Raw genomic sequence first — 53,365 nt, forward strand, 5'->3', positions numbered from 1 at the left:
CTGCCGGTTCTCTCCATGTCGCTCGGCGCCGGCGACACGACGGTGCTGCGCATGGTCTCGGCCTATTCGGTGATCGCCAATGGCGGCAAGCAGATCAAGCCGACATTGATCGACCGTATTCAGGACCGCTATGGCAAGACGATCTTCAAGCATGAGGAACGTCTGTGCGAGGGCTGCAATGCCGGTGACTGGCAGAACCAGGAAGAGCCGAATGTCGTCGACAATCGCGAAACCGTTCTCGACCCGATGACCGCCTACCAGATCACCTCGATGATGCAGGGCGTCATCCAGCGCGGCACCGCCGCCGGCAAGATCGACCTCGGCGGCCGCGACGTCGCCGGCAAGACCGGCACCACCAACGACGAGAAGGATGCCTGGTTCGTCGGCTTCACGCCGGATCTGGTTGCCGGCCTCTATATGGGCTTCGATACGCCGGCCCCGCTCGGCCGCGGCGGCACCGGCGGCGGTCTCTCCGCCCCGATCTTCAACGAATTCATGCAGGCCGCCGTCAAGGATACGCCGGAATCCAAATTCGTCATCCCGCCCGGCATGAACCTGATCCCGATCGACCGCAAGACCGGCATGGCTGCCGCGGACGGCGATCCGAACACCATTGTCGAGGCTTTCAAGCCCGGCACCGGCCCGGCCGACAGCTTCTCCGTCATCGGCATGGACAGCACCATGGCGCCGGAGGAGATCCTGAAGACCTCGCCGCAGGCCAACCAAGCCGTCCAGACCGGAACGCCCGGCCTGTTCTGACCGTCGCCGAATTTTGGAACGCTTGCCGCGGCCCTTTACATCCGCGGCGGGCGTCTCTAGAGCATTTCCAGCAAAAGTGCGCAGCGGTTTTGCGTCCGGAATTGCGTGAAACAAAGACGTAAACCAGCACTTGAAGAGACCGAGCAGAGAAGCGGAAAATGCGAGCGGAAATCGAAAACGTAGTCGATGAAACCAAGCAGGCTATCACCCTGCTGAGGAGGCATCTTTGACTGGGACCAGGCGATAAGACGACTGGACTGGTTGAACAACAAGGCAGAGGATCCGAACCTCTGGAACGATGCACAGGAAGCGCAGAAGCTGATGCGCGAGCGCCAGCAGCTCGATGACGGCATCAACGGCGTCAAGCAACTCGAACAGCAGCTGAACGACAATATCGAGCTGATCGAGCTTGGCGAGGAAGAGGGCGACCAGGGCGTCGTCAAGGAAGCCGAGGACACGCTGAAGGCCTTGAAGGCCGAGGCCGCCCGCCGCCAGGTGGAGGCGATGCTCTCCGGCGAAGCCGATAGCAATGACACCTATCTCGAAGTCCATTCCGGCGCCGGCGGTACCGAAAGCCAGGACTGGGCCAACATGCTGTTGCGCATGTACACCCGCTGGGCCGAACGCCAGCGTTTCAAGGTCGAGCTTCTCGAAGTCCATGACGGCGAAGAAGCGGGCATCAAATCCGCGACCCTGCTCGTCAAGGGCCACAATGCCTATGGCTGGCTGAAGACGGAATCGGGCGTGCACCGGCTGGTGCGCATCTCGCCTTACGACAGCAATGCGCGCCGCCACACCTCATTCTCGTCGATCTGGGTCTATCCGGTTGTCGACGACTCGATCCAGATCGAGATCAACGAAAGCGACTGCCGCATCGATACCTATCGTTCGTCGGGCGCCGGCGGCCAGCACGTCAACACCACCGACTCGGCCGTGCGCATCACGCATATCCCGACTGGTATCGTCGTGCAGTGCCAGCAGGAGCGTTCGCAGCACAAGAACCGCGCCAAGGCGTGGGACATGCTGCGTGCCCGCATGTACGAAGCGGAACTGAAGAAGCGTGAGGACGCCGCCAACGCCGAAGCCGCCTCCAAGACGGATATCGGCTGGGGCCACCAGATTCGCTCCTACGTGCTGCAGCCCTACCAGTTGGTGAAGGACCTGCGCACCGGCGTCGCCAGCAGCGCCCCGGATGATGTGCTCGACGGTGATCTGAACGAGTTCATGGAAGCAGCCCTTGCCCACCGCATCAGCGGCGCCGCCGACGCGGTCGTCGAGGATGTCGACTGATAGGGTACAGCAGAATCGAGACACGAAAGCCCCGGAGACGGGGCTTTTCTTTTGCTCAGACCATGGCGCTGACGTCGCTGTCTTGAAACAGCGCGGCCGACAGATCGGCAATCTCGTCATGAATGGCGGCGCGCTCGATGCCCGGGGGATCGATAAAAAGTTCTGCCGCGAAGGCGAGGCCGAGCGCCGTGCCCTCCGGCACGAAGACATAATGTCCAAGGCCGCCGCCGAAGATCTTAAGAGCGCTGTGCCGCAGCCGCGCATGCAGCCATGACGAACATTCTTCGGCCGGTGCCGCCCTGTCGGCATCGCCGACCAGGATGAGGGCGGGCGCATCGACAGCCTTCAGGCTTTCCTCGCTGAAACAGAGAACGGACCGGCCCGGCGCGCAGACGAGCGCGGCCTTGATTCTCTCGTCCCGGTAGGACTGCGACACGCGCGACCATGAATCGCGAAACACCTCGCTGGTGCGCAGCAATGTCGGGATATGGTCGGCAAGGTCGGGAAATTCCCTTGGTCCGCGCGCACCATCCGGCTTCATCCTGGACGGTTCGAACTGCGAGAACTGGGCGATAGCGCCAAGCAGCAGCATCACGCTATAGGCTCCGGCCGAAAATCCGGCCGCAAACACGCGGGCCGTTTCGATATGGCCCGACAGATTGCCGAGCCAGTCATCGCTGTGGTCGAGCATGTAGCTGAGGTCGGGTGCCCGCTCCCAAAGGCAGGCAAAACCTTCGGCGCGATAGGGCTCGATACCGGTATTGCCGTGATGGCTGACGCCGAGCGCTGCAAATCCGCGATCGACCAGGCGTCGCGCCAGCCACTCCAGTCCGGCCGCGGATCCGCCGGTGCCGTGCGACAGAAGGACGAGGGGGTAGGGCCGGGCCGCCGGCCGGATGGGCGCATCGCGGGCAACAGTCGCCTTCTGAAACCAGCTTCTTTCCGTTATATCGCTTTCCCGGGCGTCATCGGCAGCCGGGTACCAGAGCGACCAGTTGATCGGCCTGGGGCCGGCTGCGTCCCAATTCGACCTCTTCTTGTCGTAGAGGATGCCCTCGCGATAGCCCAGTTTCATCGCCCAGATGTCTCTCCGAACAATTCCCAGCCGTTCAATTCGTCGCCTTCTCCACGGTGATGTCGCCGAATTCGTCGATCAGCACGGTCCAGCTATCCGGCTCGGCGGCGGGATCGGTCTTCAGATAGATCGTGGCAAACAGCCCCGGCTCCTTGATGATGCCGTTCGAATTCTCCGGGCGTATATCGGTAACGTAAGGCTTCAGGTCGCTGATTTCCTGCAGTTCGATGGTCGAGGCGATCGCCGGGCCGGTCTCTGTCTGGGCAATCTGCTGCAGGTAGACCTTCGAGGTCCTGTCGGCCTGGCGGACGGCAAAGAGCTTGTAGTAGCCGTGGCGCTGGGTGGCCTTTCCCTCGGGGTTGGCGACGCTCTCGGCACCCATCGGCGCCCGCTCGACATCAGGTGCGTTGCCGTCATCCTCCCAATAGCCGGTGCTGGTCGCGAAAATCACCGATGCCGGCAGGATGGCATCCTGCGCCGGGGCGGCTGCGACCGACCATCCCAATAGGAAAATGGTGGTCGTCAATATCCCTCGCATGGCCATCGTCTCAATCCTTGAACTGCTCGGCGAGAATACGGTCGGACCAGGAGCGGTCGGGATCGGAGAGGATGCGCGCCGTCATATGCTCCGACTGGGCGATTCGGATATGCAGCACCGACTTGACCTCGGTATTGTCGGCCACGGCGTTCACCGGCCGCTTCTCCGGCTCGAGAATGTCGATATCGACGGTCACTTTGTTCGGAAGCAGCGCGCCCCTCCAGCGCCGCGGCCTGAACGCGCTGACCGGCGTCATCGCGAGCAGCGGCGCTTCGAGCGGCAGGATCGGGCCATGGGCGGAAAGATTATAGGCCGTCGATCCGGCCGGTGTCGCCACCATCAGCCCGTCGCAGATGAGTTCCTCCAGGCGGACGCGCCCATCTATCATGACCCGCAGATTCGCCGCCTGATAGGACTGGCGAAAAAGATAGACCTCGTTGATGGCCAGCGCCGTCGAGTTGGTGCCGTCGGCATTGGCCGTCGTCATCTGCAATGGCCGGAAGACGTTTTCGACGGCGAGGCAGATGCGTTCCTGAAGCTGTTCGGTGCGATAATCGTTCATCAGGAATCCAACCGAACCGCGATTCATGCCGTAAACCAGTTTGCCGGAGTTCATGGTGTGGTGCAGCGTCTGCAGCATGAAACCGTCGCCGCCAAGCGCGACGATGACGTCGGCTTCGTCAGCCGGCACGTCACCATAGAGGCGAATCAGCTCCTCGCGAGCGGCAAGCGCCTCCGTCGTTGGTGAGGCGAGAAAGGATAGCGTCTGAAATGAACGGCCCATGCAATGCCCTTTATGATGCTGTCCTAGCTAAAGGATAAAGGCCTTGTACGACAAGGACGTTTTCTGCCGCGAAGCGTTTTGAGCCGCAGCCGACCTGTTCGCGCAGGCACGGATTTCCCTTTACAGAATCATAGAATCTGCTAGTTGGGCAATTATTGCCCTTGTAGCTCAGTTGGTAGAGCACCTGATTTGTAATCAGGGGGTCCCGGGTTCGAACCCTGGCGGGGGCACCAGCCTACGCTCTGTGAGCTTCGGCTCGGCGAGCTGAAGAAAGCTGCTAAGCGGAGGCGCCGCCTTCGCAGGCCATAACCTCGGTTCGACACTGCTTTGTTCGATCGCACCCAGCAGATTTTTTTAATAGCCCGCATCGCTCGATGAACCGCGCGTGAAGGGCTGCTTCAGCGCCAATTCAGCCGCGCCCGACTATCTTCGCCTCATCATCAATGAGGAAACAGCCATGAGGCTCGCACATCTCTTTCTCGCCGCAACCATTTCAGTCGGTGGGGCTTTCGCGTCCGTCGCACCGGCGGCCGCCATGCCGGTCGAGCGGCCGGCAGTGTCGGCACAGGGCGATATCGTTCAAATTCGTGATGGCTGGCGACGTGATCGCGACCGTGACGATGGTGACGACCGTGGCTGGCGTGACGACCGTGGCTGGCGCGACGAGCGCGATTGGCGCCGCTCCGATTGGCGCGATGATCGCCGTCATTGGCGGCGGTGGCGTGCCGAGCGTTGGCAGGAACGCCGCGAGTGGCGCGATCGTGATCGCGGCATGCCTTTCTGGCTCTACCGCAGCTGAAGATAAAGGCCCGGATCATTCGGGCCTTTATTTTAATGCGCGATAGGTTCATTGACGCTCGCCTCGATCCTGTCGCCATTGCCGGTCTCTCCGGCGCCCGATGGCGACATCATCGCGATGCTGAGCACGGAGACGACCATGAAGGCGACGACGGCGATCATTATGCGCATGAGCGTTCAATCCTCGTTCGATTCTTTAACGCGTAAGCGCCCTCCGCGTTCCGGCCGGGATTATTGCACCGGTCCCGGCGTCGCGGGGCCGGGCGCCGTCGGCGACAGGGGATCGGGCTGGTGGATGGGATGCGAGGTGTCCACCCAGATGATGCTGAGAATAATCACGACGAAGACCGCGACGAAGAGGATACCGAAAATCAGCGGTCGAATGGCCATGATGGGAATCGTTCCTTCTTGCTTCTGACCGGTCGCGCCAACCGGTCATCGCCCGATCATAGTGTTCCGGAAGGTCTTTCCAAGGCAAAAGTGGATTTCTCCGGCATCGGCCAGGCGTTGCACGGGTCTTGCCGGCATCCGTTTCCCATCTGTCGCGCCGGATCGAACCATGTCAGAGATACCGAAGCATTTCAGAGGCGGACTGTGATGAAGCGGACGATCAAGACATCGACTATCCTTGCGGCACTGATTTCCTTGGCCGGAGCGTCCGAAAGCCCGGCACCGTTCGACAGGCCGATAAAAGTGGACGTCGTCGCGCTGCCGAAGGACGAACTCAATCCTGATGCAAAGCCGAAGATCACCTGCAGCCGTTATCCCGCCTTCATGGTCAAGGAAGTCGATCTCGGCGAGGTCGGAGCCGAAAAGCTGGCGCTGCTTGCCGCCGATGCGCCCTGTGAGCGCGCCGACGAACGCGAGCGGGTGATCGAGGACGATATAGCCGGTTATCTCATGGGCGTCAGCGGCGGTTTCGTCTTCTTCCGGGCAGCGGACGGGTGGAACGGCGGACTGCCTTTCGTCGTCTACGATGCGGCGACGGGCGAGCGGCTACTCGACGATTCGTTTGAGGGCGACAATTTTGCCGCGATAAGGAGCGGGAAGGGGGAGCTGACCCTCGACTTCCGCCGCGTCTACACGGCGTCCTGCTCGCTCTATCTCGATGGTGCTGCCTGCGCAAAGGCGATCGCCGCCGACACCGGGCTGCCGCTGAAGCAGCTGCCGGATTGTGCCTCAGCCTACAAGGCGGAAATCAAACGCAGCCCCGGCCACGCTGGTGAAATCGAGAAGCTGCCGAGCGTGATCGTCTATCCCGTTGAGGTGGCCTATGTGGCCGGCGATACACTGCGCCGACCGCTGGACGGACCTGCCAGCTGCCAGACGCCGAGCTGAGCAGGAGCGCGGCGTCCGAGCAGGCCAGCCTATGCCTTCAGGTGGAGACGCGCCGCATAAAGCGCGATCGCTGCGGCATTCGAGACGTTGAGCGATTTGATCGCGCCCGGCATATCGAGGCGGGCAAGTGCGTTGACGGTTTCCCGCGTCTTCTGCCGAAGTCCCTTGCCCTCGGAGCCGAGCACCAGCGCCACCTTCTCGCCAGAGAAGGTGCCTTCGAGCGGCGCCGGCCCTTCCGAATCGAGGCCGATGGTGGAGAAACCGAGCTTGTGCAATTCGCCGAGCGCATCCGCGAGATTGGTGACCTGTATATAAGGTATCAGCTCCAGCGCGCCGGAGGCGGACTTGGCGAGCACGCCTGACTCGGTCGGGCTATGTCTCTGGGTGGTGATAACGGCGCCGGCATTGAAGGCGACGGCTGAACGCATGATCGCGCCGACATTGTGCGGATCGGTCACCTGATCGAGGACGAGCAGGAGAGGGCTGTCCTTCAGCGCTTCGAGCCGGCGTACCGGAAGCGGCCGTGTTTCCAGCATGACGCCCTGATGGATCGCTTCCGGGCCGAGCACCTTATCGATCTCCTGCGGCGAGACGATTTCGAAGGGAATGCCGAGCGTTTCGACGTCGACTTCGAGCCGCGCCAGCGCATTCTGCGTCACGAACAGCTTGATCTTCCTGCGCTCGGGATTGTCGAGGGCGGCGCGCACCGTATGCAGGCCGTAGAGATGCACCTGATCGGGGGCAAGAGCCGGCGGCTTCCAGTCCTCAGCCCCGCGCCTGCGCTTCTGCGGCTGAGGTGTCGGAATCTCGCCGCGTTCGCGCTTGGCGTCACGGTGGGCGCGCCGCAGATTGGCGTAATGCGTATCCTTGGCGGATGGGTCTGTCGCGGACTTGCCGCCGGATTTGTTGTCTTTGCTCATGCGGCTTTATAGCTATGGCGCTCGCCGCCGCATAGGCTTTCTTTCATATGCCGGCTTTCGGCGGCGAATGAAATTTTTCGTGTTTTTTCCGTTGTCATCGTGTTGACAGACTGAAATGCTCCGGTCATATACGCGGCGCAGACGACGGGCGGCAACGCTTCGAAGTCTGACGAACTTGGTCTAGCGATCCGGACGAAAACTGGAGAGATGCCCGAGTGGTTAAAGGGGACGGACTGTAAATCCGTTGGCTCAGCCTACGTTGGTTCAAATCCAACTCTCTCCACCATTCGTCATCGGATCGGACCACCCCGCGGGTATAGCTCAATGGTAGAGCAGCAGCCTTCCAAGCTGAATACGCGGGTTCGATTCCCGCTACCCGCTCCAGTTTCCCTGAAGCCAGTTCATACGACCGCCGCCGCGGTAGTTTTTGGATGTTTCCGCGCTGGCGGTGAATTCCACGATGGCGGCCATCGCCTGACGGGCGAGGGGCGGTCGGCGCCGACCGTCTGAGCTTCGTCCCCCAGTCGTCCATGCGATTTTCTCTGAGATTTCAGGGATTTTCGAGGGCACTTAGGCGAATCGCCTTGCAGGCGGCGAATTGTCTCCCATATGCGCTGTCAGGCCAAGAATGGCGTCTGCAATTAAGTCTTGCGCAATGTCGCCGAAAGCCTTAAACGGCGGCACTAAACCGGTTCGCCGGGGCCCACCATTTCGTTCACAGGAAGCATTCAAATGGCAAAGAGTAAGTTTGAGCGCAACAAGCCGCACGTCAACATCGGCACGATCGGCCACGTTGACCACGGCAAGACGTCTCTGACGGCAGCGATCACGAAGTACTTCGGTGAGTTCAAGGCGTACGACCAGATCGACGCGGCTCCGGAAGAAAAGGCTCGTGGCATCACCATTTCGACGGCCCACGTCGAATATGAGACGCCGGCCCGCCACTACGCGCACGTCGACTGCCCCGGCCACGCCGACTACGTCAAGAACATGATCACCGGTGCTGCCCAGATGGACGGCGCGATCCTGGTGTGCTCGGCCGCTGACGGCCCGATGCCGCAGACGCGCGAACACATCCTTCTGGCCCGCCAGGTCGGCGTTCCGGCGATCGTGGTGTTCCTGAACAAGGTCGACCAGGTTGACGACGCCGAGCTTCTCGAACTGGTCGAGCTCGAAGTTCGCGAACTGCTGTCGTCCTACGACTTCCCGGGCGACGATATCCCGGTCGTCAAGGGTTCGGCGCTTGCTGCTCTCGAAGATTCGGACAAGAAGATCGGCGAAGACGCGATCCGCGAGCTGATGGCTGCGGTTGACGCCTACATCCCGACGCCTGAGCGCCCGATCGACCAGCCGTTCCTGATGCCGATCGAAGACGTGTTCTCGATCTCCGGCCGCGGCACGGTTGTGACCGGCCGCGTCGAGCGTGGCATCGTCAAGGTTGGCGAAGAAGTCGAGATCGTCGGCATCCGTCCGACCTCGAAGACGACGGTGACCGGCGTTGAAATGTTCCGCAAGCTGCTCGATCAGGGCCAGGCCGGCGACAACATCGGCGCGCTGATCCGCGGTGTGAACCGTGACGGCGTCGAGCGTGGTCAGATTCTCTGCAAGCCGGGTTCTGTCAAGCCGCACAAGAAGTTCATGGCGGAAGCCTACATCCTGACGAAGGAAGAGGGTGGCCGTCATACGCCGTTCTTCACCAACTACCGTCCGCAGTTCTACTTCCGCACGACCGACGTGACGGGCATTGTGACGCTGCCGGAAGGCACGGAGATGGTTATGCCGGGCGACAACGTCACGGTTGCCGTCGAGCTGATCGTTCCGATCGCGATGGAAGAAAAGCTGCGCTTCGCTATCCGCGAAGGCGGCCGCACCGTCGGCGCCGGTATCGTCGCTTCGATCGTCGAGTAACTTTCGAGTTATCCGCAATTATGAAGACCCCGCTGGAAACAGCGGGGTTTTTCATTTTCATCGCTTCCGGTAGGTTTAACAGGTGTTGTAAAAATATCGTTAAATTGGCCTGTCACAGTATTTTGTTCATCTCACATTCAGAAACCGGTTTGTGAATGGCCCATTTTAGTCCAGACTCCTTCTTGCAAAGAGGAGAGCCCGGATGATTCCAAAGGCCACATTCGCTGCGACGATATTCGCTATGTATGTTTTCACGATGTTTTTCATCGCTGCAATTCCGCAAGAGGTTGTTCAGGCAGCCGGAGTGCAGGTCAACGAGATAAGCGTCGTCAAGTGACGACGTTGGAGTTAAGCGTCGTCAAGTGACGACGCTGGAGGTAAGTGTCGTCAAGTGACGACCCTTGCAGAGCATCGCAGCCTTCTGCGATGATCGGAAATGATCGGCCAGGCGCTCCCGGATAGGATGCTCCTGGCGACGCGGGGGTGAACCCTTGCACGACGCTCGCTTGCTCTTCGCGCGGAAGCGTCTCACTATGCCTCCGATTTCATGACGCGGAGGATATTCCATGAAGAGACGCATTCTGTTCACGGGCGGTTCGGGCAAGGCAGGTCGCCATACTGTGCCATGGCTCGTCAATGCCGGTTACGAGGTTCACAACCTCGATCTCGTGCCGCTGGATAGCCCCGGCGTCACCAATCTCATCGCCGACATCACCGACAGCGGTCAGGTCTTCAACGCGCTCTCGATGCATCGCGATTTTCCCGATCTCGATGCGGGCAGGGGCGTGCAGCCCTTTGATGCCGTCGTGCATTTCGCCGCCATCCCGCGCATTCTGATCAAGCCCGACAACGAAACCTTCCGCATCAACACGATGGGCACCTACAATGTTATCGAGGCGGCGGTGAAGCTCGGCATCAGGAAGATCATCGTCGCGTCGAGCGAGACGACCTACGGCGTCTGCTTCGCCGAAGGCCATCGCGATTTCCACCATTTCCCGCTGGAGGAGGACTACGACGTCAATCCGATGGATTCTTACGGCCTTTCCAAGGTGGTCAACGAAAAGACGGCGCGCGCCTTTGCCGAACGCTCGGGTTTCGACATTTATGCGCTGCGCATCGGCAACGTCATCGAGCCGCACGAATACGAGAAATTCCCCACCTTTTTCGCCAATCCTGAGATGCGCAAGCGCATCGCCTGGAGCTATATCGACGCCCGCGACCTCGGACAGATCTGCCATCTGTGCATCGAGAAGGACGGCCTAGGCTATCAGGTCTTCAACGCCGCCAACGACACTGTCTCGGCCAACACGCCGTCGAAGGAGCTTGCGAAGCGATTCTTCCCGAACGTGCCCTTCACCCGCGAGATCGGCGAATATGAGGGTCTGCTCTCCAACCGCAAGATTCGCGAGGTGCTGGGCTTTAAGGAAGAGCACGATTGGCGGAAATATGTGAACCTCTGAACGGATCTTGGTCGCGCGGTGGAAAAGCCTACTGCTCGCATATGAGGAGAATGGCTTTGAAAATCGAAAATCGTGCTTGCCAATCCCGTGCCGTCGTCTTAAAGGGAGCGCCATGCTTTTCAGCAGCGATTTGCGGGCCTTGGCCCTGGCGCTGAATGACAGGTATGAAGGGGTATAGCTCAGTTGGTAGAGCGGCGGTCTCCAAAACCGCAGGTCGTAGGTTCGAGCCCTACTGCCCCTGCCATTCTCCTTGATGCGGGACAGCGCGGACATGCTCGCGGCATTCCGGCCGGGGATTGATGGGTGGTAAGTAATTTCGTTAAACTTCGGTTTCCCTCTTGTGTATTCGGAAATCGGTGTTTATTTAGGGTTCAACAGACACGCGGTGCGTGGGGCTGATAGTTTCAGCTTTACGCGCCGTAATTGCGTGGGCAGTCGATGGCATCCAAATCCAATCCGTTTGCGTTTCTGCAGCAGGTTCGCTCCGAGACGTCCAAAGTTACATGGCCGTCGCGCCGCGAGACGATGATCTCGACGGTTATGGTGCTTGTGATGGTGGTTTTCGCCGCGCTGTTTTTCTTTGCCGCTGACCAGCTGATTGGCTGGGTTCTGAGCTTCGTGCTGAATACCGGCAACTGATACGGGTGGAGATGAAAATGGCGGCACGTTGGTACATCGTCCACGCATATTCTAATTTTGAAAAGAAGGTGGCTGAAGACATCGAGAACAAGGCTCGCCAGAAGGGGCTGGAGCACCTGTTCGAGAAGATCCTCGTGCCGACCGAAAAGGTGGTGGAAGTGCGTCGCGGCCGCAAGGTCGATTCGGAGCGCAAGTTTTTCCCGGGCTACGTCATGGTTCGCGCCAATCTGACGGATGAAGCCTATCACCTGATCAAGAATACGCCGAAGGTCACAGGTTTCCTCGGCTCCGACAATAAGCCCGTTCCGATTCCGGATTACGAAGCCGAGCGCATTCTCGGTCAGGTCCAGGAAGGTGTCGAGCGGCCGAAGGCCTCCATTACCTTCGAGATCGGCGAGCAGGTCCGCGTTTCCGACGGCCCATTCGCGTCGTTCAACGGCACGGTTCAGGATGTGGACGAAGAACGTTCGCGCCTGAAGGTGGAAGTGTCGATCTTCGGCCGCGCAACGCCGGTCGAGCTGGAATACGCTCAGGTCGAGAAGGTCTGATTGCAGAGACTGGAGGCTGGCCCTTGCGGCCTGTTTCCTGCGGACTTTGTCCGCATCCGCGTGGAAGGTGAGGGGTCTTAGCCGGACCCTAACGATCCGCACCACGCAACCGCAGCCGCCGGAGAGATCCGGCATCACGGGCCGGGCGACCGGCCGTTCATGAAAGGCAGAGAGATATGGCTAAGAAAGTTGCAGGCCAGCTCAAGCTTCAGGTCAAGGCAGGATCGGCAAACCCGTCCCCGCCGATTGGTCCGGCGCTTGGTCAGCGTGGCATTAACATCATGGAATTCTGCAAGGCGTTCAATGCCGCCACGCAGGAAATGGAAAAGGGTATGCCGATTCCGGTCGTCATCACCTATTACCAGGACAAGTCCTTCACCTTCGCGATGAAGCAGCCTCCGGTCAGCTACTGGCTGAAGAAGGAAGCGAAGATCACGTCCGGTTCCAAGACGCCCGGCAAGGGCGCCAAGGCCGGCTCCCTCACCAAGGCTCAGATCAAGACGATCGCAGAAGCCAAGATGAAGGATCTGAACGCAGCGGATATCGAAGGTGCAATGGCGATGATCGAGGGCTCTGCCCGCGCCATGGGCCTGGAAGTGGTGGGTTAAGATCATGGCTGGTAAGCGCACGCAGAAGATCAACGAAGGTGTTGATCCCACCAAGCTCTACGCTCTGAGCCTGGCCATCGGCATGGTCAAGGAACGGGCTGTCGCCAAGTTCGACGAAACCATCGAAGTCTCGATGAACCTCGGCGTCGACCCGCGCCATGCGGACCAGATGGTTCGCGGCGTCGTCAACCTGCCGAACGGCACAGGCCGTACGGTTCGCGTCGCAGTCTTCGCGCGTGGCGCCAAGGCTGATGAAGCCAAGGCTGCCGGTGCTGATATCGTCGGCGCTGAAGAGCTCGTCGAAATCGTCCAGGGCGGCAAGATCGAATTCGATCGCTGCATCGCCACCCCCGACATGATGCCGCTCGTCGGCCGTCTCGGTAAGGTTCTCGGCCCCCGCGGCATGATGCCGAACCCGAAGGTCGGCACCGTCACCATGGACGTCGCCGGAGCCGTCAAGGCTTCCAAGGGCGGCGCTGTCGAGTTCCGCGTCGAGAAGGCTGGCATCGTCCATGCCGGTATCGGCAAGGCCTCTTTCGACGCCAAGGCTCTGGAAGAAAACATCCGCGCCTTCGCTGACGCCGTCATCAAGGCAAAGCCGGCTGGCGCCAAGGGCAACTATGTCAAGCGCGTGGCGATTTCCTCGACCATGGGCCCGGGCGTCAAGATCGAAGTCGGCTCGGTCACCGCAGCTCCGACTGCATAAGTTCGCGCCCAAGGACTTGGGCGCAATGGTCGGGCTTTGAGCCCGGCGACTGAATTTCCGGCCTCGCAAGGGGCCGGAATATTCCGGAGAAATCCGGAATCCTGTCCGAGATTGCAGGTGGTTTTCCCTTAATCACTTGGCCTGCATGAGACGGGTAAGACCCGAATTGCATGAAGTTCGCTTCTCGTAACTCGGTTCGAGCCTTGGATGCCTTGTGCCTCTTTAGCCTTGATTGGCGCGGGAGCGCGGGGGGACAGGATCCTCAAGCGTCGCTTGGGATCTCACATGATCCCAGGAGGCAAAGGCAACCCGGCAGGTCCGATTTCGGTCCTGCCAACTGGAGATAGGCAGTGGAAAGAGCGGAAAAACGCGAATTCGTCACGGAACTGAACGAAGTCTTCAAGGCTTCGGGCTCAGTTGTCGTGGCCCACTATGCTGGTGCCACAGTCGCGCAGATGAACGATTTTCGTTCGAAGATGCGTGCAGCTGGCGGTACCGTCAAAGTCGCGAAGAACCGCCTGGCCAAAATTGCCCTTCAGGGTACGGAAGCGGAAGGGATTACCAATCTCTTCAAAGGTCAGACGCTGATTGCATACAGCAATGACCCGATCACTGCTCCGAAGGTCGTCATGGATTTCGCCAAGACCAATGACAAGATCATTGTTCTGGGCGGCGCCATGGGAACAACCACGCTCAACGCCGAAGCAGTCAAGTCGCTTGCGACCCTGCCTTCGCTCGACGAGCTGCGTGCGAAGCTGCTGGGCATGATCCAGACACCGGCTACCCGCATCGCTGGGGTTGTTGCAGCACCGGCAAGCCAGCTTGCTCGCGTGTTTGCGGCCTACGCCAAGAAGGACGAAGCCGCGTAAGGCGGTTTTTCGCTGTTTATAATCAACCGGTTCGAACCGAACAAAAGGAACTAGTAAAATGGCTGATCTCGCAAAGATCGTAGACGACCTCTCCTCGCTGACCGTTCTGGAAGCTGCAGAACTGTCGAAGCTTCTCGAAGAAAAGTGGGGCGTTTCCGCTGCTGCTCCGGTAGCTGTTGCTGCCGCTGCCGGTGGTGCTGGCCCTGCTGTCGTTGAAGAAGAAAAGACCGAATTCGACGTCATCCTCGTCGACGCTGGTGCCAACAAGATCAACGTCATCAAGGAAGTCCGCGCCATCACCGGTCTCGGCCTCAAGGAAGCCAAGGACCTCGTCGAGGCCGCTCCGAAGGCTGTCAAGGAAGGCGTCAACAAGGCTGAAGCCGCTGACATCAAGAAGAAGCTTGAAGACGCTGGCGCCAAGGCCGACGTCAAGTAATCTTGAACTGCTTTTGGGAGGCAGCATCTACTGCCTCCCATTTGCCGTTTTTCTGAACGAATTACCCAAAAGCCGCGTCAAAACGGCTTTTGGGTAATGGGTTCTTCAAAAGGATAGTCTCGCACCGAAGGCAGCACAGCAATCCGAGCTGAGCGTTTTCGGGAGTCGGACGAGATTGAATTACTCATTGATTGACGGGATCGACTGGCCATCGGTTCCCGTCCGTTGCAGGCCCGGGTGCAAGATTTTGAAGGAGCGACGATGGCTCAGACCCTTTCGTTCAACGGTCGCAGGCGCGTACGCAAGTTTTTTGGTAAGATCCCCGAAGTCGCAGAAATGCCGAACCTCATCGAGGTTCAGAAGGCGTCCTACGACCAGTTTTTGATGGTTGAAGAGCCGAAGGGCGGTCGTCCCGACGAGGGCCTTCAGGCCGTCTTCAAGTCGGTTTTCCCGATCACCGATTTCTCCGGCGCTTCCATGCTGGAATTCGTGTCCTACGAGTTCGAACCGCCGAAGTTCGACGTCGACGAATGCCGTCAGCGCGACCTGACCTATGCAGCGCCGCTGAAGGTGACGCTGCGCCTCATCGTGTTCGATATCGACGAAGATACGGGCGCGAAGTCGATCAAGGACATCAAGGAACAGTCCGTCTACATGGGCGACATGCCGCTCATGACCAATAACGGCACGTTCATCGTCAACGGCACCGAGCGCGTGATCGTCTCCCAGATGCACCGTTCGCCGGGCGTCTTTTTCGACCATGACAAGGGCAAGAGCCATTCGTCCGGCAAGCTGCTCTTTGCTGCGCGTGTCATTCCTTACCGCGGTTCCTGGCTCGATATTGAATTCGACGCCAAGGACATCGTCTACGCCCGTATCGACCGCCGCCGCAAGATTCCGGTCACGTCGCTGCTGATGGCGCTTGGCATGGACGGCGAGGAAATCCTCGACACCTTCTATACGAAGTCGCTCTACAAGCGCGACGGCGAAGGCTGGCGCATTCCCTTCAAGCCGGAAACGCTGAAGGGCGCCAAGGCGATCACCGAGATGGTCGACGCCGATACCGGCGAAGTCGTGGTGGAAGCCGGAAAGAAGCTGACCCCGCGCCTGCTGCGCCAGCTCTCCGACAAGGGCCTGAAGGCGCTGAAGGCCGGCGACGACGACCTTTACGGCAACTACCTTGCCGAAGACATCGTCAACTACTCCACAGGTGAAATCTATCTCGAGGCCGGCGACGAAATCGACGAGAAGACGCTTGGCGTCATCCTGTCGAACGGTTTCGACGAGATCCCGGTTCTCGGCATCGACCACATCAATGTCGGCGCCTATATCCGCAACACGCTGTCCGCCGACAAGAACGAGAACCGTCAGGACGCTCTGTTCGACATCTACCGCGTCATGCGTCCGGGTGAGCCGCCGACCATGGAATCGGCCGAAGCCATGTTCAACTCGCTGTTCTTCGATGCGGAGCGTTACGACCTCTCCGCCGTCGGCCGCGTCAAGATGAACATGCGCCTCGACCTGACCGTCGAAGACACCGTCCGCATCCTGCGCAAGGACGACATCCTGGCCGTGGTCAGGATGCTGGTCGAACTGCGCGACGGCAAGGGCGAGATCGACGACATCGACAACCTCGGCAACCGCCGCGTCCGTTCGGTCGGCGAACTGATGGAAAACCAGTACCGTCTCGGCCTCTTGCGCATGGAACGCGCGATCAAGGAACGCATGTCCTCGATCGAGATCGACACGGTCATGCCGCAGGATCTGATCAACGCCAAGCCGGCAGCCGCCGCCGTCCGCGAATTCTTCGGCTCCTCGCAGCTCTCGCAGTTCATGGACCAGGTCAACCCGCTCTCGGAAATCACCCACAAGCGCCGTCTTTCGGCTCTCGGTCCGGGCGGTCTGACCCGTGAGCGCGCCGGCTTCGAAGTCCGCGACGTGCATCCGACCCACTATGGCCGCATTTGCCCGATCGAAACGCCGGAAGGCCCGAACATCGGTCTCATCAACTCGCTTGCGACCTTTGCCCGCGTCAACAAGTACGGCTTCATCGAAAGCCCGTACCGCCGCATCGTCGACGGCAAGGTGACGAACGACGTGCTCTACCTCTCCGCCATGGAAGAGGCGAAGTACTACGTCGCCCAGGCCAACGCCGAAATGAATGCCGACGGTTCCTTCGTCGACGAATTCGTCGTCTGCCGTCATGCCGGCGAAGTCATGCTCGCCCCGCGCGACAGCATGAACCTGATGGACGTTTCGCCGAAGCAGGTCGTTTCGGTCGCAGCAGCGCTCATCCCGTTCCTGGAAAACGACGACGCCAACCGCGCGCTCATGGGCTCGAACATGCAGCGTCAGGCCGTGCCGCTTCTGCGTGCCGAAGCCCCGTTCGTCGGTACCGGCATGGAGCCGGTCGTCGCCCGTGACTCCGGCGCCGCCATCGGCGCCCGTCGCGGCGGCGTGGTCGACCAGGTCGACGCGACGCGTATCGTTATCCGCGCCACGGAAGACCTCGAAGCCGGCAAATCCGGCGTCGATATCTACCGTCTGCAGAAGTTCCAGCGTTCGAACCAGAACACCTGCGTCAACCAGCGTCCGCTGGTCACCGTCGGTGACGTCGTCAACCGCGGCGACATTCTCGCCGACGGTCCGTCGACCGATCTCGGCGACCTGGCGCTCGGCCGCAACGCGCTCGTCGCGTTCATGCCCTGGAACGGCTACAACTACGAAGACTCGATCCTGCTCTCCGAACGTATCGTTGCCGACGACGTGTTCACCTCCATCCACATCGAGGAATTCGAAGTGATGGCGCGCGACACCAAGCTTGGTCCCGAGGAAATCACCCGCGATATTCCGAACGTTTCGGAAGAAGCGCTGAAGAACCTCGACGAAGCCGGCATCGTCTATATCGGCGCCGAAGTTCAGCCGGGCGATATCCTCGTCGGCAAGATCACCCCGAAGGGCGAAAGCCCGATGACGCCGGAAGAAAAGCTTCTGCGCGCCATCTTCGGCGAAAAGGCCTCCGACGTGCGCGACACCTCCATGCGCATGCCGCCCGGCACCTACGGCACGATCGTCGAAGTCCGCGTCTTCAACCGCCATGGCGTCGAGAAGGACGAGCGCGCGATGGCGATCGAGCGCGAAGAGATCGAGCGTCTTGCAAAGGACCGCGACGACGAGCAGGCGATCCTCGACCGTAACGTCTACGGCCGTCTGATTGACATGCTGCGCGGCCAGGTCTCCATTGCCGGCCCGAAGGGCTTCAAGAAGGGCACCGAGCTTTCGAACGCCGTCGTCTCCGAATATCCCCGCTCGCAGTGGTGGATGTTCGCGGTCGAGGACGAGAAGGTCCAGGGCGAGCTCGAAGCACTCCGCGGCCAGTACGACGAATCGAAGTCGCGCCTCGAACAGCGCTTCATGGATAAGGTCGAGAAGGTCCAGCGCGGCGATGAAATGCCTCCTGGCGTCATGAAGATGGTCAAGGTCTTCGTCGCCGTGAAGCGCAAGATCCAGCCGGGCGACAAGATGGCCGGCCGTCACGGGAACAAGGGCGTGGTCTCGCGCATTGTACCTGTCGAGGACATGCCGTTCCTCGAAGACGGCACGCATGTCGACGTCGTTCTGAACCCGCTCGGTGTGCCCTCGCGCATGAACGTCGGCCAGATCCTGGAAACGCATCTGGGCTGGGCTTGCGCCGGCATGGGTCGCCAGATCGGCGAACTGATCGAAGCCTACAAGGCCAATGGCAACATCGAGCCGCTGCGCAAGACCATCGGCGATGTCGTCGGTGACGGTCCGAAGGCCGAACAGGTCCACGACTTCGACGATGAGTCGGTCCTGCGTCTCGCCGACCAGTGGAAGCGCGGCGTTTCGATTGCGACGCCTGTTTTCGACGGTGCGCATGAAGGCGACGTCAACGACATGCTGCGTCTGGCAGGTCTCAAGGATACCGGTCAGTCGACGCTTTATGACGGCCGTACCGGTGAGCAGTTCGACCGCCAGGTGACCGTGGGCTACATCTACATGCTGAAGCTCAACCACCTGGTCGACGACAAGATCCATGCCCGTTCGATCGGTCCTTACTCGCTCGTGACCCAGCAGCCGCTGGGCGGCAAGGCGCAGTTCGGCGGTCAGCGCTTCGGCGAAATGGAAGTCTGGGCGCTCGAAGCTTACGGCGCCGCCTACACGCTGCAGGAAATGCTGACGGTGAAGTCGGACGACGTCGCCGGCCGCACCAAGGTCTACGAAGCCATCGTCCGCGGAGACGACACGTTCGAAGCCGGTATTCCGGAAAGCTTCAACGTTCTCGTCAAGGAAATGCGCTCGCTGGGCCTCAGCGTCGAGCTCGAGAACACCAAGCTTGACGAGGCGCAGGCAGCCCAGCTGCCCGACGCGGCCGAGTAAGCACTTGATAGGGCGTGCGCTGCCAATGCGGCGCACGCCGGTCCCGCCGGGCGCCGTATCGGTGTCGGCCCGGGAGGGAAGTTTCGCCGCATCTTGCGGTTATTCTCGTTTAAGCGAGGGAGGCGGCTCCCGGGAAATTGCCGCCGACCATCGCATTTTGAGGGCGCTTTAGCCCATGAAGGAGACAGGCATGAACCAAGAGGTCATGAATCTTTTCAATCCGCAGGTGCCTGCACAGAATTTCGATTCCATTCGGATTTCGATCGCGTCTCCGGAGAAGATCCTCTCCTGGTCCTACGGTGAGATCAAGAAGCCGGAAACCATCAACTACCGTACGTTCAAGCCGGAACGCGACGGTCTGTTCTGCGCGCGCATCTTCGGGCCGATCAAGGACTACGAATGCCTGTGCGGCAAGTACAAGCGCATGAAGTACAAGGGCATCATCTGCGAAAAGTGCGGCGTCGAAGTCACGCTGTCGCGCGTTCGCCGTGAGCGCATGGGCCATATCGAGCTCGCCGCTCCCGTCGCCCACATCTGGTTCCTGAAGTCGCTGCCATCGCGCATCTCGACGCTGCTCGACATGACGCTGAAGGATGTCGAGCGCGTCCTCTACTTCGAAAACTACATCGTCACCGAGCCGGGCCTGACCGCCCTGAAGGAGCATCAGCTCCTCTCGGAAGAAGAGTACATGCTTGCCGTCGACGAATACGGCGAAGACCAGTTCACCGCGATGATCGGCGCTGAGGCGATCTACGAGATGCTGGCCTCGATGAACCTCGAAAAGATCGCTGGCGACCTGCGTTCCGAGCTTGCCGACACCACGTCGGATCTCAAGCAGAAGAAGCTGATGAAGCGCCTGAAGATCGTCGAGAACTTCATGGAGTCGGGCAACCGTCCGGAATGGATGATCATGAAGGTCGTCCCGGTCATTCCGCCGGACCTGCGTCCGCTGGTTCCGCTCGACGGCGGCCGTTTCGCGACGTCGGATCTGAACGATCTTTACCGCCGCGTCATCAACCGTAACAACCGCCTGAAGCGCCTGATCGAGCTTCGCGCGCCGGGCATCATCATCCGCAACGAAAAGCGCATGCTGCAGGAATCTGTTGACGCGCTGTTCGACAACGGCCGCCGCGGCCGCGTCATCACCGGCGCCAACAAGCGTCCGCTGAAGTCGCTCTCCGACATGTTGAAGGGCAAGCAGGGCCGCTTCCGCCAGAACCTGCTCGGCAAGCGCGTCGACTATTCCGGTCGTTCGGTCATCGTCACCGGCCCGGAACTGAAGCTGCACCAGTGCGGCCTGCCGAAGAAGATGGCGCTCGAGCTCTTCAAGCCGTTCATCTATGCCCGCCTCGACGCCAAGGGTTATTCCTCGACCGTCAAGCAGGCCAAGAAGCTGGTCGAAAAGGAAAAGCCGGAAGTCTGGGATATCCTCGACGAGGTCATCCGCGAGCATCCGGTTCTCCTGAACCGTGCGCCGACGCTGCACCGCCTGGGCATCCAGGCCTTCGAACCCACCCTGGTCGAAGGCAAGGCGATCCAGCTGCATCCGCTCGTCTGCACGGCCTTCAACGCCGACTTCGACGGTGACCAGATGGCCGTTCACGTGCCGCTGTCGCTCGAAGCCCAGCTCGAAGCCCGCGTGCTGATGATGTCGACCAACAACATCCTGCATCCGGCCAACGGTGCGCCGATCATCGTTCCCTCGCAGGACATGGTTCTCGGCCTCTACTACCTGTCGATCCTGAACCAGAACGAGCCGGGCGAAGGCATGGCCTTCTCCGACCTCGGTGAACTGCATCACGCCCTCGAAAGCAAGGTCGTGACGCTGCACACCAAGATCCGCGGCCGCTTCAAGTCGATCGACGAGGATGGCAAGCCCTACTCGAAGATCTATGAGACGACGCCTGGCCGTCTGCTCATCGGCGAACTGCTGCCGAAGAACGGCAAGGTGCCCTTCGACATCTGCAACCAGGAAATGACCAAGAAGAACATCTCCAAGATGATCGACACGGTCTATCGCCACTGCGGCCAGAAGGACACGGTCATTTTCTGCGACCGCATCATGCAGCTCGGCTTCTCCCATGCCTGCCGCGCCGGCATTTCGTTCGGCAAGGACGACATGGTCATTCCGGATGCCAAGGCCAAGATCGTTGCCGACACCGAAAGCCTGGTGAAGGAATACGAGCAGCAGTACAATGACGGCCTGATCACCCAGGGCGAAAAGTACAACAAGGTTGTCGACGCCTGGGGCAAGGCGACCGAAAAGGTCGCCGAAGAGATGATGGCCCGCATTAAGGCGGTCGAGTTCGACGAGAAGACCGGTCGTCAGAAGCCGATGAACTCGATCTACATGATGAGCCACTCCGGCGCCCGCGGTTCTCCGAACCAGATGCGTCAGCTGGGCGGCATGCGCGGCCTGATGGCCAAGCCGTCGGGCGAAATCATCGAGACGCCGATCATCTCGAACTTCAAGGAAGGCCTGACCGTCAACGAGTACTTCAACTCGACGCACGGCGCCCGCAAGGGTCTGGCAGACACCGCGCTCAAGACCGCCAACTCCGGCTACCTCACGCGCCGTCTCGTCGACGTCGCGCAGGACTGCATCGTCACGCACGTCGATTGCGGAACGCAGACGGGCCTCACCATGACCGCCATCGTCGATGCCGGCCAGGTCGTTGCCTCGATCGGTGCTCGCATCCTCGGCCGTACGGCGCTCGACGATATCGATCATCCGATCACCGGTGAGCGCATCGTCGATGCCGGTAAGATGATCCTCGAGCCCGATGTCGTCGAAATCGAGAAGGCCGGTATCCAGTCGATCCGGATTCGCTCGGCACTGACCTGCGAAATCCAGACGGGCGTCTGCTCGGTCTGCTACGGCCGCGACCTCGCGCGTGGTACGCCTGTCAACATGGGCGAAGCCGTCGGCGTCATCGCAGCTCAGTCGATCGGTGAACCGGGCACCCAGCTCACCATGCGTACCTTCCACCTTGGCGGTACGGCAACCGTGGTCGACCAGTCGTTCCTCGAAGCCTCGTATGAAGGTACGGTGCAGATCAAGAACCGCAACATCCTGCGCAACTCCGATGGCAACCTCGTTGCCATGGGCCGCAACATGACCGTCCAGATCCTGGACGAACGTGGTGTCGAGCGGTCGTCGCAGCGTGTGGCCTACGGTTCGAAGCTGCATGTCGACGAAGGCGACAAGGTCAAGCGCGGCCAGCGTCTGGCGGAGTGGGACCCCTACACCCGTCCGATGATGACGGAAGTAGCCGGTACCGTTCAGTTCGAAGACCTGGTCGACGGTCTCTCCGTTCTGGAAGCGACCGACGAATCCACCGGCATCACCAAGCGTCAGGTCATCGACTGGCGTTCGACCCCCCGCGGTTCGGACCTCAAGCCGGCGATCGTCATCAAGGATGCCAGCGGCAATGTCGCCAAGCTGTCGCGTGGCGGTGACGCCCGCTTCCTGCTCTCGGTCGACGCGATCCTGTCGGTCGAGCCGGGCACCAAGGTCTCCCAGGGTGACGTTCTCGCGCGTTCGCCGCTGGAAAGCGCCAAGACCAAGGACATCACCGGCGGTCTGCCGCGTGTTGCCGAACTGTTCGAAGCCCGTCGTCCGAAGGACCATGCCATCATCGCGGAGATCGATGGTACGATCCGCCTCGGCCGCGACTACAAGAACAAGCGCCGCGTCATCATCGAGCCGGCGGAAGACGGTGTCGAGCCTGTCGAATACCTGATCCCGAAGGGCAAGCCCTTCCACCTTCAGGAAGGCGACTATATCGAAAAGGGTGACTACATCCTCGACGGTAACCCGGCTCCGCACGACATCCTGGCGATCAAGGGCGTGGAGGCTCTGGCCTCCTACCTCGTCAACGAGATCCAGGAAGTCTACCGCCTGCAGGGCGTTGTCATCAACGACAAGCACATCGAGGTGATCGTCCGTCAGATGCTGCAGAAGGTGGAAATCACCGATGCAGGCGACTCGACCTATATCGTCGGCGACAATGTCGACCGGATCGAGCTCGAAGACGTCAACGATCATCTGATCGAGCAGGGCAAGAAGCCCGCCTACGGCGATCCGGTTCTTCTCGGCATCACCAAGGCGTCGCTGCAGACCCCGTCCTTCATCTCGGCCGCGTCCTTCCAGGAAACGACCAAGGTGCTGACGGAAGCTGCGATCGCCGGCAAGACCGACGGCCTGCAGGGTCTGAAGGAAAACGTCATCGTCGGTCGCCTCATCCCGGCCGGCACCGGCGGCACCATGACCCAGATCCGCCGCATCGCCACGTCGCGCGACGAGATGATCCTCGAAGAGCGCCGCAAGGGCACCGGGGCTGCCGTTGCTACGCCGATGCTGCAGGACATGGCCGAAAAGGCTCCGGCTGCGGAATAATCCGCCGGCTGAAGTCGTTGAATTGAAAAACCGCCCGGAGCGATCCGGGCGGTTTTCGTTTTTGGTCTGCTCTGTTTGGTCGGGCGGGGAGGGAGGGCGCTGCGCGGCTCCCGTCAGTTGAAGCGGATGATCGCGACTTCGCCGTCGACGGCGCCCTGATAGGCGGAGGCGTGCGGCTCTTCGGCAGGCACCTCGGTCAGCATGCCGATCTGGTCGAGATCGGCCTCGATGAAGCCTTCCTCGGCAAGGGCGTTCAGGGCTTCGCGGACGGCGGTGTCGTCGTCGGGCGCCTTCAGCATGATATGCAGGTCGATGCCTTCGCTGGCGTCGGACTCGTAGCCCTTGCCGATGATGATGAAGATCATCGGACCATCGAAATTATTGTCGTTATCAGGTGTCGTGATCATCGCCTGTCCTTCGGCTCTTTGACGATTCGCTCGCTCGAATCCCCTGCGAGGGCCGAGCGCTGCAATTGCTGATTCCTTAGCTGCTTTTGCTGCGATGCCCAAGTTTTTATCTTGGCGCACGGCTGTGAATTCGTCTAGGAGGGTGAAAACAGGGCGTCAGGCCCGCATATCAAGGCGATGCGGCGAGTTTATTTCTTAACCGGCCTTGACGAGATGGGTGGAAACCAGTAGTACCCCGGCCATCAGATCCCATGTGAGGCTTGGCTGTTCGGGGCGACGCGCCCTGAAGTTCACCTCAAACAAGGTTCTAAACGCACGTTGAAGTCATGATGCTGCACGCACGACGCATATTCTATGCGTCCTCTGCTCCTTGTGGTCCATCTGCGGAAGCGGATCGGGCCATATTTTGCGCATTGACGGAAAGCGTGCGTCACTGCCGGAGACGGCGCGAGTTCAAGCCCGCAAGGGTACTGAGATAAAACGTAAGGGATGGTTGAATGCCTACCGTAAACCAGCTGATCCGCAAGCCTCGCCAGGCGAACGTAAAGCGTAACAAGGTTCCCGCACTCCAGGAGAACCCGCAGAAGCGCGGCGTTTGCACGCGCGTCTACACGACGACGCCGAAGAAGCCGAACTCGGCTCTGCGTAAGGTCGCAAAGATCCGCCTGACCAACGGCTTCGAAGTCATTGGTTACATCCCCGGCGAAGGTCATAACCTTCAGGAACACTCTGTCGTCATGATCCGTGGCGGCCGCGTCAAGGACCTTCCGGGTGTCCGTTATCACATCATCCGCGGCGTTCTCGATACCCAGGGTGTCAAGAACCGCAAGCAGCGCCGCTCCAAGTACGGCGCGAAGCGTCCGAAGTAATTCGGTTTTGAATAATTCGGCGCTGCGCGAGGTCCTCCGCGTGATGAAGCGCCTTAACGATTGAAGAGACGAAAACTATGTCCAGACGCCATAAAGCAGAAAAGCGCGAGATCAATCCGGATCCGAAGTTCGGCGATCTCGTCGTCACCAAGTTCATGAATGCCATCATGCTCGACGGCAAGAAGTCCGTTGCTGAAAACATCGTCTACGGTGCGTTCGACGCCGTCCAGGGCAAGTCCAAGCAGGAGCCGCTCACGGTTTTCCATTCTGCGCTCGACAACATTGCCCCGCACGTTGAAGTCCGCTCGCGCCGTGTCGGTGGTGCGACCTATCAGGTCCCGGTCGACGTTCGTCCGGAGCGCCGCCAGGCTCTCGCCATTCGCTGGCTGATTGCTGCTGCCCGCAAGCGCAATGAAACGACTATGGTTGACCGCCTTTCCGGCGAACTGCTCGATGCGTCCAACAACCGTGGCTCCGCCGTCAAGAAGCGCGAAGACACGCACAAGATGGCTGACGCCAACCGCGCATTCTCGCACTATCGCTGGTAATTCCGAACGGTATCGAAAGGCAGTCCACAATGGCTCGCGAATATAAGATCGAAGATTACCGCAATTTCGGTATCATGGCGCATATCGACGCCGGCAAGACCACGACCACCGAGCGTATCCTTTACTACACCGGCAAGTCGCACAAGATCGGCGAAGTCCACGACGGCGCAGCCACCATGGACTGGATGGAGCAGGAGCAGGAGCGTGGCATCACGATCACCTCTGCTGCCACCACGACCTTCTGGAAGGGCCGTGACGGCAAGATGCGCCGCTTCAACATCATCGACACCCCCGGCCACGTCGACTTCACCATCGAAGTCGAGCGTTCGCTGCGCGTTCTCGACGGCGCCATCGCGCTGCTCGACGCCAACGCAGGTGTTGAGCCGCAGACGGAAACCGTCTGGCGTCAGGCCGAGAAGTACAACGTCCCGCGGATGATCTTCTGCAACAAGATGGACAAGACCGGCGCGGACTTCTACCGCTCCGTCGAGATGATCAAGACCCGTCTCGGCGCAACGGCTGTCGTCATGCAGCTGCCGATCGGCGCTGAAAGCGACTTCAAGGGCGTCATCGACCTCATCGAGATGAACGCTCTCATCTGGCGCGACGAGTCGCTCGGCGCCCAGTGGGATGTCGTCGAGATCCCCGAGGATATGAAGGCCAAGGCCGAAGAATATCGCGAAAAGCTGATCGAGACGGTCGTCGATATCGACGAAGCCGCCATGGAAGCCTATCTCGAAGGCGTTCTGCCCGACAACGATCAGATCCGCGCGCTGGTTCGCCGCGGCACGATCGACGTCAAGTTCCACCCGATGTTCTGCGGCACCGCCTTCAAGAACAAGGGCGTGCAGCCGCTGCTCGACGCCGTCGTCGACTACCTGCCGTCGCCGATGGACATCCCGGCGATCAAGGGCATCGACTTCAAGACGGAAGCTGAAATCGAGCGTCACGCCGACGACAGCGAGCCGCTTTCCATGCTCGCCTTCAAGATCATGAACGACCCCTTCGTCGGTTCGCTGACCTTCGCCCGCATCTACTCCGGCAAGCTCGAAAAGGGCGCGTCGGTCATGAACACGGTCAAGGACAAGCGCGAGCGCGTCGGCCGCATGCTGCAGATGCACTCCAACTCGCGTGAAGACATCGAAGAAGCCTTCGCAGGCGACATCGTCGCTCTCGCCGGCCTCAAGGAAACCACGACGGGCGACACGCTTTGCGATCCGCTGAAGCCGGTTATCCTCGAGCGCATGGAATTCCCCGAGCCGGTCATCCAGATCGCCATCGAGCCGAAGACCAAGGGCGACCAGGAAAAGATGGGCCTCGCGCTCAACCGCCTGGCTGCTGAAGATCCTTCCTTCCGCGTCAAGACCGACCAGGAATCCGGCCAGACCATCATTGCCGGCATGGGCGAACTGCATCTCGACATCATCGTCGACCGCATGCGTCGTGAATTCAAGGTCGAAGCAACCGTCGGCGCGCCGCAGGTTGCCTACCGCGAAACCATCACCCGGACGCACGAAGAAGACTACACGCACAAGAAGCAGTCCGGTGGTACCGGCCAGTTCGCGCGCGTCAAGATCATCTTCGAACCGAACCCGGACGGCGACGACTTCAAGTTCGAATCGAAGATTGTCGGTGGTTCCGTTCCGAAGGAATACATCCCCGGCGTCCAGAAGGGCATCGAAAGCGTCCTGTCTTCGGGTCCGCTGGCTGGCTTCCCGATGCTCGGCGTCAAGGCGACCCTCATCGACGGCGCCTTCCACGACGTCGACTCCTCGGTTCTCGCCTTCGAAATCGCATCGCGTGCCTGCTTCCGTGAAGCAGCCAAGAAGGCCGGCGCTCAGCTGCTCGAGCCGATGATGAAGGTCGAAGTCGTGACCCCGGAAGATTACGTCGGCGACGTCATCGGCGACCTGAACTCCCGTCGCGGCCAGATCCAGGGCCAGGAGAGCCGTGGTATCGCCGTCGTCATCAACGCGAACGTTCCGCTCGCGAACATGTTCAAGTACGTCGACAACCTGCGCTCCATGTCTCAGGGCCGCGCTCAGTACACGATGACCTTCGATCACTATTCGCCGGTCCCGTCGAACGTCGCAACAGAAATCCAGGCAAAGTATTCCGGTCAGAAGTGACCGGCATACCAATTGACCGATAACAAGAATTAGATCCCCTCGGGGACTAGCAAAACGGAGAGCCGAAAATGGCAAAGAGTAAGTTTGAGCGCAACAAGCCGCACGTCAACATCGGCACGATCGGCCACGTTGACCACGGCAAGACGTCTCTGACGGCAGCGATCACGAAGTACTTCGGTGAGTTCAAGGCGTACGACCAGATCGACGCGGCTCCGGAAGAAAAGGCCCGTGGCATCACCATTTCGACGGCACACGTCGAATATGAGACGCCGGCCCGCCACTACGCGCACGTCGACTGCCCCGGCCACGCCGACTACGTCAAGAACATGATCACCGGTGCTGCCCAGATGGACGGCGCGATCCTGGTGTGCTCGGCCGCTGACGGCCCGATGCCGCAGACGCGCGAACACATCCTGCTGGCCCGCCAGGTTGGCGTTCCGGCGATCGTGGTGTTCCTGAACAAGGTCGACCAGGTTGACGACGCCGAGCTTCTCGAACTGGTCGAGCTCGAAGTTCGCGAACTGCTGTCGTCCTACGACTTCCCGGGCGACGATATCCCGGTCGTCAAGGGTTCGGCGCTTGCTGCTCTCGAAGATTCGGACAAGAAGATCGGCGAAGACGCGATCCGCGAGCTGATGGCTGCGGTTGACGCCTACATCCCGACGCCTGAGCGTCCGATCGACCAGCCGTTCCTGATGCCGATCGAAGACGTGTTCTCGATCTCGGGCCGCGGCACGGTTGTGACCGGCCGCGTCGAGCGTGGCATCGTCAAGGTTGGCGAAGAAGTCGAGATCGTCGGCATCCGCCCGACCTCGAAGACGACGGTGACCGGCGTTGAAATGTTCCGCAAGCTGCTCGATCAGGGCCAGGCCGGCGACAACATCGGCGCGCTGATCCGCGGTGTGAACCGTGACGGCGTCGAGCGTGGCCAGATTCTCTGCAAGCCGGGTTCTGTCAAGCCGCACAAGAAGTTCATGGCGGAAGCCTACATCCTGACGAAGGAAGAGGGTGGCCGTCATACGCCGTTCTTCACCAACTACCGTCCGCAGTTCTACTTCCGCACGACCGACGTGACGGGCATTGTGACGCTGCCGGAAGGCACGGAGATGGTTATGCCGGGCGACAACGTCACGGTTGCCGTCGAGCTGATCGTTCCGATCGCGATGGAAGAAAAGCTGCGCTTCGCCATCCGCGAAGGCGGCCGCACCGTCGGCGCCGGTATCGTCGCTTCGATCGTCGAGTAATTAGCGGCTGGGCCACCAGGCCCAAGGAAAGGATAGGGACGCCGATCTCGGTGTCCCTCTCGATCTTTGAAACCGGTGGCCCGCTAACGTAACTGAAGGTAAGTCGTGTCCCTCAATGGTGACACGCGGATAACAGACACAAGGATAAAGTCGAATGAACGGCCAGAATATCCGCATCCGCCTGAAGGCGTTCGATCACCGGATTCTCGATGCCTCCACGCGCGAGATCGTATCGACGGCGAAGCGCACCGGTGCCAGCGTCCGGGGCCCCGTTCCGCTTCCGACCCGCATCGAGAAGTTTACGGTCAACCGGTCCCCGCACATCGACAAGAAGAGCCGTGAACAGTTCGAGATGCGCACGCATAAGCGCCTTCTCGATATCGTTGACCCGACCCCGCAGACGGTAGACGCGCTGATGAAGCTCGATCTCGCCGCCGGTGTCGATGTTGAGATCAAGCTCTGAGACCTCGGGTCTTCGGGCTGAGTGAGAAGGATTGAACCGATGCGTTCAGGTGTGATTGCACAGAAGGTGGGAATGACCCGCGTCTATAACGACGCCGGCGAGCATGTCCCGGTAACGGTACTGCGCATGGAGGCCGTCCAGGTCGTTGCCACGCGCACTGTCGAAAAGAATGGCTATACCGCAGTTCAGCTCGGTGCCGGCCAGGCGAAGGTGAAGAACACGTCGAAGGCGATGCGCGGCAACTTTGCCGTTGCCAACGTCGAGCCGAAGGCCAAGGTCGCAGAATTCCGCGTGTCGGAAGATCAGCTGCTCGAAGTCGGCACTGAGATCAAGGCGGGTCACTTTGCAGCCGGTCAGCTCGTCGACGTGACGGGCACGACGATCGGTAAGGGTTTTGCCGGCGCCATGAAGCGCCACGGTTTCGGCGGTCTGCGCGCCACGCACGGTGTGTCGGTTTCGCACCGCTCGCACGGTTCGACCGGCTCGCGCCAGGATCCGGGCAAGGTTTTCAAGAACAAGAAGATGGCTGGTCACATGGGCCAGACGCGCGTCACGACGCAGAACCTGGAAGTGGTTTCGACCGACGAAGATCGTGGTCTGATCCTGATCAAGGGTGCTGTTCCTGGTTCCAAGGGTGCCTGGATCATCGTGCGCGACGCCGTCAAGTCGGCCGCGAAGTAAGGGAGCCAGATCAATGGAATTGAACGTCAAGACCCTCGAGGGAAAAGACGCCGGGAAGGTTTCCCTTTCGGACGCGATTTTCGGCCTCGAGCCCCGCGAAGACATTCTCGCCCGCGTTATCCGCTGGCAGCTTGCCAAGAAGCAGCAGGGCACGCACAAGGCTAAGGGCCGCGCAGAAGTTTCGCGCACCGGCGCCAAGATGTACAAGCAGAAGGGTACGGGCCGCGCCCGCCACCATTCGGCTCGCGCTCCGCAGTTCCGCGGCGGCGGCAAGGCTCACGGCCCGGTCGTGCGCAGCCACGAGCATGATCTTCCCAAGAAGGTTCGTGCACTCGGCCTTCGCCACGCCCTTTCGGCCAAGATCAAGGCCGATGACGTCATCGTCATCGACAACCTGGTTGCCGCTGAAGCCAAGACCAAGGCTCTCGCGTCCGTTTTCGAGACGCTCGGCCTGACCAACGCCCTCTTCATCGGTGGCGCAGAGCTTGATGGCAACTTCAAGCTGGCAGCTCAGAACATCCCGAACATCGATGTTCTGCCGATCCAGGGCATCAACGTTTACGACATCGTGCGCCGCGGCAAGCTCGTGCTTTCCAAGGCTGCGGTTGAAGCGCTAGAGGAGCGATTCAAGTGACCGATCTTCGCCACTACGATGTGATCGTCTCCCCGGCGATCACCGAAAAGTCCACGCTGGTATCCGAAAACAACCAGGTTGTTTTCAATGTCGCCAAGCAGGCGACGAAGCCGGAAATCAAGGCTGCTGTCGAGGCGCTGTTCGGCGTCAAGGTTACGGCCGTCAACACTCTGCTGCGCAAGGGCAAGACCAAGCGGTTCCGCGGTTTCGTCGGCAAGCAGAAGGACGTGAAGAAGGCTGTCGTGACCCTGGCTGAAGGCCAGACGATCGACGTCTCCACCGGTCTCTGAGGTATAAGAAAATGGCATTGAAAACATTCAATCCGATCACCCCGAGCCAGCGTCAGCTGGTCATCGTCGATCGCTCCTCGCTCTACAAGGGCAAGCCGGTCAAGGCGCTGACGGAAGGTCTGACCAAGAGCGGCGGCCGTAACAACCTCGGTCGCATCACCGCCCGTTTCATCGGCGGCGGTCACAAGCGTACCTATCGTCTGGTGGACTTCAAGCGTCGCAAGTTCGACGTCGAAGGCACTGTCGAGCGGATCGAATACGATCCGAACCGCACGGCGTTCATCGCGCTGGTGACCTATGCTGACGGCGAGAAGGCCTATATTATTGCTCCGCAGCGCCTCGCTGCCGGCGACAAGGTCATCGCGTCCGAGAAGGCTGTCGACGTCAAGCCCGGCAACACCATGCCGCTGCAGTTCATCCCGGTCGGCTCCATCATCCACAACGTGGAAATGAAGCCGGGCAAGGGTGGTCAGATCGCTCGCTCTGCCGGTTCCTACGCGCAGCTCGTCGGCCGCGACCAGGGCATGGCGATCCTTCGCCTGAACTCCGGTGAACAGCGTCTCGTCCATGGCTCCTGCCTTGCTTCGATCGGCGCCGTCTCCAACCCTGACCACGCCAACATCAACGACGGCAAGGCCGGTCGTACCGTTTGGCGCGGCAAGCGTCCGCATAACCGCGGCGTCGTCATGAACCCGGTCGACCATCCGCACGGCGGTGGTGAAGGCCGCACCTCCGGTGGTCGCCATCCGGTGACACCGTGGGGCAAGCCGACCAAGGGCAAGCGCACCCGGTCGAACAAGTCGACCGACAAGATGATCATGCGCTCGCGTCATCAGCGTAAGAAGTAAGAGAGGAAGTCTCCAATGGCTCGTTCAGTATGGAAAGGTCCGTTCGTTGACGGCTATCTTCTCAAGAAGGCTGAGAAGGTTCGTGAAGGCGGTCGTGCAGAAGTGATCAAGATCTGGAGCCGTCGCTCCACGATCCTGCCGCAGTTCGTCGGTCTTACCTTCGGCGTCTACAACGGCAGCAAGCATATTCCGGTCAGCGTCAATGAAGACATGGTCGGCCACAAATTCGGTGAATTCTCTCCGACCCGCACCTACTACGGTCACGGCGCGGACAAGAAGGCGAAGAGGAAGTAACAATGGGCAAGGCAAAAGCCGAACGCCGGCTGAAGGACAACGAGGCGCAAGCAGTCGCCCGCACGCTCCGCGTCAGCCCCCAGAAGCTCAACCTGGTTGCTGCGGCTATCCGCGGCAAGAAGGTCGAGCGCGCACTCGCTGAGCTGGAGTTCTCCCGCAAGCGCATCGCAGGCGCCGTCAAGAAGACGCTCGAATCTGCGATCGCCAATGCCGAGAACAACCACGATCTCGACGTCGACTCGCTTGTCGTCGCCGAGGCCTATGTCGGCAAGTCGATCGTCATGAAGCGTTTCCACGCTCGTGGCCGTGGTCGCGCGTCGCGCATCGAAAAGCCTTTCGCGCACCTGACGATCGTCGTTCGTGAAGTGCAGGCAGTAGAGGAGGCCGCATAATGGGTCAGAAAATCAATCCAATCGGTTTCCGGCTTGGCATCAACCGTACCTGGGATAGCCGCTGGTTCGCGGACAATGCCGAGTACGGCCAGCTGCTGCACGAAGACCTGAAGATGCGCAAGTTCGTCATGAGCGAACTGAAGCAGGCCGGGATCTCCAAGGTGGTCATCGAGCGTCCGCACAAGAAGTGCCGCGTCACGATCCACTCGGCACGTCCGGGCCTGATCATCGGCCGCAAGGGCGCAGACATCGACAAGCTCCGCAAGAAGCTGTCGGACATGACGAATTCGGAGACGCACCTCAACATCGTCGAAGTGCGCAAGCCCGAAGTCGATGCGACGCTGGTCGCTCAGTCGATCGCCCAGCAGCTCGAGCGCCGCGTGGCTTTCCGCCGCGCCATGAAGCGCGCCGTTCAGTCTGCGATGCGTCTTGGCGCCGAAGGCATCAAGATCACCTGCGCCGGCCGTCTCGGCGGTGCTGAAATCGCCCGTACGGAATGGTACCGCGAAGGTCGTGTGCCGCTGCACACGCTGCGCGCCGACATCGACTACGGCACGGCTGAAGCAGAAACCGCATTCGGCATCTGCGGCATCAAGGTCTGGATCTTCAAGGGCGAAATCCTTGAGCACGATCCGATGGCTTCCGAGCGCCGTGCGATGGAAGGTGACGCCCAGGGTCCGGCAAGCCGTGACCGTGACCGCGACAGAGACCGTCGCCGCGACAACGCTTGATAGCGCGCGTGGCAGAGAAGTTCGGAGAATAAGAAAATGTTGCAGCCAAAGCGTACCAAGTACCGCAAGCAGTTCAAGGGCCGCATCAAGGGCGTCGCCAAGGGCGGTTCTGACCTGGCATTCGGCGAATTCGGCCTGAAGGCTCAGGAACCCAACCGCGTCAACGCGCGCGAGATCGAAGCGGCCCGCCGCGCGATCACGCGTTATATGAAGCGCGCCGGCCGTGTATGGATCCGCGTGTTCCCGGACGTTCCGGTAACCGCAAAGCCGACCGAAGTCCGTATGGGTAAGGGTAAGGGCTCCGTTGAATACTGGGCATGCAAGGTCAAGCCCGGCCGTATGATGTTCGAGATCGACGGTGTCAGCGAAGAAATCGCCCGCGAGGCGCTTCGTCTCGGCTCTGCCAAGCTCTCGGTCAAGACGCGCTTCGTTCAGCGCATTGCAGAGTAAGGGATTGAGCTCATGAAAGCCTCAGATGTTCGCGGGTTCACCGCCGACCAACTCAAGGACGAGCTTGCCAAGCTGAAGAAGGAGCAGTTCAACCTGCGCTTCCAGAAGGCGACCGGCCAGCTCGAAAAGTCCTCGCGCATCAACGAAGTCCGCAAGGACATCGCCCGCGTGAAAACCATTGCCCGCCAGAAGGCGGCAGAAGTTAAGGCCTAAAGGAAGAAAAATATGCCGAAGCGCATCCTGCAGGGCGTCGTCGTTGGCGACAAGAACGAGAAGACGGTAGTGGTTCGTGTCGAGCGTCGTTTCGCTCACCCGCTGCTCCAGAAGACCGTTCGTCGTTCCAAGAAGTACAAGGCCCACGACGAGAACAACCAGTACAAGATCGGCGATACCGTATCCATCGAGGAATGCGCGCCGATTTCCAAGGACAAGCGTTGGACGGTGATTTCCGCCCAGGGCAAGTAACAGAATTTTGTGCGAGGCCTTGCGTCTCGCCGAAATATCTGTATGAAGCAGCGTCAGAACGCTCGAATGCCGGGCGTTCTTTTGCTTTGAGCGCACGGAAGGTCCCGTTCGGGAAACCACCCTGGCACGATCGATCCCGCGCTATTCAGCTATTGCCGCGTCTGTGTTGCCGTCATGGCAGCTCGGCCGGCGAAAATTTTCATAAGCCGGAGTAGGGGGCTAGCCCAACCATTCCGGTAAACCAAGAAGGCGACCTGATATGATTCAGATGCAAACAAACCTCGACGTCGCGGATAATTCCGGCGCACGTCGTGTCATGTGCATCAAGGTGCTGGGCGGCTCGAAGCGCAAGTATGCCTCGATCGGCGACGTCATCGTCGTTTCGATCAAGGAAGCGATCCCGCGCGGCCGTGTGAAGAAGGGTGACGTGATGAAGGCGGTTGTCGTTCGTACCGCCAAGGATATCCGTCGTCCGGATGGCTCCGTCATCCGCTTCGACACCAACGCAGCAGTCCTCATCGACAACAAGAAAGAGCCGATCGGCACCCGTATCTTCGGACCGGTTCCGCGCGAACTTCGCGCCAAGAACCACATGAAGATCATCTCGCTGGCTCCCGAAGTACTGTAAGGAGCGAAGCGATGCAGAAGATTCGTAAGGGCGACAAGGTCGTCATGCTCGCTGGCAAGGACAAGGGCCGCACCGGCGAAGTTGTCCAGGTCATGCCAAAGGAAGATCGTGCCGTCGTTCGTGGCGTCAACGTTGTCAAGCGCCACCAGCGCCAGACGCAGACCCAGGAAGCCGGCATCATCAACAAGGAAGCCTCGGTTCACCTGTCCAACGTTGCAATCGTCGACAAGGACGGTAAGCCGACCCGCGTCGGTTTCAAGGTTGTTGACGGCAAGAAGGTCCGTGTGGCCAAGCGTTCTGGAGAAGTGATCGATGGCTGAGGCAAAATACGAGCCACGGCTCAAGAAGGAATATGTCGAGCGCATCCGCAAGGCGATGCAGGAGCAGTTCTCCTACGCCAACGAGATGATGATTCCGAAGCTCGACAAGATCGTGATCAACATGGGTGTTGGCGAAGCGACCGCTGACTCGAAGAAGCCGACGGTTGCTGCCGCCGACCTCGCAGCGATCGCCGGCCAGAAGCCGGTCATCACCCGCGCACGCAACTCTATCGCAGGCTTCAAGGTCCGCGAACAGATGCCGATCGGCGCCAAGGTTACCCTTCGCGGCGCCCGCATGTACGAGTTCCTGGACCGTCTCGTGAACATCGCGCTCCCGCGCGTTCGCGACTTCCGCGGCCTGAACCCGAAGAGCTTTGACGGCCGTGGCAACTTCGCCATGGGCATCAAGGAGCACATTGTGTTCCCTGAGATCAACTACGACAAGGTTGATCAGATGTGGGGCATGGACATCATCGTTTGCACGACGGCGACGACCGACGACGAAGCACGGGCTCTTCTGAAAGAGTTCAGCTTCCCGTTCCGTCAATAACCGTAACGACGAGCGTAGAAAAGGAACCTGACATGGCGAAGACAAGCGCAGTTGAAAAGAACAAGCGCCGCCGTACTACGGTCGCCAACCAGGCCGCTAAGCGGGCTGCGTTGAAGGCGATCATCATGAACCAGGCTCTTCCGATCGAAGAGCGGTTCAAGGCCTCGATCAAGCTGGCATCCCTGCCGCGCGATGGATCGAAGACCCGTATTCGCAACCGTTGCGAAGTCTCGGGGCGTCCGCGCGCATATTACCGTAAACTGCGCATGTCGCGTATCGCGCTGCGTGAACTCGGCAATCTCGGCAAGGTGCCGGGCATCGTCAAGTCGAGCTGGTAAGGAGCAGGTTACATGACAATGACTGATCCGTTGGGCGATATGCTCACCCGCATCCGCAACGGCGCTTCCCGCCGCAAGTCGTCGGTCTCGACGCCTGCGTCCAAGCTCCGTGCGCGTGTTCTCGATGTCCTGCAGTCCGAAGGCTACATCCGTGGCTATTCCGTTGTCGATTTCGGCAATGGCAAGTCGGAACTCAGCATCGAGCTGAAATATTATGAAGGCGCATCGGTGATCCGTGAGATCGGCCGTGTGTCCAAGCCGGGCCGCCGGGTTTATGTCTCGGTCAAGTCCATTCCGCAGGTCGCGAACGGTCTCGGCATCACCATCCTTTCGACTCCGAAGGGTGTGATGGCCGATCACCAGGCTCGCGAACAGAACGTTGGCGGCGAGGTTCTTTGCTCGGTCTTCTAAGATCGGGCAGGGGTCTCCATAGCGAACAGACAGGATAGAAACATGTCTCGTATCGGTAAAAAGCCCGTTCAGGTACCTGCTGGGATCACGGCTACGGTCGATGGTCAGAAGGTGACTGCAAAGGGTCCGAAGGGCGAGCTGTTTTTCGTTGCTAACGACGAAATCAGCCTCAAGCTCGAAAATAACGCGGTCGTCGTAACGCCGCTCAGCCAGACCAAGGATGCACGTTCGAAGTGGGGCATGTCCCGCACGATGATCGAAGGCATCTTCAAGGGCGTCAAGGACGGTTTCGAGCGCAAGCTTGAAATCAACGGCGTTGGTTACCGCGCCTCCATGCAGGGCAAGAACCTGCAGCTGGCTCTCGGTTTCAGCCACGACGTGATCTATGAGCCGCCGGTCGGTATCTCGATCGCTGTTCCGAAGCCGACTGAAATCATCGTCAGCGGCATCAACAAGCAGCAGGTCGGCCAGGTTGCCGCCGAAATCCGCGAATATCGCGGTCCCGAGCCTTACAAGGGCAAGGGCGTCAAGTACGCCGACGAGCGGATCGTCCGCAAAGAAGGCAAGAAGAAGTAAGGATCACGCGAAATGGCTAGCAGGAAAGAAGCACTTGCACGTCGTGCCAACCGCGTGCGCCGTCAACTCAAGTCGGTGGCCAATGGCCGTCCGCGCCTGTCGGTTCATCGCTCCTCGAAGAACATCTACGCCCAGGTCATCGATGATGTGGCCGGCAAGACGCTCGCGTCTGCCTCCACCCTCGAAAAGGATCTGCGCGGTTCTCTGAAGACCGGTGCCGATACCGCCGCCGCTGCCGTCGTAGGCAAGCTCGTTGCCGAGCGCGCCTCCAAGGCCGGTGTTACGGAAGTCGTGTTTGACCGTGGCGCCTTCATCTATCACGGCCGCATCAAGGCTCTCGCCGAAGCGGCCCGCGAAGGCGGTCTCACCTTCTGATCAGTTTCCGGCCGGACGCTTACAGCGCCGGCCGGATTTTCGCCGGACCGCAGGCACTTCCCGAAAGGGGAGTGCTGATGCGGTCCACATGTGTTTGCCGATTGCACCCGGAAAAGAAAAAGGAAGAGGACAATGGCACAGGAAAGAAGGCCGCAGCGGGAAGACCGCCAGAGCCGTGAAGAGCGCGATAGCGAATTCGTCGACAAGCTGGTCGCGATTAACCGCGTCGCCAAGGTCGTCAAGGGCGGCCGTCGTTTTGGTTTCGCAGCACTCGTCGTCGTCGGCGACCAGAAGGGCCGCGTCGGCTTCGGCCATGGCAAGGCACGTGAAGTGCCGGAAGCCATCCGCAAGGCGACCGAAGCCGCCAAGCGCGAGCTGATTTTCGTACCGCTGCGTGACGGCCGTACGCTGCATCACGACGTCCATGGCCGCCATGGCGCCGGCAAGGTTCTGCTGCGCTCGGCCAAGGTCGGTACCGGCATCATCGCCGGCGGCCCGATGCGCGCCGTATTCGAAACGCTCGGCATGCACGACGTCGTCGCCAAGTCGACCGGTTCGTCGAACCCCTACAACATGGTTCGCGCCACCTTCGACGCTCTGAAGCACCAGGTTCACCCGAAGGACATCGCAGCTCAGCGCGGCATCAAGTATGCTACGCTGCAGGCTCGTCGTAGCGCCTCCGGCAACGCCTCTGAAGAATAAGAGGAGTTTGACAGATGGCCAAGGCTACCAAGAAAGCTGAAGCGAAGACTGTCACGATCGAACAGATCGGCAGCCCGATTCGCCGTCCGGATGTTCAGCAGCGCACGCTGATCGGTCTCGGACTGAACAAGATGCACCGTCGCCGCACGCTGGAGGATACTCCTTCGGTTCGTGGCATGATCCGTGCTGTCCAGCATCTCGTTCGCGTCGTCGACGAGAAGTGAGACGGAGGAAACGCTCATGAAACTGAATGAAATCAAGGACAACGAAGGCTCGACCCACAGCCGCAAGCGTCTCGGCCGCGGTATCGGCTCGGGCTCGGGCAAGACCGGTGGTCGCGGCGTGAAGGGTCAGAAGTCCCGCTCGGGCGTCGCCATCAACGGCTTCGAAGGCGGCCAGATGCCGATCTATCGTCGCCTGCCGAAGCGCGGCTTCAACAACATTTTCGCTTCCGATTTTGTTGTCGTGTCGCTCGGCCGTATCCAGGCGGCAATCGACGCCGGCAAGCTCGACGCCAAGGCGACCGTTGATGCAGCTGCCCTCAAGGCCGCTGGCGTCATCCGTCGCCCCAAGGACGGCGTTCGCGTTCTCGCCGATGGCGAGCTCAAGGCCAAGGTGACGATCGTCGTTGCAGGCGCCTCCAAGCCTGCCGTCGAGAAGATCGAAAAGGCCGGCGGCACCGTGACGCTGCTTTCGGCTCCGGCTGCAGCCGAATAATAATCTGATGATATATCGCCCGGGGTGCTTCACACCGGGCGATTTTGCTCCCATATGTGGGCCTCACAAAAACTTGGCTGGCGCGCCCGCGTCATGCCGGTAAGACTAAAACGAGGGTGAGGCATGGGGTTGCATTGCAATCCGTTCTGAACCCGGTTTTGAATAATTTTCATACTGATTCCGGGGCCGGCCTATCCCCCAGAGACGCCGGAATTGGTAGCGCGGAGAAACGCATGGCTTCTGCAGCGGAACAATTGGCATCCAACCTCAATTTTTCGACCTTTGCCAAAGCCGAGGATTTGAAGAAGCGCTTGTGGTTCACACTGGCAGCTCTCCTCGTCTACAGGCTCGGCACCCATATTCCGCTACCGGGCCTCAATCCCGAAGCCTATGCCCAGGCTTTCCGCGGCCAGGCAGGCGGCATTCTCGGCCTTTTCAACATGTTCTCGGGCGGCGCCGTTCAGCGCATGGCGATCTTCGCGCTCGGCATCATGCCCTATATCTCTGCTTCGATCATCGTGCAGCTCATGACCTCGGTCGTGCCGGCGCTCGAAAACCTCAAGAAGGAGGGCGAGCAGGGCCGTAAGATCATCAACCAGTATACCCGCTACGGCACCGTCATCCTCGGCGCGCTGCAGGCCTACGGCATTGCCGCCGGCCTTGAGAGCGGCCAGGGCCTCGTCGTCGATCCGGGCTGGTTCTTCCGTGTTTCGACCGTTCTGACGCTGCTCGGCGGCACGATGTTCCTGATGTGGCTCGGCGAGCAGATCACCTCGCGCGGCATCGGCAACGGCATCTCGCTGATCATCTTCGCCGGCATCGCCGCCGGTCTCCCGACAGCCCTTGCCGGCACGCTCGAGCTCGGCCGCACCGGCGCGCTGTCGACCTTCCTCATCCTGCTCGTCATCATTGTGGCGATCGGCGTCATCGGCGTGATCGTTTTCGTCGAGCGTGCGCAGCGCCGGCTGCTGATTCAGTATCCGAAGCGCCAGGTCGGCAACCGCATGTTCCAGGGCGATACTTCGCACCTGCCGCTGAAGCTCAACACCTCGGGCGTCATCCCGGCGATCTTTGCCTCCTCGCTGCTGCTGCTGCCGGCAACGCTTGCGGGCTTTGCCAACACCACGGCTATGCCCTCCTGGGCGACGTCGATCGTCGCGGCGCTGGGCCACGGCCAGCCGCTCTACATGGTGCTCTACGCGGCGCTGATCGCCTTCTTCGCCTTCTTCTACACGGCCATCGTCTTCAATCCGAAGGACACGGCCGACAATCTGAAGAAGCATGGCGGCTTCATTCCCGGCATCCGTCCGGGCGAGCGCACTGCCGAATATATCGACTACGTGCTGACCCGCATCACGGTGATCGGCGCAATCTATCTCGTCTTCGTCTGCATCCTTCCGGAGATCTTGGTGTCGCAAACCGGCATCCCATTATCCCTTGGTGGGACTTCGCTTTTGATCGTGGTTAGCGTAACTCTTGATACGGTTGCACAGATCCAGGGTCACCTGATCGCGCAGCAATACGAAGGCCTGATCAAGAAATCGAAGTTGCGTGGAGGAAAGAGGGGGCGATGAGACTTATCCTTTTGGGGCCGCCGGGCGCGGGTAAGGGAACCCAGGCCCAGCGGATCGTGGAAAAGCACGGCATTCCGCAGCTTTCCACGGGGGACATGCTGCGTGCAGCGGTCAACGCCGGTACGGATGTCGGCAAGCGCGCCAAGGCGGTCATGGACGCCGGCAAACTCGTCTCGGATGAGATCGTCATCGCCATCGTTTCCGAGCGAATCGATCAACCCGATTGCGCCAACGGCTTCATTCTTGACGGTTTCCCGCGGACGCTCGTCCAGGCGGATGCCACCGAGGCGATGCTGAGGGCAAAGGGTCTCGGCCTGTCCGTCGTCATCGAATTCCGTGTTGATGATGCCGAACTGATCCGCCGTGTCGCCGGTCGTTATTCCTGCGCACAGTGCGGCAGCGTCTATCACGATAGCGATAAGGTTCCGGCTGCCGAAGGCGTGTGCGACAAGTGCGGTTCGACGCACTTCAAGCGCCGTCCCGATGACAATCCGGAGACCATGACGGCTCGGCTGCAGGTCTACTACAAGGAAACCTCGCCGCTGATCGGTTATTACCATGCCAAGGGCAAACTCAAGTCCGTGGACGGCATGGCAGACATCGATCAGGTGACTGCCGAGGTCGAAAGCATTCTTTCCAAGCTTTAAGGCTTTGAAAATAAACTTGGCGGAACGGTTGCTTTTCAGCAGTGATTCCGCTAAACACCGCGCCAACTCGCGACATTCCATGCGATCGGCGCGGATTTCCCAGGGAAGTCCGGGTGCGGTCGTTTTGACATGTTACGGACGTAAATCTGAACGGGCGGTTCTAAAGACCGCATAACGAAGCCCACTTGCCGGATGGCAACTGGAATGCAAGGAGAACAGGCGTGGCACGTATCGCTGGCGTCAACATCCCGACTGCGAAGCGCGTTGTTATTGCGCTGACCTACATTCACGGGATCGGTCCGAAATTCGCACAGGAAATCGTCGAGAAGGTCGGTATCCCGGCTGAACGTCGTGTGCATCAGCTGACGGACGCAGAAGTCCTTCAGATCCGCGAAGCCATTGACCGCGACTATCAGGTCGAAGGCGATCTTCGTCGCGATACCGCGATGAACATCAAGCGCCTGATGGACCTCGGCTGCTACCGCGGCCTGCGTCATCGCCGCGGCCTTCCGGTCCGCGGTCAGCGCACGCACACCAATGCCCGCACCCGCAAGGGCCCGGCAAAGGCAATCGCTGGTAAGAAGAAGTAATTTCCGGGAAACCGGGGTAGGGAGGCTGGCGGTCTGCGCCGGCCTCTTTTGAGTTTGGAGCGGGACCATATAGGCGCCGTTCCGGTGTAGCCGCTGGCATTACGGCGGTGAAGAGATCAACGAAAGGAATACCATGGCTAAGGAAGCCGTCCGCGTTCGCCGTCGCGAGCGCAAGAATATCTCGTCGGGTGTCGCTCACGTCAACTCGACCTTCAACAACACGATGATCACCATCACCGACGCGCAGGGCAATGCGATCGCATGGTCGTCGGCTGGCGCCAAGGGCTTCAAGGGCTCGCGCAAGTCGACCCCGTTCGCCGCCCAGATCGCTGCCGAAGACTGCGCCAAGAAGGCCCAGGAACACGGCATGAAGTCGCTGGAAGTCGAAGTCTGCGGTCCGGGTTCGGGTCGTGAATCGGCTCTGCGCGCGCTCCAGGCTGCAGGTTTCATGATCACGTCCATCCGCGACGTGACCCCGATCCCGCACAATGGCTGCCGTCCGCGCAAGAAGCGCCGCGTCTGATCATCGCTCTCGTCACCGGTGAGCGCCTGCGCGCTCCCGGTGGTTTTCAAGCTCGGTTGCCACGATTGGATGGTGGCAACGAACGGAAGGCAAACTCATGATTCAGAAGAACTGGCAGGAACTGATCAAGCCGAACAAGGTGGAGTTCTCCTCGAGCTCGCGCACCAGGGCGACGCTCGTTGCCGAACCGCTGGAGCGCGGCTTCGGCCTCACCCTCGGCAACGCGCTGCGTCGCGTTCTGCTCTCCTCGCTGCGCGGTGCTGCCGTCACGGCGGTGCAGATCGACGGCGTGCTGCATGAATTCTCCTCGATTCCGGGCGTCCGCGAAGACGTGACGGACATCGTGCTCAACATCAAGGAAATCGCCATCAAGATGGATGGCGACGACGCAAAGCGCATGGTCGTGCGCAAGCAGGGCCCGGGCGTTGTCACGGCTGGCGACATTCAGACGGTCGGCGATATCGAAATCCTCAACCCCGAGCATGTCATCTGCACGCTCGACGAGGGCGCCGAAATCCGCATGGAGTTCACCGTCAACAACGGCAAGGGCTACGTTCCGGCCGAGCGCAATCGTGCGGAAGATGCTCCGATCGGTCTCATCCCGGTCGACAGCCTCTACTCGCCGGTCAAGAAGGTGTCCTACAAGGTTGAAAATACCCGCGAAGGACAGGTTCTCGACTACGACAAGCTGAACATGACCATCGAAACCGATGGCTCGATCACCGGCGAAGACGCCGTCGCTTTTGCGGCGCGCATTCTCCAGGATCAGCTTGGCGTCTTCGTCAACTTCGACGAGCCGCAGAAGGAAACCGAAGAGGAAGCAGTCACCGAACTCGCTTTCAACCCGGCTCTCCTCAAGAAGGTAGACGAACTCGAACTGTCGGTCCGTTCGGCAAACTGCCTGAAGAACGACAACATCGTCTACATCGGCGACCTCATTCAGAAGACCGAAGCAGAAATGCTCCGCACGCCGAATTTTGGTCGCAAGTCGCTGAACGAAATCAAGGAAGTTCTCGCTTCCATGGGCCTGCACCTCGGCATGGAAGTGCCGGCATGGCCGCCCGAGAACATCGAAGATCTCGCCAAGCGTTACGAAGACCAATACTGAGAAAACAAAAGGCAGGCTCTTTCGGCTGCCTTTCCCCGTCAAACAGCAGGCCGATCGCCTGCATGTGCCAGGAAACGGCAGGCCCATTTAGCGTAAGGGCACCTGCATTAAAGGAGAATAGCAATGCGCCATGGTAAAGCCGGCCGCAAGCTGAATAGAACTGCAAGCCACCGCAAGGCGATGTTCGCCAACATGGCGGCTTCGCTGATTACCCACGAGCAGATCGTCACGACCCTGCCGAAGGCCAAGGAAATCCGTCCGATCGTCGAGAAGCTCGTCACGCTCGGCAAGCGCGGCGACCTGCATGCTCGCCGCCAGGCGATCTCGCAGATCCGCGATGCTGCCGTCGTTTCGAAGCTGTTCGACACGATCGCAACGCGTTACGCCACCCGCAACGGCGGCTACCTGCGCATCATGAAGGCCGGCTTCCGCCAGGGCGACAATGCCGCCATGGCCGTTGTCGAATTCGTTGATCGCGACACCTTCGCCAAGGGCGCAGCCGACAAGGCCCGTGTCGCTGCCGAAGAACAGGCCGTCGCCGCTTAATCTTCCGCTTCGGCGGAAACAAGACAGCCGGGCTGCAAAGCCCGGCTGTTTTTGTTTGTGCGCCGGCGGACAGCCTTCGCTTGATAATTCGATATCTGCACCTCGGCCGTCCAACCGGCGGAAATTGAGATAGGACAGGTCATTGCGCGCAATTATTCAAACTCGCTCTCGAGCGCAGTTCCTGCGTCTCGCAGCCCTGCTTCTTGTCATCGTCCTCGGGCTGGCGCTCCGGCGCTTTGGCTATGCGGCCGATCTGCCCTTCGTCGTCGTCAAATATGGCGGATCGGCGCTCTGGGGCGCGATGGTCTATCTGCTGGTGTCACTCATAGCCGCAAGGTCACGGCGGGCGGTCATTGCCGTCACAGCGCTGCTCATCGCGATCTCCGTGGAACTGTTCCGCCTCTATCATGCGCCCTGGCTCGACGCCTTTCGGCTGACCACGGCGGGCGCCCTGTTGCTTGGCCGGATATTTTCGTTTTGGAATATGCTGGCTTATGCCATCGGCATCGCCGCAGCCTGCGCCTTCGATCCCACCCGTCGGTGAAGCGTCCTCGGCGGTCGTTTGCGCCTCACGAAGCCGACGCCACTGCGCGATTGCGCGCCCGTCCCTGGCCCTTCTTCCTGTTGCGTGCGATCGGCCGGTAGGAGCGGTAGAGGATGAGCGCGATGATCAGCCCGACATAGATATATTGCTCGAGGTCGAGGATCTTGGTCGAGAGCGCGAAATGCAGCGCTCCGCTGGCGGCAATGATGTAGATCAGGCGATGCAGCCAGATCCAGTTCTTGCCGAGGCGACGGATCGAGAAATTATTGGATGTCAGCGCCAGCGGAATGAGCATGGCAAGGGCCGCCATGCCGAACATGATGAAGGGGCGCTTCAGCACGTCGTTGATGACGGCAGAGATATCCATCGCCTGGTCGAGCACCATGTAGACGGTGAAATGCATCAGCGCGTAGTAGAAGGTCAGCAGGCCCAGCGCGCGGCGATAGCGCAGATAATTCCAGCCGAAGAGCTCGCGGGCCGGGGACACGGCAAGTGTTGCGATCAGGAAGCGGATCGTCCAGATGCCGAGGAAGAGCTCGAAGGTCTTGACCGGATCGGCGCCGAGCTGATCGGTCGCGCCGAGATAGAAAGTCCAGGCCGCAGGCACCAGCCCGACGACGTAAAGCAGCCAGACGGAGGCGGGTTGCCAGCGCTTGGGGATGGCGAGCGACAGTTCCGCCATCAGAAATTCGCCTTCAGATCCATGCCGGCATAAAGACCCGCCACCTCGTCGGCATAGCCGTTGAAGGGCAGGGTGGGATGGCGGCTCGCACCGAAGAAGCCGCTTTCGCCGATGCGTCGCTCGCTCGCCTGGCTCCAGCGCGGATGATCGACATCAGGGTTGACGTTGGCGTAGAAGCCGTATTCCTGCGGATTGGTCACCTGCCAGGTATTCTTCGGCTGCTGGTCGGTGAGCGTGATCTTGACGACCGACTTGATGCCCTTGAAACCGTATTTCCACGGCACGACGAGGCGGATCGGCGCGCCGTTCTGGTTCGGCAGCGTTTCGCCATAGAGCCCGACGGCAAGCAGCGCCAGCGGATGGCGCGCTTCGTCGAGGCGCAGACCTTCGACATAGGGCCAGTCGAGCGACTGGAAGAAGCCCTTCTGCCCCGGCATTTCCTCCGGCCGCACGACGGTTTCGAAGGCGACGTATTTGGCGCTGCCGAGCGGTTCCACCTTGTCGAGCAGCGATGCCAGCGGAAAACCGTCCCAAGGGATGACCATTGACCAGGCCTCGACGCAGCGCATCCGGTAGGTTCGTTCCTCGATCGGGAATTCCTTCATCAGCGCCTCGATGTCGAAGGTGCCGGGCTTGTTGACCATGCCGTCGACCTTGACCGTCCAGGGCAGCGGCTTGAAATCGCCGGAAAGAGCTGCGGGATCGCCCTTGTCGAGGCCGAACTCATAGAAGTTGTTGTAGGTCGTGACATCCTTGATCGGCGTCGGCTTCTCGTCGACCTTGTACTTGCTCCGGACGGCGGAAAGCGCCGCAGCACTCGCCTTGCCGGCGCTGTAGAGCGCCACGGCGCCAAGCGCTGCCGCGCCGAGGAATTCACGACGCCGCACATAGATCTGGCGCGGCGTTATCTCCGATGACGCGATCTTCGGCGGGCGATAGCTTGGCATGACGAAACCTCCTGGGCGGATCTGTGAAATATAGTCTTAAACGAACCACCCGCACACTCGGATGAGTGTCTAAGCCTTGAATATTACCGACGGGAAGCCAATTTTTTGTGTTCGGCCGTGATGGAATAGGCTGTAACGAAACATCGCGCCGAACCGTATATGATCGATGGGCTCGTGGCGCTTTGCCGATGGCGTACCGGATTTGAGCTTCCCGGTAGTGACAGCCCCCGTCGATTGGATTAGGACAATTCCAAAAAGCAGCGTTTGCCCGGCCTGCAGGCTCCATGCCGCCCCGCTTCGCCTGATAATTCCGCCACGTTGAGGAAGACACCGATGCCAGCTTACCGTTCCAGAACCACGACCCATGGCCGCAACATGGCGGGCGCCCGCGGCCTTTGGCGCGCCACGGGCATGAAGGATTCGGATTTCGGCAAGCCGATCATCGCGGTGGTGAATTCCTTCACCCAGTTCGTGCCCGGCCACGTACACCTGAAGGACCTCGGCCAGCTGGTCGCCCGCGAGATCGAAGCGGCCGGTGGTGTCGCCAAGGAATTCAACACGATCGCCGTCGATGACGGCATCGCCATGGGCCATGACGGCATGCTCTATTCGCTGCCCTCGCGTGAGCTCATCGCCGACAGCGTCGAATATATGGTCAATGCCCATTGCGCCGACGCCATGGTCTGTATCTCCAACTGCGACAAGATCACTCCCGGCATGCTGATGGCGTCGCTGCGCCTCAACATTCCCACAGTCTTCGTCTCCGGCGGTCCGATGGAAGCCGGCAAGGTCGTGCTGCACGGCAAGACGCATGCGCTCGACCTCGTCGATGCCATGGTTGCCGCGGCCGACGACAAGATCAGCGACGAAGACGTCCAGACCATCGAACGCTCGGCCTGTCCGACCTGCGGCTCCTGCTCCGGCATGTTCACCGCCAATTCGATGAACTGCCTGACGGAAGCGCTCGGCCTGTCGTTGCCCGGCAACGGCTCGACGCTCGCCACCCACGCCGACCGCAAGCGGCTCTTCGTCGAGGCCGGCCATCTGATCGTCGATCTCGCCCGCCGCTATTACGAGCAGGACGACGTCAAGGCGCTGCCGCGCACCATCGCTTCCAAGCAGGCTTTCGAGAATGCCATGGCGCTCGACATCGCCATGGGCGGCTCGACCAATACGGTCCTGCACATCCTTGCCGCCGCCCATGAAGGCGAGGTCGATTTCACCATGACCGATATCGACGCGCTGTCGCGCCGCGTGCCGTGCCTGTCGAAGGTCGCGCCCGCCAAGAGCGATGTGCACATGGAAGACGTCCACCGCGCCGGCGGCATCATGTCGATCCTCGGCGAGCTCGACAAGGGCGGTCTCTTGAACCGCGATTGCCCGACCGTCCATGCCGAGACGCTGGGCGACGCGATCGATCGCTGGGATATCACCCGCACCAATAGCGAGACTGTCCGCAAATTCTATCGCGCCGCTCCGGGCGGCATCCCGACCCAGGTCGCCTTCAGCCAGGAGGCCCGCTGGGACGAGCTCGACACCGATCGCCAGAACGGCGTCATCCGTTCGGTCGAACATCCCTTCTCGAAAGATGGTGGCCTCGCCGTGCTCAAGGGCAACCTTGCGATCGACGGCTGCATCGTCAAGACGGCCGGCGTCGATGAATCGATCCTGAAATTCTCCGGCCCCGCCCGCGTCTTCGAAAGCCAGGATGCCTCCGTCAAGGCGATCCTTTCCAACGAGGTCAAATCCGGCGACGTCGTCGTCATCCGCTATGAAGGCCCGAAGGGCGGCCCCGGCATGCAGGAAATGCTCTATCCGACGAGCTATCTGAAGTCGAAGGGCCTCGGCAAGGCCTGCGCCCTCATCACCGACGGCCGCTTCTCCGGCGGCACCTCCGGCCTGTCGATCGGCCATGTCTCACCGGAAGCGGCCAATGGCGGCATCATCGGCCTGGTGCGTGAAGGCGACATGATCGACATCGACATCCCCAACCGTACGATCAGCCTGCGCGTCAGCGAAACCGAACTTGCCGCCCGCCGCGCCGATCAGGACGCCAAGGGTTGGTATCCGGTCGAAGTCCGCAAGCGCAACGTCACGACCGCGTTGAAGGCCTACGCCGCCTTCGCAACGAGCGCCGATCGCGGCGCCGTGCGCGATCTGAACGCCCGTTGAGGCAACTCAACCGACGACCTGCCGATTAAAAGTCAGCGGCTCTACCAACCGGTCGCTTTCAAAGCGGCCGGTTGATGTTTTTATAGGTCTCGCCGAGTTGCTTCAGCCGCTCGTCATAAGCAGCCTTGATGCAGGTCGCATCCGCCCCGCATTCCTGCCGTTTCTTCAGCCAGGCCGTCTGTTCGTCCTGCAGCGTGCCGCGCGAGCCCATCGCCAGCAGGCCGGAGAGCAGCTCGAAGGTCGTCACCATCTTCACGTCGGCATCGTTGAGCGCGCGGTTGTCGCAGATCGCCTTTTCATCCGGCTTCAATTCTCTCGCGTCGCAATCGAAACTGGCCGCCTGTGCCACGGGCGATGCGAGGAGCAGGATCGCAAAGCCGAAGGCTGCCGTCATCATTCTTGTCATCATCATGCATATGTTCCCGTTGGTGCCGTTCAGGCGAGCCTGCTGAGTGCCAGAGCCAGGAAGATGATGCAGGCGAGCCAGACGGCAAGGATGAAGATCATTCCGAGACGACTGGAAGGGCGCTCGATGCGCTTTGCCGCCTCCGTGCGAAGCTCGATCATCACCTCCACCGGCACGAGCCGGATAGCCAGCATGATGCCGAGCGGCACGATCAGGAGATCGTCGAGATAGCCGAGCACGGGAATGAAATCGGGGATGAGATCGATCGGCGACAGCGCGTAGGCGGCAACGGTGCCGGCCACCGCTTTGGCATGCCAGGGCACGCGTGGATCGCGAGCGGCAAACCAAAGGGCCACGATGTCACGCTTCAGTGACTTCGCCCAGAGTTTGGCTTTCGATATCAGTTGCATGGCCAATCTTCCTGAATCAAATTCACAATGACTTCAACCGGTTTCCGAGGCGTCCTCTCGCCTTATTCTTCCATGCTTCCGCCCTCTTTCCTTTCTAGCGTCGGGCCGCAGAACAGGACAATTTTAGGCCGGTCGGCCTAAAATCTGAATCCTGTTCGCAATTAAATAGTTAGAGCATGATGTCGTCCGAAAACCGCTCACATTTTTCGGCATCATGCTCTAATACGTTCCTCAAGAGGATTCAAAAGGGATACCCATGCAAGGCCTGTTCAAGCGCGCGTCCGTCTCGCTCTTCGCTCTCATGCTCATTCTGCCGGCCGCGGCCCATGCGCAGACTGCAAAGACCGTCCCAGAGAGCCAGATGCAGATGCAGCTCTCCTTCGCGCCGCTCGTCAAACAAACGTCAGGCGCCGTCGTCAATGTCTATGCGGAGAAGATCGTCCAGCGGCAGTCGCCCTTTGCCGGCGATCCTTTCTTCGAGCAGTTTTTCGGCCAGCAGATGCCGAACCGTTCGGAAAAGCAGTCCTCGCTGGGCTCCGGCGTCATCGTCGAGGCGAACGGCACTGTCGTCACCAACAATCACGTCGTCGAAGGCGCCGACGACATCAAGATCGCGCTGTCGGATGGCCGCGAATTCCCTTGCAAGGTGGTGCTGCGCGACGACCGCGTCGATCTTGCCGTCCTGAAGATCGATACCAAGGAAAGCTTCCCGACATTGCCGATCGGCAATTCCGATTCGGTCGAGGTCGGCGATCTCGTGCTGGCGATCGGCAATCCCTTCGGCGTCGGCCAGACGGTGACGAGCGGTATCGTCTCGGCACTGGCCCGCAACCAGGTGGTCAGGAACGAGTTCGGCTTCTTCATCCAGACCGATGCCTCGATCAATCCCGGCAATTCCGGCGGCGCCTTGATGAACATGAAGGGCGAGCTGATCGGCATCAACACGGCGATCTTCTCCCGCGGCGGCGGCTCGAACGGTATCGGCTTCGCCATCCCCGCCAATCTCGTCAAGGTCTTCCTCGCCTCGGCCGATGCCGGCGTCAAATCCTTCGAGCGGCCCTATGTCGGCGCCAGTTTCGATGCCGTGACTTCTGAGGTGGCTGAAGCGCTCGGGCTGAACAAGGCCCGCGGCGCGCTCGTCGTCAAGGTCTCGGAAGGTGGACCGGCGGCCAAGGCCGGGCTGAAGGCCGGGGAAATCGTCACCGCCGTCGACGGCATTTCCGTCGAACATCCGGATGCGCTGCTCTACCGGCTGACGACGGCCGGTCTGGGCAAATCGGTCAAGCTCACCGTCGTCGAGAACGGCCGCGAGGAGCAGCTGCCGCTGTCGCTCGACCGCGCCCCGGAGACCTCGCCGCGCGACCAGCGCACGATCGGCGGCCACACGCCGTTTACCGGCGCCGTCGTCGAGAACCTGTCGCCGCGGGTTGCCGACGAGTTGCGCATGCCGCCGGAATCGGCAGGCGTCGTCGTCTCCGAGGTGAAAGAGGATTCGCCTGCCGCGCGTTTGGGCTTCGAGCCGAAGGATATCATCGTCTCGATCAACGGCACGGATGTGAAGTCGACCAGCGAACTGTCCGAGATCGCCGATAGCGACCCCGGCCTCTGGCGTGTGGAAATCGAGCGCGACGGCCAGCGCATCCGGCAGTTTTTCCGATGAGCAACGATCTCTTCGCGCCGCGTGTTCCGGAGGAGGTCGCCGCCAGGCGGCCGCTTGCCGACCGGCTGCGGCCGAAGACGCTTGCCGATGTCACCGGTCAGGAACACCTGACCGGTGAGGATGGCGTGCTGAAAAGAATGATCGAAAGCGGCTCGCTCGGCTCGATGATCTTTTGGGGGCCGCCAGGCACCGGCAAGACGACGGTGGCGCGGCTGCTTTCGGGCGAGGCCGGGCTGGCCTTCGAGCAGATATCGGCGATCTTTTCCGGCGTCGCCGATCTGAAGAAGGTGTTCGAGACAGCCCGCCTGCGGCGCATGGACGGCCGTCAGACGCTGCTCTTCGTCGATGAGATCCATCGTTTCAATCGTGCCCAGCAGGACAGTTTCCTGCCGGTCATGGAGGACGGCACCGTCATCCTCGTCGGCGCCACCACCGAGAACCCGTCCTTCGAGCTCAACGCCGCTCTCTTGTCGCGGGCCCGTGTCCTCACCTTCAAGTCGCATGACGAGGAGAGCCTGGAGGAACTGCTGAAGCGCGCCGAGGCGATCGAGCAGAAGCCGCTGCCGCTGACCGAGGAGGCGCGCTTCAGCCTGATCCGCATGGCCGACGGCGACGGCCGGGCGGTGCTGACGCTCGCCGAAGAGGTCTGGCGCGCCGCGCGCGAGGGCGAGAGCTTCGATACCGAGGGCCTGACGCGCATCGTCCAGCGCCGTGCCCCAGTCTACGACAAGGCGCAGGACGGGCACTACAATCTGATCTCGGCGCTGCATAAATCCGTGCGCGGCTCGGATCCCGATGCAGCGCTCTATTATCTCGCCCGCATGTTCGATGCCGGCGAAGACCCGCTCTATCTCGGCCGGCGGCTGGTGCGCATGGCGGTGGAGGATATCGGTCTTGCCGATCCGCAGGCGCTGGTGATCTGCAATGCCGCCAAGGATGCCTACGACTATCTCGGCTCGCCGGAAGGCGAACTGGCGCTGGCGCAAGCCTGCATCTATCTCGCCACCGCGCCGAAATCGAATGCCGTCTACACCGCCTTCAAGGCGGCCGGCCAGGCGGCAAAGCAGAACGGTTCGCTGCTGCCACCCAAGCATATCCTCAATGCGCCGACCAAGCTGATGAAGGGAGAAGGTTACGGCGAGGGCTATCGTTACGATCACGACGAGCCGGATGCCTTTTCCGGCCAAGATTATTTCCCGGAGAAGATGGGCCGCCAGACCTTCTACGATCCGCCGGAGCGCGGTTTCGAGCGCGACATCCGCAAGCGGCTGGAATGGTGGGCGAAACTTCGCAAGGAGCGCAATCCGCGCTGACGGGTTTATGCCTGTTGGGTTGGCGAAGGGGGCTCACCCGCCAAGAGCGATCGCTATTGCAACCAGAAGCAACCCGAGAGAAGTCATCGTCATCCCTGCGCGAAAAGGCCTGCCTCCCGAAAATCTCGCCCACGCATAGCCCGTCACAAACAGCAGCATGATGAGAAACAGGTTGCTGACTCTCAGAGCTAGGTGCGCGCTGTCGATGAGAAGGAAAGGGGTCACTGCCGGAATGGAGGTGATCGAGACCAGAAAGAAGACCGCAATGGCGGCACAGAGATCACCTTTCGATAGGGACACCTTCACAGGATCGGCCCGAGATGCAAGCGTCAGGAGTGATCGATAGAGCGTGTCCGCGTCCGCGGCCTTTGCAGAAAACGGTGCTTCTTCGATCGGGAATTCTGTCGCGAGCATCTCAAGCGCCGCAGCTTCGCTTCTGGCGGCTTTAATTTGCCGAAAAAGGCGCAGCCGTCTGCTTTTGTAAAACGTCGTACCCAGAATGAACAACACGGCATCAATGATCCCCCAAGCGACGTTGCATCCGATTGTTGCGACGATCAACTCGTGGACATCCAACCCTTCATCCTCAAAAACGAGCCTTGAACCTACCGTAAATGTCAGCGCCATGATCAATCCGAAAAGGACTTCACCGAGCGCATCGCCGGGATCGATGATATGGGTGATACGACCGATCGGGCTCGAAGTCATGGACTGCCCCCAGGTGATGAAGATCATGGCCCGCTGTTCCTCACGCTCTAGCAGAGCATGAATGAGGAGCCGACTTGCAACTGGCGGCGCGGGGCAAGCCTCGCGACCACAGAACTGTGACCGACGTCGCGGTCTGATTCATTGATCGCAATCAACGATCGGCAGGATTGGGCGTCTCGTGATCACGGTTTTTCGACAGAGCAGCTTCAGCGCTTGCTTTTGCGCGTCCGAAAGATGCGTGGGTGCTGTAAAATTCAGGAGGGCCGCGGCGTCTTCTGATTTGCGGGCGCCGCGATCACCTTGACGGCGGATTCCGCAAGCCCGTGATGGCCCTCCATGTCGACGACGACATGCCAGTGGCCGCTTTCCGGCACGGCGATCCTGATCGGCGATTTGCGCGCCACGCCACCGATATATTTGAAATCGAGAACCTCGGTGAACCGCTGAAAATTCGGTGACGTCATCAGCCGGACATTGTTCACCGCATTCAACGACACCTCGACGATCGTTCCGGCCCGTTGTTCCTTGATATCGTAATGGGTAAAGCGGAAATTCGGTTTCGGCATTGGTCTCGTGACATCTGAAGTCTCTGCGCCAGTATTTTAGCAACATGCCAGTTAAGGAAAGGTTGGAATTGGTCTCTTCGTTCTCCCGCCGGGAAAACGGCAGGAGAACGCGATTTAATGGATATGCGCCGCGCCGCGTGCAAAGGGCATAAATTCGAGCACGATCCCCGCAGCCGCCCTGTGGATATCGGCCAAGCGGCAGTTGCATTCCGAGGCGGCAAAGTGGAGGGCGGCCGCCTCATTGATGAAGCGCCCGCCGACCAGGCCCTCGCGATCGTGGACTATCCAGCGGCCGCTTCTGTCGGGGCCGACAGTGAAGCGTGAAGAAGAGGAGGCCGTTTTCATAAGCCAGCCTCAGAGCCAGCCGAAAATGACGTAGAGCTCGACACAGGCAAGCACCACGCCGAAGACGATGAACGCCTGGGCGGTGC

At 60.5% G+C, this 53,365-nt stretch carries 65 protein-coding genes and 4 tRNA genes (2 of these 69 only partly in view); 54 read left to right on the forward strand and 15 right to left on the reverse strand.

The features are described 5' to 3' along the window. On the forward strand, positions 1-759 hold the 3' end of the coding sequence (locus FHT79_RS20985) for a penicillin-binding protein 1A (RefSeq protein ID WP_047616584.1). 1,701 nt of this gene lie to the left of the window's left edge; only the last 759 of its 2,460 coding nucleotides appear in the window; its start codon lies beyond the left edge, outside the window; its stop codon occupies positions 757-759. Positions 760-917: 158 nt separating this feature from the next. Then, positions 918-2,049 (forward strand): peptide chain release factor 2 gene (prfB, locus tag FHT79_RS20990; RefSeq protein WP_164735935.1). Its coding sequence is split into 2 segments (ribosomal slippage): positions 918-986 and positions 988-2,049, totalling 1,131 coding nucleotides; the frame shifts between segments, so codons are not numbered across the junction. Positions 2,050-2,104: 55 nt separating this feature from the next. Here prfB and FHT79_RS20995 read toward each other — a convergent pair. The 3 genes from FHT79_RS20995 to FHT79_RS21005 are packed head-to-tail and all read right to left on the reverse strand — an operon-like array spanning position 2,105 to position 4,446. Continuing rightward, positions 2,105-3,124 (reverse strand): dienelactone hydrolase, encoded by a 1,020-nt coding sequence (locus FHT79_RS20995; RefSeq protein ID WP_183904038.1) that lies wholly within the window; start codon positions 3,122-3,124, stop codon positions 2,105-2,107. Between the two features lie 34 nt (positions 3,125-3,158). Further along, positions 3,159-3,668, reverse strand: coding sequence for a hypothetical protein (locus FHT79_RS21000; RefSeq protein ID WP_047616589.1), 510 nt, complete (start codon positions 3,666-3,668; stop codon positions 3,159-3,161). A 4-nt stretch (positions 3,669-3,672) separates the two neighbouring features. Then, positions 3,673-4,446, reverse strand: a complete 774-nt coding sequence (locus FHT79_RS21005) for an NAD kinase (RefSeq protein WP_047616590.1) — start codon at positions 4,444-4,446, stop codon at positions 3,673-3,675. A gap of 157 nt (positions 4,447-4,603) precedes the next feature. Here FHT79_RS21005 and FHT79_RS21010 point away from each other — a divergent pair. Together FHT79_RS21010 and FHT79_RS21015 are read left to right on the forward strand one after the other, a co-directional pair. After that, positions 4,604-4,679: transfer RNA gene (locus FHT79_RS21010), tRNA-Thr, on the forward strand. A gap of 152 nt (positions 4,680-4,831) precedes the next feature. Continuing rightward, positions 4,832-5,245 (forward strand): hypothetical protein, encoded by a 414-nt coding sequence (locus FHT79_RS21015; RefSeq protein WP_174824454.1) that lies wholly within the window; start codon positions 4,832-4,834, stop codon positions 5,243-5,245. 32 nt (positions 5,246-5,277) lie between these two features. On the opposite strand, the gene FHT79_RS21020 is transcribed toward FHT79_RS21015, so the two are convergent. Together FHT79_RS21020 and FHT79_RS21025 are read right to left on the reverse strand one after the other, a co-directional pair. After that, the gene (locus FHT79_RS21020) at positions 5,278-5,415 is read right to left on the reverse strand and encodes a hypothetical protein (RefSeq protein ID WP_164735934.1); all 138 of its coding nucleotides are present in this window, start codon (positions 5,413-5,415) and stop codon (positions 5,278-5,280) included. A 60-nt stretch (positions 5,416-5,475) separates the two neighbouring features. Further along, entirely contained in the window at positions 5,476-5,634 is a 159-nt protein-coding gene (locus FHT79_RS21025) for a hypothetical protein (RefSeq protein ID WP_164735933.1), read from the reverse strand. A gap of 207 nt (positions 5,635-5,841) precedes the next feature. Between FHT79_RS21025 and FHT79_RS21030 the strand changes: the two genes are divergently transcribed. Then, positions 5,842-6,582, forward strand: a complete 741-nt coding sequence (locus FHT79_RS21030; RefSeq protein ID WP_063474328.1) for a hypothetical protein — start codon at positions 5,842-5,844, stop codon at positions 6,580-6,582. A 29-nt stretch (positions 6,583-6,611) separates the two neighbouring features. On the opposite strand, the gene rlmB is transcribed toward FHT79_RS21030, so the two are convergent. Then, positions 6,612-7,502: a 23S rRNA (guanosine(2251)-2'-O)-methyltransferase RlmB gene (rlmB, locus tag FHT79_RS21035; RefSeq protein ID WP_183904039.1), complete on the reverse strand. Its 891-nt coding sequence runs from the start codon at positions 7,500-7,502 to the stop codon at positions 6,612-6,614. A gap of 201 nt (positions 7,503-7,703) precedes the next feature. Between rlmB and FHT79_RS21040 the strand changes: the two genes are divergently transcribed. From FHT79_RS21040 to rpoC, 14 genes are all read left to right on the forward strand, one after another. Then, a tRNA-Tyr gene (locus FHT79_RS21040) sits at positions 7,704-7,788 on the forward strand. Between the two features lie 24 nt (positions 7,789-7,812). Beyond that, positions 7,813-7,886 (forward strand) — tRNA-Gly (locus FHT79_RS21045). 348 nt (positions 7,887-8,234) lie between these two features. After that, positions 8,235-9,410 (forward strand): elongation factor Tu, encoded by a 1,176-nt coding sequence (tuf, locus tag FHT79_RS21050; RefSeq protein ID WP_028757605.1) that lies wholly within the window; start codon positions 8,235-8,237, stop codon positions 9,408-9,410. Between the two features lie 202 nt (positions 9,411-9,612). Then, the gene (locus tag FHT79_RS32415) at positions 9,613-9,747 is read left to right on the forward strand and encodes a hypothetical protein (protein WP_010069473.1); all 135 of its coding nucleotides are present in this window, start codon (positions 9,613-9,615) and stop codon (positions 9,745-9,747) included. A 229-nt stretch (positions 9,748-9,976) separates the two neighbouring features. Beyond that, entirely contained in the window at positions 9,977-10,870 is an 894-nt protein-coding gene (locus FHT79_RS21055) for an NAD(P)-dependent oxidoreductase (protein ID WP_047620026.1), read from the forward strand. Between the two features lie 168 nt (positions 10,871-11,038). After that, positions 11,039-11,114, forward strand: a tRNA-Trp gene (locus FHT79_RS21060). Positions 11,115-11,308: 194 nt separating this feature from the next. Further along, positions 11,309-11,509, forward strand: a complete 201-nt coding sequence (secE, locus tag FHT79_RS21065) for a preprotein translocase subunit SecE (protein WP_003573826.1) — start codon at positions 11,309-11,311, stop codon at positions 11,507-11,509. Between the two features lie 17 nt (positions 11,510-11,526). After that, positions 11,527-12,057 (forward strand): transcription termination/antitermination protein NusG, encoded by a 531-nt coding sequence (gene nusG, locus FHT79_RS21070; protein WP_003547516.1) that lies wholly within the window; start codon positions 11,527-11,529, stop codon positions 12,055-12,057. Positions 12,058-12,233: 176 nt separating this feature from the next. Further along, positions 12,234-12,665, forward strand: a complete 432-nt coding sequence (gene rplK / locus FHT79_RS21075; protein ID WP_047620024.1) for a 50S ribosomal protein L11 — start codon at positions 12,234-12,236, stop codon at positions 12,663-12,665. 4 nt (positions 12,666-12,669) lie between these two features. Further along, positions 12,670-13,371 (forward strand): 50S ribosomal protein L1, encoded by a 702-nt coding sequence (rplA, locus tag FHT79_RS21080; protein WP_047620022.1) that lies wholly within the window; start codon positions 12,670-12,672, stop codon positions 13,369-13,371. Positions 13,372-13,721: 350 nt separating this feature from the next. Further along, positions 13,722-14,240 (forward strand): 50S ribosomal protein L10, encoded by a 519-nt coding sequence (rplJ, locus tag FHT79_RS21085; RefSeq protein ID WP_028757410.1) that lies wholly within the window; start codon positions 13,722-13,724, stop codon positions 14,238-14,240. A gap of 58 nt (positions 14,241-14,298) precedes the next feature. Then, entirely contained in the window at positions 14,299-14,676 is a 378-nt protein-coding gene (rplL, locus tag FHT79_RS21090) for a 50S ribosomal protein L7/L12 (RefSeq protein ID WP_028757409.1), read from the forward strand. Between the two features lie 261 nt (positions 14,677-14,937). Further along, positions 14,938-19,077 carry a DNA-directed RNA polymerase subunit beta gene (gene rpoB / locus FHT79_RS21095; protein WP_047620020.1) on the forward strand — a complete coding sequence of 1,380 codons (4,140 nt, stop codon included), beginning with the start codon at positions 14,938-14,940 and terminating at the stop codon, positions 19,075-19,077. A 190-nt stretch (positions 19,078-19,267) separates the two neighbouring features. After that, the gene (gene rpoC / locus FHT79_RS21100; RefSeq protein ID WP_047620027.1) at positions 19,268-23,476 is read left to right on the forward strand and encodes a DNA-directed RNA polymerase subunit beta'; all 4,209 of its coding nucleotides are present in this window, start codon (positions 19,268-19,270) and stop codon (positions 23,474-23,476) included. Between the two features lie 113 nt (positions 23,477-23,589). Here the strand turns inward: rpoC and FHT79_RS21105 are convergent, their stop codons facing one another. After that, positions 23,590-23,883, reverse strand: a complete 294-nt coding sequence (locus tag FHT79_RS21105) for a hypothetical protein (protein WP_028757598.1) — start codon at positions 23,881-23,883, stop codon at positions 23,590-23,592. Positions 23,884-24,380: 497 nt separating this feature from the next. Between FHT79_RS21105 and rpsL the strand changes: the two genes are divergently transcribed. The 32 genes from rpsL (at position 24,381) to FHT79_RS21265 (ending at position 44,070) form a co-directional block, all read left to right on the forward strand. Then, positions 24,381-24,752 carry a 30S ribosomal protein S12 gene (gene rpsL / locus FHT79_RS21110; RefSeq protein WP_003547537.1) on the forward strand — a complete coding sequence of 124 codons (372 nt, stop codon included), beginning with the start codon at positions 24,381-24,383 and terminating at the stop codon, positions 24,750-24,752. 77 nt (positions 24,753-24,829) lie between these two features. Beyond that, positions 24,830-25,300 (forward strand): 30S ribosomal protein S7, encoded by a 471-nt coding sequence (gene rpsG / locus FHT79_RS21115; RefSeq protein WP_028757597.1) that lies wholly within the window; start codon positions 24,830-24,832, stop codon positions 25,298-25,300. A gap of 29 nt (positions 25,301-25,329) precedes the next feature. Further along, a complete protein-coding gene (gene fusA / locus FHT79_RS21120) occupies positions 25,330-27,429 on the forward strand; it encodes an elongation factor G (RefSeq protein WP_047620018.1) in 2,100 nt (699 codons plus the stop codon). Between the two features lie 68 nt (positions 27,430-27,497). After that, complete coding sequence (gene tuf / locus FHT79_RS21125) at positions 27,498-28,673, forward strand: elongation factor Tu (RefSeq protein WP_028757605.1); 1,176 nt, start codon at positions 27,498-27,500, stop codon at positions 28,671-28,673. A 154-nt stretch (positions 28,674-28,827) separates the two neighbouring features. Continuing rightward, positions 28,828-29,136 carry a 30S ribosomal protein S10 gene (gene rpsJ, locus FHT79_RS21130; RefSeq protein WP_003547547.1) on the forward strand — a complete coding sequence of 103 codons (309 nt, stop codon included), beginning with the start codon at positions 28,828-28,830 and terminating at the stop codon, positions 29,134-29,136. A gap of 39 nt (positions 29,137-29,175) precedes the next feature. After that, positions 29,176-29,817, forward strand: coding sequence for a 50S ribosomal protein L3 (gene rplC / locus FHT79_RS21135; protein ID WP_028757604.1), 642 nt, complete (start codon positions 29,176-29,178; stop codon positions 29,815-29,817). A gap of 13 nt (positions 29,818-29,830) precedes the next feature. After that, on the forward strand, positions 29,831-30,451 hold the full coding sequence (gene rplD / locus FHT79_RS21140) for a 50S ribosomal protein L4 (RefSeq protein WP_047619855.1): 621 nt from the start codon (positions 29,831-29,833) through the stop codon (positions 30,449-30,451). Further along, a complete protein-coding gene (locus FHT79_RS21145) occupies positions 30,448-30,741 on the forward strand; it encodes a 50S ribosomal protein L23 (RefSeq protein ID WP_003547550.1) in 294 nt (97 codons plus the stop codon). Before rplD ends, FHT79_RS21145 begins: the two co-directional genes overlap by 4 nt. Positions 30,742-30,752: 11 nt before the next feature. After that, positions 30,753-31,589: a 50S ribosomal protein L2 gene (rplB, locus tag FHT79_RS21150; RefSeq protein WP_047619856.1), complete on the forward strand. Its 837-nt coding sequence runs from the start codon at positions 30,753-30,755 to the stop codon at positions 31,587-31,589. A 15-nt stretch (positions 31,590-31,604) separates the two neighbouring features. Beyond that, positions 31,605-31,883 carry a 30S ribosomal protein S19 gene (rpsS, locus tag FHT79_RS21155; RefSeq protein ID WP_003573797.1) on the forward strand — a complete coding sequence of 93 codons (279 nt, stop codon included), beginning with the start codon at positions 31,605-31,607 and terminating at the stop codon, positions 31,881-31,883. A gap of 2 nt (positions 31,884-31,885) precedes the next feature. Beyond that, entirely contained in the window at positions 31,886-32,275 is a 390-nt protein-coding gene (rplV, locus tag FHT79_RS21160) for a 50S ribosomal protein L22 (protein ID WP_007626081.1), read from the forward strand. Next, positions 32,275-33,006 carry a 30S ribosomal protein S3 gene (gene rpsC, locus FHT79_RS21165; RefSeq protein WP_003587196.1) on the forward strand — a complete coding sequence of 244 codons (732 nt, stop codon included), beginning with the start codon at positions 32,275-32,277 and terminating at the stop codon, positions 33,004-33,006. The genes rplV and rpsC overlap by 1 nt, the downstream gene beginning before the upstream one ends. A gap of 36 nt (positions 33,007-33,042) precedes the next feature. After that, positions 33,043-33,456: a 50S ribosomal protein L16 gene (gene rplP, locus FHT79_RS21170; protein WP_003573792.1), complete on the forward strand. Its 414-nt coding sequence runs from the start codon at positions 33,043-33,045 to the stop codon at positions 33,454-33,456. Positions 33,457-33,468: 12 nt separating this feature from the next. Continuing rightward, entirely contained in the window at positions 33,469-33,669 is a 201-nt protein-coding gene (gene rpmC, locus FHT79_RS21175; protein WP_003547556.1) for a 50S ribosomal protein L29, read from the forward strand. Between the two features lie 12 nt (positions 33,670-33,681). Next, positions 33,682-33,921, forward strand: coding sequence for a 30S ribosomal protein S17 (gene rpsQ / locus FHT79_RS21180; RefSeq protein WP_003547557.1), 240 nt, complete (start codon positions 33,682-33,684; stop codon positions 33,919-33,921). A gap of 259 nt (positions 33,922-34,180) precedes the next feature. Next, positions 34,181-34,549, forward strand: a complete 369-nt coding sequence (gene rplN, locus FHT79_RS21185; protein WP_003573790.1) for a 50S ribosomal protein L14 — start codon at positions 34,181-34,183, stop codon at positions 34,547-34,549. 11 nt (positions 34,550-34,560) lie between these two features. Then, on the forward strand, positions 34,561-34,869 hold the full coding sequence (gene rplX / locus FHT79_RS21190; protein WP_003587195.1) for a 50S ribosomal protein L24: 309 nt from the start codon (positions 34,561-34,563) through the stop codon (positions 34,867-34,869). Next, positions 34,862-35,419 carry a 50S ribosomal protein L5 gene (gene rplE / locus FHT79_RS21195; RefSeq protein WP_003573788.1) on the forward strand — a complete coding sequence of 186 codons (558 nt, stop codon included), beginning with the start codon at positions 34,862-34,864 and terminating at the stop codon, positions 35,417-35,419. Before rplX ends, rplE begins: the two co-directional genes overlap by 8 nt. A 32-nt stretch (positions 35,420-35,451) precedes the next feature. Beyond that, complete coding sequence (gene rpsN / locus FHT79_RS21200) at positions 35,452-35,757, forward strand: 30S ribosomal protein S14 (RefSeq protein WP_003573787.1); 306 nt, start codon at positions 35,452-35,454, stop codon at positions 35,755-35,757. A 12-nt stretch (positions 35,758-35,769) separates the two neighbouring features. Continuing rightward, positions 35,770-36,168, forward strand: a complete 399-nt coding sequence (gene rpsH / locus FHT79_RS21205) for a 30S ribosomal protein S8 (RefSeq protein WP_003547562.1) — start codon at positions 35,770-35,772, stop codon at positions 36,166-36,168. A gap of 42 nt (positions 36,169-36,210) precedes the next feature. Then, the gene (gene rplF / locus FHT79_RS21210; protein ID WP_029868125.1) at positions 36,211-36,744 is read left to right on the forward strand and encodes a 50S ribosomal protein L6; all 534 of its coding nucleotides are present in this window, start codon (positions 36,211-36,213) and stop codon (positions 36,742-36,744) included. A 12-nt stretch (positions 36,745-36,756) separates the two neighbouring features. Further along, positions 36,757-37,119 (forward strand): 50S ribosomal protein L18, encoded by a 363-nt coding sequence (gene rplR, locus FHT79_RS21215; protein ID WP_029868126.1) that lies wholly within the window; start codon positions 36,757-36,759, stop codon positions 37,117-37,119. 132 nt (positions 37,120-37,251) lie between these two features. Further along, positions 37,252-37,821 (forward strand): 30S ribosomal protein S5, encoded by a 570-nt coding sequence (rpsE, locus tag FHT79_RS21220; protein WP_003573784.1) that lies wholly within the window; start codon positions 37,252-37,254, stop codon positions 37,819-37,821. Positions 37,822-37,835: 14 nt separating this feature from the next. Further along, positions 37,836-38,045, forward strand: a complete 210-nt coding sequence (gene rpmD / locus FHT79_RS21225; RefSeq protein WP_003547566.1) for a 50S ribosomal protein L30 — start codon at positions 37,836-37,838, stop codon at positions 38,043-38,045. Between the two features lie 16 nt (positions 38,046-38,061). Further along, positions 38,062-38,538 (forward strand): 50S ribosomal protein L15, encoded by a 477-nt coding sequence (gene rplO / locus FHT79_RS21230; RefSeq protein WP_029868127.1) that lies wholly within the window; start codon positions 38,062-38,064, stop codon positions 38,536-38,538. Positions 38,539-38,771: 233 nt separating this feature from the next. Then, on the forward strand, positions 38,772-40,112 hold the full coding sequence (secY, locus tag FHT79_RS21235; RefSeq protein ID WP_029868128.1) for a preprotein translocase subunit SecY: 1,341 nt from the start codon (positions 38,772-38,774) through the stop codon (positions 40,110-40,112). After that, positions 40,109-40,759 carry an adenylate kinase gene (locus FHT79_RS21240; protein WP_029868130.1) on the forward strand — a complete coding sequence of 217 codons (651 nt, stop codon included), beginning with the start codon at positions 40,109-40,111 and terminating at the stop codon, positions 40,757-40,759. Before secY ends, FHT79_RS21240 begins: the two co-directional genes overlap by 4 nt. A gap of 221 nt (positions 40,760-40,980) precedes the next feature. Continuing rightward, entirely contained in the window at positions 40,981-41,349 is a 369-nt protein-coding gene (rpsM, locus tag FHT79_RS21245) for a 30S ribosomal protein S13 (protein WP_003573772.1), read from the forward strand. 133 nt (positions 41,350-41,482) lie between these two features. After that, positions 41,483-41,872, forward strand: coding sequence for a 30S ribosomal protein S11 (rpsK, locus tag FHT79_RS21250; RefSeq protein WP_003547577.1), 390 nt, complete (start codon positions 41,483-41,485; stop codon positions 41,870-41,872). A 97-nt stretch (positions 41,873-41,969) separates the two neighbouring features. Beyond that, positions 41,970-42,980: a DNA-directed RNA polymerase subunit alpha gene (locus FHT79_RS21255; RefSeq protein ID WP_003547579.1), complete on the forward strand. Its 1,011-nt coding sequence runs from the start codon at positions 41,970-41,972 to the stop codon at positions 42,978-42,980. A 123-nt stretch (positions 42,981-43,103) separates the two neighbouring features. Further along, positions 43,104-43,526, forward strand: coding sequence for a 50S ribosomal protein L17 (gene rplQ / locus FHT79_RS21260; protein ID WP_003573769.1), 423 nt, complete (start codon positions 43,104-43,106; stop codon positions 43,524-43,526). A 142-nt stretch (positions 43,527-43,668) separates the two neighbouring features. After that, entirely contained in the window at positions 43,669-44,070 is a 402-nt protein-coding gene (locus FHT79_RS21265; protein ID WP_183904040.1) for a DUF2809 domain-containing protein, read from the forward strand. A gap of 25 nt (positions 44,071-44,095) precedes the next feature. Here the strand turns inward: FHT79_RS21265 and msrQ are convergent, their stop codons facing one another. Next, positions 44,096-44,752 (reverse strand): protein-methionine-sulfoxide reductase heme-binding subunit MsrQ, encoded by a 657-nt coding sequence (msrQ, locus tag FHT79_RS21270; RefSeq protein ID WP_047619862.1) that lies wholly within the window; start codon positions 44,750-44,752, stop codon positions 44,096-44,098. Continuing rightward, a complete protein-coding gene (gene msrP, locus FHT79_RS21275; RefSeq protein WP_183904041.1) occupies positions 44,752-45,699 on the reverse strand; it encodes a protein-methionine-sulfoxide reductase catalytic subunit MsrP in 948 nt (315 codons plus the stop codon). Before msrP ends, msrQ begins: the two co-directional genes overlap by 1 nt. A gap of 333 nt (positions 45,700-46,032) precedes the next feature. Here msrP and ilvD point away from each other — a divergent pair, with 333 nt between their 5' ends. Then, positions 46,033-47,871 (forward strand): dihydroxy-acid dehydratase, encoded by a 1,839-nt coding sequence (gene ilvD / locus FHT79_RS21280; protein WP_063473380.1) that lies wholly within the window; start codon positions 46,033-46,035, stop codon positions 47,869-47,871. Between the two features lie 58 nt (positions 47,872-47,929). Here ilvD and FHT79_RS21285 read toward each other — a convergent pair whose 3' ends face one another. Further along, the gene (locus tag FHT79_RS21285) at positions 47,930-48,283 is read right to left on the reverse strand and encodes a hypothetical protein (protein WP_097596332.1); all 354 of its coding nucleotides are present in this window, start codon (positions 48,281-48,283) and stop codon (positions 47,930-47,932) included. A 23-nt stretch (positions 48,284-48,306) separates the two neighbouring features. Further along, the gene (locus FHT79_RS21290) at positions 48,307-48,687 is read right to left on the reverse strand and encodes a YkvA family protein (protein WP_097596331.1); all 381 of its coding nucleotides are present in this window, start codon (positions 48,685-48,687) and stop codon (positions 48,307-48,309) included. 256 nt (positions 48,688-48,943) lie between these two features. Here FHT79_RS21290 and FHT79_RS21295 point away from each other — a divergent pair, with 256 nt between their 5' ends. Both FHT79_RS21295 and FHT79_RS21300 read left to right on the forward strand, forming a co-directional pair. Next, positions 48,944-50,347, forward strand: coding sequence for a DegQ family serine endoprotease (locus FHT79_RS21295; RefSeq protein WP_097596330.1), 1,404 nt, complete (start codon positions 48,944-48,946; stop codon positions 50,345-50,347). After that, positions 50,344-51,660: a replication-associated recombination protein A gene (locus FHT79_RS21300; protein WP_097596329.1), complete on the forward strand. Its 1,317-nt coding sequence runs from the start codon at positions 50,344-50,346 to the stop codon at positions 51,658-51,660. Before FHT79_RS21295 ends, FHT79_RS21300 begins: the two co-directional genes overlap by 4 nt. A 33-nt stretch (positions 51,661-51,693) precedes the next feature. On the opposite strand, the gene FHT79_RS21305 is transcribed toward FHT79_RS21300, so the two are convergent. From FHT79_RS21305 to FHT79_RS21320, 4 genes are all read right to left on the reverse strand, one after another. Further along, positions 51,694-52,368 carry a VIT1/CCC1 transporter family protein gene (locus FHT79_RS21305; protein WP_183904053.1) on the reverse strand — a complete coding sequence of 225 codons (675 nt, stop codon included), beginning with the start codon at positions 52,366-52,368 and terminating at the stop codon, positions 51,694-51,696. A 254-nt stretch (positions 52,369-52,622) separates the two neighbouring features. Then, positions 52,623-52,934 (reverse strand): DUF1883 domain-containing protein, encoded by a 312-nt coding sequence (locus FHT79_RS21310; protein WP_047619875.1) that lies wholly within the window; start codon positions 52,932-52,934, stop codon positions 52,623-52,625. A gap of 114 nt (positions 52,935-53,048) precedes the next feature. Next, positions 53,049-53,279 (reverse strand): hypothetical protein, encoded by a 231-nt coding sequence (locus FHT79_RS32205; protein ID WP_097596328.1) that lies wholly within the window; start codon positions 53,277-53,279, stop codon positions 53,049-53,051. A gap of 9 nt (positions 53,280-53,288) precedes the next feature. Beyond that, positions 53,289-53,365: the 3' portion of a hypothetical protein gene (locus FHT79_RS21320; protein ID WP_155295777.1), read on the reverse strand. The gene runs 82 nt beyond the window's last position; 77 of the gene's 159 nt are visible here — the last part of the coding sequence; its start codon lies off the right edge, out of view; the stop codon is at positions 53,289-53,291.

Source organism: Rhizobium sp. BK212, from assembly GCF_014197475.1.
GTDB lineage: Bacteria > Pseudomonadota > Alphaproteobacteria > Rhizobiales > Rhizobiaceae > Rhizobium > Rhizobium anhuiense.

What these genes read in the sequence shown, in the direction of transcription:
- FHT79_RS20995 (WP_183904038.1), bottom strand. Translation starts at nt 3,124, where the DNA reads ATGAAACTGGGCTATCGCGAGGGCATCCTCTACGACAAGAAGAGGTCG.
- FHT79_RS21000 (WP_047616589.1), bottom strand. Translation starts at nt 3,668, where the DNA reads ATGGCCATGCGAGGGATATTGACGACCACCATTTTCCTATTGGGATGG.
- FHT79_RS21005 (WP_047616590.1), bottom strand. Translation starts at nt 4,446, where the DNA reads ATGGGCCGTTCATTTCAGACGCTATCCTTTCTCGCCTCACCAACGACG.
- FHT79_RS21020 (WP_164735934.1), bottom strand. Translation starts at nt 5,415, where the DNA reads ATGCGCATAATGATCGCCGTCGTCGCCTTCATGGTCGTCTCCGTGCTC.
- FHT79_RS21025 (WP_164735933.1), bottom strand. Translation starts at nt 5,634, where the DNA reads ATGGCCATTCGACCGCTGATTTTCGGTATCCTCTTCGTCGCGGTCTTC.
- FHT79_RS21030 (WP_063474328.1), top strand. Translation starts at nt 5,842, where the DNA reads ATGAAGCGGACGATCAAGACATCGACTATCCTTGCGGCACTGATTTCC.
- rlmB (WP_183904039.1), bottom strand. Translation starts at nt 7,502, where the DNA reads ATGAGCAAAGACAACAAATCCGGCGGCAAGTCCGCGACAGACCCATCC.
- tuf (WP_028757605.1), top strand. Translation starts at nt 8,235, where the DNA reads ATGGCAAAGAGTAAGTTTGAGCGCAACAAGCCGCACGTCAACATCGGC.
- FHT79_RS32415 (WP_010069473.1), top strand. Translation starts at nt 9,613, where the DNA reads ATGATTCCAAAGGCCACATTCGCTGCGACGATATTCGCTATGTATGTT.
- FHT79_RS21055 (WP_047620026.1), top strand. Translation starts at nt 9,977, where the DNA reads ATGAAGAGACGCATTCTGTTCACGGGCGGTTCGGGCAAGGCAGGTCGC.
- secE (WP_003573826.1), top strand. Translation starts at nt 11,309, where the DNA reads ATGGCATCCAAATCCAATCCGTTTGCGTTTCTGCAGCAGGTTCGCTCC.
- nusG (WP_003547516.1), top strand. Translation starts at nt 11,527, where the DNA reads ATGGCGGCACGTTGGTACATCGTCCACGCATATTCTAATTTTGAAAAG.
- rplK (WP_047620024.1), top strand. Translation starts at nt 12,234, where the DNA reads ATGGCTAAGAAAGTTGCAGGCCAGCTCAAGCTTCAGGTCAAGGCAGGA.
- rplA (WP_047620022.1), top strand. Translation starts at nt 12,670, where the DNA reads ATGGCTGGTAAGCGCACGCAGAAGATCAACGAAGGTGTTGATCCCACC.
- rplL (WP_028757409.1), top strand. Translation starts at nt 14,299, where the DNA reads ATGGCTGATCTCGCAAAGATCGTAGACGACCTCTCCTCGCTGACCGTT.
- rpoB (WP_047620020.1), top strand. Translation starts at nt 14,938, where the DNA reads ATGGCTCAGACCCTTTCGTTCAACGGTCGCAGGCGCGTACGCAAGTTT.
- rpoC (WP_047620027.1), top strand. Translation starts at nt 19,268, where the DNA reads ATGAACCAAGAGGTCATGAATCTTTTCAATCCGCAGGTGCCTGCACAG.
- FHT79_RS21105 (WP_028757598.1), bottom strand. Translation starts at nt 23,883, where the DNA reads ATGATCACGACACCTGATAACGACAATAATTTCGATGGTCCGATGATC.
- rpsL (WP_003547537.1), top strand. Translation starts at nt 24,381, where the DNA reads ATGCCTACCGTAAACCAGCTGATCCGCAAGCCTCGCCAGGCGAACGTA.
- rpsG (WP_028757597.1), top strand. Translation starts at nt 24,830, where the DNA reads ATGTCCAGACGCCATAAAGCAGAAAAGCGCGAGATCAATCCGGATCCG.
- fusA (WP_047620018.1), top strand. Translation starts at nt 25,330, where the DNA reads ATGGCTCGCGAATATAAGATCGAAGATTACCGCAATTTCGGTATCATG.
- tuf (WP_028757605.1), top strand. Translation starts at nt 27,498, where the DNA reads ATGGCAAAGAGTAAGTTTGAGCGCAACAAGCCGCACGTCAACATCGGC.
- rpsJ (WP_003547547.1), top strand. Translation starts at nt 28,828, where the DNA reads ATGAACGGCCAGAATATCCGCATCCGCCTGAAGGCGTTCGATCACCGG.
- rplC (WP_028757604.1), top strand. Translation starts at nt 29,176, where the DNA reads ATGCGTTCAGGTGTGATTGCACAGAAGGTGGGAATGACCCGCGTCTAT.
- rplD (WP_047619855.1), top strand. Translation starts at nt 29,831, where the DNA reads ATGGAATTGAACGTCAAGACCCTCGAGGGAAAAGACGCCGGGAAGGTT.
- rplB (WP_047619856.1), top strand. Translation starts at nt 30,753, where the DNA reads ATGGCATTGAAAACATTCAATCCGATCACCCCGAGCCAGCGTCAGCTG.
- rpsS (WP_003573797.1), top strand. Translation starts at nt 31,605, where the DNA reads ATGGCTCGTTCAGTATGGAAAGGTCCGTTCGTTGACGGCTATCTTCTC.
- rplV (WP_007626081.1), top strand. Translation starts at nt 31,886, where the DNA reads ATGGGCAAGGCAAAAGCCGAACGCCGGCTGAAGGACAACGAGGCGCAA.
- rpsC (WP_003587196.1), top strand. Translation starts at nt 32,275, where the DNA reads ATGGGTCAGAAAATCAATCCAATCGGTTTCCGGCTTGGCATCAACCGT.
- rplP (WP_003573792.1), top strand. Translation starts at nt 33,043, where the DNA reads ATGTTGCAGCCAAAGCGTACCAAGTACCGCAAGCAGTTCAAGGGCCGC.
- rpmC (WP_003547556.1), top strand. Translation starts at nt 33,469, where the DNA reads ATGAAAGCCTCAGATGTTCGCGGGTTCACCGCCGACCAACTCAAGGAC.
- rpsQ (WP_003547557.1), top strand. Translation starts at nt 33,682, where the DNA reads ATGCCGAAGCGCATCCTGCAGGGCGTCGTCGTTGGCGACAAGAACGAG.
- rplN (WP_003573790.1), top strand. Translation starts at nt 34,181, where the DNA reads ATGATTCAGATGCAAACAAACCTCGACGTCGCGGATAATTCCGGCGCA.
- rplX (WP_003587195.1), top strand. Translation starts at nt 34,561, where the DNA reads ATGCAGAAGATTCGTAAGGGCGACAAGGTCGTCATGCTCGCTGGCAAG.
- rplE (WP_003573788.1), top strand. Translation starts at nt 34,862, where the DNA reads ATGGCTGAGGCAAAATACGAGCCACGGCTCAAGAAGGAATATGTCGAG.
- rpsN (WP_003573787.1), top strand. Translation starts at nt 35,452, where the DNA reads ATGGCGAAGACAAGCGCAGTTGAAAAGAACAAGCGCCGCCGTACTACG.
- rpsH (WP_003547562.1), top strand. Translation starts at nt 35,770, where the DNA reads ATGACAATGACTGATCCGTTGGGCGATATGCTCACCCGCATCCGCAAC.
- rplF (WP_029868125.1), top strand. Translation starts at nt 36,211, where the DNA reads ATGTCTCGTATCGGTAAAAAGCCCGTTCAGGTACCTGCTGGGATCACG.
- rplR (WP_029868126.1), top strand. Translation starts at nt 36,757, where the DNA reads ATGGCTAGCAGGAAAGAAGCACTTGCACGTCGTGCCAACCGCGTGCGC.
- rpsE (WP_003573784.1), top strand. Translation starts at nt 37,252, where the DNA reads ATGGCACAGGAAAGAAGGCCGCAGCGGGAAGACCGCCAGAGCCGTGAA.
- rpmD (WP_003547566.1), top strand. Translation starts at nt 37,836, where the DNA reads ATGGCCAAGGCTACCAAGAAAGCTGAAGCGAAGACTGTCACGATCGAA.
- rplO (WP_029868127.1), top strand. Translation starts at nt 38,062, where the DNA reads ATGAAACTGAATGAAATCAAGGACAACGAAGGCTCGACCCACAGCCGC.
- secY (WP_029868128.1), top strand. Translation starts at nt 38,772, where the DNA reads ATGGCTTCTGCAGCGGAACAATTGGCATCCAACCTCAATTTTTCGACC.
- FHT79_RS21240 (WP_029868130.1), top strand. Translation starts at nt 40,109, where the DNA reads ATGAGACTTATCCTTTTGGGGCCGCCGGGCGCGGGTAAGGGAACCCAG.
- rpsK (WP_003547577.1), top strand. Translation starts at nt 41,483, where the DNA reads ATGGCTAAGGAAGCCGTCCGCGTTCGCCGTCGCGAGCGCAAGAATATC.
- FHT79_RS21255 (WP_003547579.1), top strand. Translation starts at nt 41,970, where the DNA reads ATGATTCAGAAGAACTGGCAGGAACTGATCAAGCCGAACAAGGTGGAG.
- rplQ (WP_003573769.1), top strand. Translation starts at nt 43,104, where the DNA reads ATGCGCCATGGTAAAGCCGGCCGCAAGCTGAATAGAACTGCAAGCCAC.
- msrQ (WP_047619862.1), bottom strand. Translation starts at nt 44,752, where the DNA reads ATGGCGGAACTGTCGCTCGCCATCCCCAAGCGCTGGCAACCCGCCTCC.
- msrP (WP_183904041.1), bottom strand. Translation starts at nt 45,699, where the DNA reads ATGCCAAGCTATCGCCCGCCGAAGATCGCGTCATCGGAGATAACGCCG.
- ilvD (WP_063473380.1), top strand. Translation starts at nt 46,033, where the DNA reads ATGCCAGCTTACCGTTCCAGAACCACGACCCATGGCCGCAACATGGCG.
- FHT79_RS21285 (WP_097596332.1), bottom strand. Translation starts at nt 48,283, where the DNA reads ATGATGATGACAAGAATGATGACGGCAGCCTTCGGCTTTGCGATCCTG.
- FHT79_RS21290 (WP_097596331.1), bottom strand. Translation starts at nt 48,687, where the DNA reads ATGCAACTGATATCGAAAGCCAAACTCTGGGCGAAGTCACTGAAGCGT.
- FHT79_RS21295 (WP_097596330.1), top strand. Translation starts at nt 48,944, where the DNA reads ATGCAAGGCCTGTTCAAGCGCGCGTCCGTCTCGCTCTTCGCTCTCATG.
- FHT79_RS21300 (WP_097596329.1), top strand. Translation starts at nt 50,344, where the DNA reads ATGAGCAACGATCTCTTCGCGCCGCGTGTTCCGGAGGAGGTCGCCGCC.
- FHT79_RS21305 (WP_183904053.1), bottom strand. Translation starts at nt 52,368, where the DNA reads ATGACTTCGAGCCCGATCGGTCGTATCACCCATATCATCGATCCCGGC.
- FHT79_RS21310 (WP_047619875.1), bottom strand. Translation starts at nt 52,934, where the DNA reads ATGCCGAAACCGAATTTCCGCTTTACCCATTACGATATCAAGGAACAA.
- FHT79_RS32205 (WP_097596328.1), bottom strand. Translation starts at nt 53,279, where the DNA reads ATGAAAACGGCCTCCTCTTCTTCACGCTTCACTGTCGGCCCCGACAGA.